This window comes from Methylorubrum suomiense (assembly GCF_022179765.1).
GTDB lineage: Bacteria > Pseudomonadota > Alphaproteobacteria > Rhizobiales > Beijerinckiaceae > Methylobacterium > Methylobacterium suomiense.
This window is the reverse complement of record NZ_BPRE01000007.1, coordinates 1-56,831: the sequence shown is the minus strand read 5'-3', so window position 1 is coordinate 56,831 and position 56,831 is coordinate 1. Positions and strand designations below refer to the sequence as shown.

Here is a 56,831-nt window from a genome sequence, read left to right as displayed (position 1 = left end):
CGCCCTGCCGAGCGGCGCGGTCGAGGCTCTGACCCGACTCGATCCGGACACGCTGGAGACCGTGGCGGGCCGTCCAGTCGTACCGGTCGAGGGTGATGGGGCGCGGGCCGGTGCGACGCTGCCGGTCGCCTCGCTCGCCGCGCTGCTCGGCGTACCCGAGACGGCCGCCGAGGCCGGGACGGTGCCCGCGCTGCGGCTGCGCGGGAGCCAGGGAAGCGGTTTCGTGACGGTCACTCAGCTGCACGACGTGCGCCGTCTGCTCGTCCTGCCGGCCCCGCCGATCGGTGTCGATCCCGCTCTCGTGACTGGCACCGTGCTGCTCGGCACCGATATGCCGGCCCTGGTGCTGGATCCCGACGGGCTTCTCGCACGGTTCGGCCGCGCCGGTCCGCGGCCGGCGCAGGACCGTATGAAAGGATACGGTTCTGCCGACGGAACGATGGCAGAGAAACGACGTTCGACGATTCTTGTCGTCGACGATTCCATCACGACCCGCACCCTGGAGAAGAGCATTTTGGAAGCGGCGGGCTACCGCGTGATCGTCTGCGTCGATGGTCAGGAAGCACTCGACCGTCTGCGAGCGCGGATCGAGCCGGTCGATCTCGTCCTGGCCGACGTCGAGATGCCGCGTCTCGACGGCTTCGGCCTCGTCGAGGCCCTGCGCCGGGAAGACGATTTCGGGCGGTTGCCGGTCGTCCTGATGACCTCGCGCGGCGACGAGGCGGACGTCGCCCGCGGGCTCGAACTCGGAGCGGACGCTTACCTGACGAAGCAGAAATTCGATCAGCGCGCCCTCCTGGATACCATCGGTCAGCTGCTGTGAGCGGGGGGAGCGATCATTCCGCGCCGAAGGGGCGCGTGCGCGTGCTGGTGGTCGAGGATTCGCTCGTCGTTCGGATACTGTTGACGCACATCATCGCCCGCGATCCGCGGCTCGAACTCGCGGGGGCCGTCGAGTCCGGCGAGGCGGCCCTCGCCGTCCTCGATACGGTACGACCGGACGTGATCTCGATGGACATCCGCCTGCCGGGCATCGACGGGTTGGAGACCACCCGGCGCATCATGGCCGATCGGCCGACACCGATCGTCGTCATCGCCGATGCGGTCGAGGATTCGTCGCTCAAGATCTCGATGAACGCGCTGCGGGCCGGTGCCCTCTCCGTCGTCGAGAAGCCGGTCGCGACCACGAACGATGGATACGACGCGGTGGCCGGGCAGATCTGCACCCAGCTGCGCATCATGGCGGCGGTTCCCGTGATCCGACGCCGGCCGATCGGCGCCGAATGGGCCAGCCGCGAATTCGCGGGTCCCAGCGAGACGCCGGTCCCGTTCGAGCCGGTCATGGCGGCGCCGACCGTCCTCGCCATCGCGGCCTCGACCGGTGGCCCACCGGCGCTCGCCAAGGTGATCGGCGGACTCGCCGCCGATTTCCCGCTGCCGATCCTCCTCGTCCAGCACATGGGCGCGGCCTTCATGGAAGGATTCGCGAACTGGCTCGACGGTGTGGTGCCCCTGCCCGTCCACCTCGCCCGCGACGGCGAGATGATGCGGGCCGGGCAGGTCTACGTCGCCCCTGGAGACCGACACTTGGAACTCGGCTGTGGCGGCGTGCTGCGCGTCCACGACGCGGCTCCGGTCGGGGGACAGCGCCCGGCCGCGACGGTCCTGTTCGCCTCCGTCGCCCGGCAGGCCGGGGCTCAGGGCATCGGCGTGCTCCTGACCGGCATGGGGGAGGACGGCGCGACGGGGCTTCTCGACATGCGCAAGGCGGGGGCCGCGACGGTGGCCGAGCATGAGAGTTCGGCGGTGGTCTACGGCATGCCCGCCGCGGCGGTGCGTCTTTCCGCGGCCTCGCGGGTCCTTCCCCTCGATCAGGTCGCGCCCCATCTGCTGCGGCTCGCGCAACGGAGGCTGGCATGAACGCACCGATGGGTGCAGCTGCCCCCGAAGCGGCGGCGCGGGAGCACCGCCTGCTGCTGGTGGAGGATTCGGAAACGCAGGCGCTGGAATTGCGGCTCCAGCTCGAAGCCCAGGGCTTCTCGGTCCAGCGCTGCGCGACCGCGGAATCCGCCCTCGATCTCCTCAACACCGATCTGCCGGATCTGGTGGTCGCCGACCATCACCTGCCCGGCATGAACGGCGACGAGTTCACGCGGCAGATGCGCCTGTCGCTGCGCACCCGCGCGCTGCCGGTGGTGATGCTGACGAGTGCCCGCGACGGCGAGCGCCACGGCTTCGAGAGCGGCGCCGACGCCTATGTCGAGAAGTCGGCCGACCGTGATCTCTTGGTATTGCGGATCCGCGCCCTTCTGCGCGAGCGCAAGAACGGCGCGGCGGAGGGCCCCTCCGGCGCTGCCTTCCGCCGGGGCCGCGTGCTGATCGTCGATGGCAGCGCCACCTATCGCGCCTTCTTCACCGGCCTGCTCTCGCAGGAGGGCCACGCCGTCATCGCCGCCGCCGATCGCGCGGCGGCGCTGGCGGCCCTCGACGCGCCGGGGGCGAGCTTCGATTGCGTGACGCTCGACCTCATCGGCAGCCCCTATGACGGGATCGCCCTCTGTACCGAGATCGGTGCGCGCCGCCTGAAGGAGGTCGAGGCGGGCGGCCTCGGCTTTCCGCTGATCGGCATGGCCGGGGCCAAGCCCGACAAGAGCCTCCTGGTATCCGCCTTCGCGGCAGGTGCCGATGACGTTGTGTCGAAGGCCGACGGCGAGGTCTTGGCGATGCGGGTGCGCGGCCTCGTACGCCGCCGCCTTCTGGAAGAGGATAATCGTCGCATCTCCGGCGAGTTCGGGGACCGGGAGCGGGCCGTCGAGCGGGCCCGGGCCGAGGCGGAGGCCGCGGCGGCCCGGGCGGCTCTGGCCGACGCGCTGCAGCAGGCCAACCGCGATCTGGAGGATGCCAACCGCAAGCTGACGGAGGCGCAGGCGAAGCTGGTTCAGGCCGCCAAGATGGCCTCCCTCGGCGAGTTGGTGGCGGGCATCGCCCACGAGATCAACAATCCGCTCGCCTTCATCCTGGCGCATCAGGGCACCGTCGAGCGCATTCTGGGCGAGCTGCCCGCTCCGGAGGCCCCGGACAGCGCGCGGGCCCTCACCAAAGCCCGCGACCGGGTCGGCTCGATGCGGCTCGGTCTCACCCGCATCCAGGATCTCGTCCTCAACCTCCGAAAATTCTCGCGGCTCGACGAGGGTGAGCGCGGTCTCGTCAATGTGCCGGAAGCGATCGAGACCGTGCTGGCCCTCATCCAGCACAAGCTCGGCACCCGGATCGCGGTCATCCGCGACTTCTCCGGACGGACGGAGATTCACTGTACGCCCGCGCTGCTCAATCAGGTCGTGATGAACATCCTCGGCAACGCGGCCGACGCGATTCCGGGCGAGGGCACGATCACCATCGCGACGTCCACCGACGCGGAGACCGACATCATTCGCATCAGCGACACGGGGCCGGGCATTCCCGAAGATCTGCGCGAGAAGATCTTCGAGCCGTTCTTCACGACAAAGCCGGTCGGATCGGGTACCGGACTCGGCTTGGCGATTGCCTACAGCGTCGTTCAGGCGCATAGCGGCTCGCTGACCGTGGAGACGGCGCCGGGTGGGGGCGCATGCTTCGTCATCGGCATCCCGAGGCAGTCGGCAGCGGCATGAGCAGAGGCACGATCCTGGCCGTCGATGACGAGCCGGACATCCTGATCGCCCTGGAGGACCTGTTCGAGGACGAGTACCGGGTGCTCACCTCGGCCAAGCCCGAGGAGGCGCTCGCGATTCTCCGGAGCGAGCCAGACATCGCCGTCGTCGTTTCCGATCAGCGCATGCCCGGCATGACCGGTGATGCGCTGCTGGCCGAAGCCCGGCTGTTCCACGAGGCGCAGGCGATCCTGCTCACCGGCTATGCCGACATCTCGGCGGTGATCGCGGCGCTCAATCGCGGCGGTATCATCGGCTACGTCGCCAAGCCTTGGGACCCGACGCTCCTGCGCGCCACGGTGCGCAACGCCTATGAGCGCCACCGCCTCGGCCGGGACCTCGCCACCGAGCGCGCCCTGCTGCGCGGCCTCCTCGATCACGCCGAGGAGGCGATCTCGTTCAAGGATGCGGGCGGGCGCTTCGTGCGGCTCAACGCCCGCAAGGCGGCGCTCATGGGCGCGGAGGTCGAGACGAGCCTCGGTCGCACCGAATCCGCCATCACCGACGCGGCCGAGGCGCGGGACGCGGAGGAAACCGATGCGCGCGCGGTCGCGGCGGGCGAGGCGGGCTCGACGGTGATCGCCCGCGGCGTGCTCGGCGCCGAGCGCTGGTCACATGTCATCCGCGTGCCGATCCGCGGCGCCGGTGGGGACGTGACCCACCTCGCGACGATCGAGCGCGACGTGACCGAGCAGAAGAGCCTGGAGGCGCGTCTGCGCCAATCCGACAAGATGCAGGCACTCGGTACCCTCGCCGGGGGCATTGCCCACGACTTCAACAATCTCCTCACCGCGATCCTCGGCAGCCTGGAACTGGTCGGCCCCAAGATCGCCGACCAGCCACGCGTCAAGCGCCTCGTCGACAACGCCACGGGCGCGGCCCAACGCGGCTCGGCGCTGACGAAGCGCCTCCTCAGCTTCAGCCGATCCAACGATCTGAAGGCGCGACCCGTCGATCCCAATGCCCTGATCGAGGGAATGAGCGCCCTGTTCGGGTCGAGCCTGGGCAGCCTCGTCACCGTGATGCGCGATCTCGAACCCGAGACGCCCCATGCCCTCGTCGATCCCGACCAGCTCGAACTGGCGGTGCTCAATCTCTGCATCAACGCCCGTGATGCGATGCCCGACGGCGGGAAGGTGACGATCTCGACCCGCCGCGTCGAGATCGCGGACGATCCCGACCTGAAGCCCGGCGCCTACGCCGTGGTGACCGTGGCCGACGAGGGCACCGGCATACCGCCGGAGCTGCTGGAGCGGGTCTGCGAGCCGTTCTTCACCACCAAAGCGGTGGGGCAGGGAACCGGCCTCGGTCTCGCGATGGTGTTCGGCCTCGCGCAACAGGCGGGGGGACGCCTGCGCATCACAAGTACGGTCGGCGTCGGCACCCGGATCGAGCTGGCCCTACCGCAGGCCGAGGCCGTCAGCGAGGGCGACACTGCCGAAACCCTGCCGCCGCTGGCGACGGCGGCGGCACCGGCCCGCATCCTCGTCGTCGACGACGATCCGGAGGTGCGGCACGTGACGGCGTCCTTCCTCAGCGACTTCGGATATACCGAAACCGAAGCCAACGACGGGCACACGGCGCTCGCCCTGATGGAGGAGGGGACCGCCTTCGATCTCGTCGTCGCCGACCTCGCGATGCCGGGAATGACCGGGGTCGAACTCGCCGCCGCGATCCGCAGCCGCTTCGCCGGCGTGCCGGTCCTGCTGCTCACCGGTCATGCCGAGGCTGTGCCGATCCCCGACGATCTGCCGGTGATGCAGAAGCCGTTCGCGTCGGCGGAACTGGCCGCGCGGGTATCACAATTGCTCGCCGGAAGCGCCTGACGCGCCCGTCTCCCTAGCGGGCGCAGCGACGCCAAAGCGATTCGAGGGAGAACGGTTCGATCGCGAAACGTCCTTCGCTCCCCACGTCTCTGCGCATGTTGGCCCACGGGGGGTCTTGTGACGGACGCGAAGAACGCAGTCCGTTCACCGGCGCACCGCATCATCGAAATCCCCTGATCCGCGTCCCGAGCGCAACATTCCTGCGATCTTAGCAGGAGATGATTGCGCTTCGATCAGCTGAGGCAGAAGATCGATTTGCGTCGGCACGCGCCGGAACGCGCAACATTTGTCTTAAGGGGACCGTGATGAGCAGCGTGAATGTCGAAATGGTGAAGTGCGCCTGCCCGGACTGCGTCTGCGTGGTCTCGCTGGAAAAGGCGGTGAAGCGCGAGGAGAAGGCGTTCTGCTGCGACGAGTGCGCCGACGGCCATCCCGAGCACAATGGCTGCGACCACGCCGGCTGCACCTGCCACGGCTGAAGCGTCGAGGCCGGGCCCTGGTCAGGGGAGCGGCAATTCGTAGAGCCGTGCCGGGAGTCCTTTGAAAGGGGTTTCGACGCGGAACAGATGTCCGGCCATCGGGTCGATGGCCGGATCACGCCCGCGCAGGCAGGTCGTCACGTAGAGCGTCGTGAGGTCCGGCCCGCCGAAGGCGCATTTTGTGACGAGCGCCGTGGGAATCGGCAGTACGCGCTCGATGCTTCCGTCGGGGCGGAAGCGCGTGATGCGCGAGGCGCCGTAGTGGCAGATCCACAGATGCCCCTCGGCATCGAGCGTCAGGCCGTCGGGCTTGCCCCATCCATTCTCGAAGCGGATCAAGGGTTCCGCCGGGCCGATCTCGCCGCCTTCGAGGGTATGGGTCCGCACGATCCCCTCGGCCGTATCGATGGTGTAGAGCCGTCGCCCATCCGGGCTCGCCACCGGCCCGTTCGTCACCGCCGCGAGCCCGCCGAACGTCGCGAGCCGGGTGCCGTCGAACCGGTGATAGCTGCCGGTCTCGGCCTCCTCCGCATCGTCCATGCTGCCGAAATAGAGGCTGCCGTCAGGGCCGATATTGCCGCTGTTCAGACGGTTGCCCTCGGGAAAATCGTCGGGCCGCACGATCGGCCGGCGCGTCCCGTCGGCGAGGTTCAGCGCCGCCACGCCGGAACGGAAACCCGCCACGACGACATCCGGATCAGTCGTCGGTAAAGCAAAGCTCAGCTTCTCGTCGAGACCGAGCCGTTTGGTCTCGCCGGTCTGCGTCCAATGCCGCCAGATGGCGGGATTCTCGATGTCGACCCACAGAAGCGAGGCGTCGCGCGCGTCCCAAATGATCTCCTCCCCAAGGGTGCAACCGCAGGCCACCGCGACACGGGCAGGTTCGGGATGGATCGTCGGGGTCATCGCAGCTCCGCGAACTGAGAGGTCGCAGGTCAACGCCCGGCGGCCCGGTTTGTCACGAAGCCTTGAAGCCAGTTCGGTCGGCTGATCCCATCGAATCCTCGTCCTGAGATGCGCAGCGAAGCGGAACCGCGAAGGAAGGCTTCGGACGTCTCAGCGATCCCTCGAAGCCTCGTTCCCGGCCGCCGACGCGGCACCTTGGGATGAGGAGTTGGCAAGGGCGAGCCGGACAAAGCCCCTCAGCGAGTCTGCTCGGCGATGATCTCCGTGTTGATGGCGAAGGCCGCCATGGCGCCTTCCGCTGCCGCGACGACGGCGAACTGGACCCGGCGCGACGCGTCGCCGGCCACGAACAATCCCGGCACGTTGGTGCGCTCGTATTCGCGGGTCGGGACGACCCCGCGCTTCTCGTCGAGGTCGCAACCGAGTTCGGTGATGAGCGGGGAGGGGCTGCAGGCGAAGGGCATCACGAACAACGCCGCGCAGGGAATGTCGCTGCCGTCCCGGAAATACAGGCGATGCGGGCGGGCCCCGTCGCCGTCGAGCCGGTCGACCGAGGCCTCGACGATGCGGATGCCGTTGCGGGTGAGGCGGGCGCGGTCCTTGTCTGTAAGCTCCGCGTCGGCGCCATCGGTGCAGAGCGTCACGTCACGGCTCCAGGCTGACAATTCGAGGGCGAGCCCGCTTCCGCCATGTCCGCGTCCGTAGATCGCGAGGGGCCGGTCGCGCACCTCGTAGCCGTCGCAATACGGGCAGGAATGCACCCCCGTGCCCCAGTAGATGTCGAAGCCGGAGACCGGGGGCAGATCCTGGCGAAGGCCGGTTGCGAGGATCATGCGGCGGGCCTGCTCGCTTCGTCCGTCGGCGAGGCGCACGGAGAAAGCCTCGCCGTCGCGGGAGGCACCGATCACCTCGACATCGCGAATTTCGACGGTGTCGTAGCGGGCGAGATCGGCCCGTGCCTGCGCCCGCAACGCGGTGGGCGGGGTGCCGTCGCGCGCGAAAAGGCCCCAGGTCGCCGGCGTTCCGGCATTGCGCGGATGCCCGGCGTCGCAGAGCAAGACGCGGCGTCGCGCCCGGCCGAGGATCAGGGCGGCGTTGAGCCCGGCGGGGCCACCACCCACGATGATGACGTCGTACATGCCGTCTCCCGGGCTGACCCGGGAGACAAGTGTTCGGGCAGAAAAGAGTTCAGACGGAGTACGGCGATCAGGCCGCGCTCTTCACCGGCACGCCCTTCTCGGACAGGAACTGCTGGAGTTCACCGGACTGGAACATCTCGCGGGCGATGTCGCAACCGCCGACGAACTCACCCTTCACGTAGATCTGCGGGATGGTCGGCCAGTTGGAGAAGGCCTTGATGCCCTCGCGGATGCCCATGTCGTCGAGCACGTTCACGCCCTTGAACGGGACGCCCAGGTAATTGAGGATCTGGACGACCTGACCGGAGAAGCCGCACATCGGGAATTGCGGCGTGCCCTTCATGAACACGACCACGTCCTGCGACGCGATCTCGTTCTGGATCGTGGTGTTGGTGTCAGTCATCGCGTGGTCCTCGTCGAGCTTTCGTTCATGCCACTGGCCGTGAGGTCAGGACGGCCCGTCCGAATACAAGGCCGTACCACCCTGCGCGGCACATCTCCGCTTCAATCCTGGGGGACGCCCGTGGTCAGCGCAAGAGCGTGGAGCACGCCGCCCATGCGCCCCTGCAGCGCGCCGTAGACCATCTGGTGCTGGGCGACACGGGTCTTGCCCTTGAACGCGGCGGAAATGACCGTTGCGGCGTAATGGTCGCCATCGCCGGCGAGATCCTTGATCTCGACCTTCGCGTCGGGCAGCGCCTCGCGGATCATCGCCTCGATGTCGCGCGCATCCATCGGCATGGGGTGTCTCCCGTTTCTCGTGTCGCCCGGAAGTTCACCCTGGATTTCGGATCCAGGGCGATCCTCCGGAGTGTTGGTCCGCACCGGCTGTTCCCGAAAGCCGTCATCCACCTTTCGGGCCGATGCTCTAGGCCGCCGGAGCGGCGGGCTGGCTCGCCATATAGGTGGGGAACCAGCCCTCGTGGGCCGACTTCAACGCGGCCACCGCAATCGATTCTTGGCCCGGCAGGACGAGGCTGTCACCCCCGACGATGCCCACGGTCGCGGCGTCGATCCCCTGCGCCGAGGCGCTGTAGAGGAGATCGGCGGCCGCCTCGGCCGGGACGGCGATGAGGTAGCGGCCCTGATCCTCGCCGAACAGGTAGGCATGGACCGGCAGCTTTCCGTCCGGCACCGCGGGAAGCGTCGCGCCGATCCCCCCGGCCATCGCCATCTCGGCGAGCGCCACGGCGAGACCCCCATCCGACAGGTCGTGGACCGTGTCGGCGATCCCGGACACGATCAGGCTGCGCACGAAGTCGCCGGCCCGGCGCTCGGCAGCGAGATCGACGGGGGGCGGCGCCCCCTCCTCGCGGCCGGCGATCTCGGAAAGATACAGCGACTGGCCGAGCCAACCCTCGGTGCGGCCGATCAGCACCAGCACGTCCCCCTCGCGCTTGAGCGAGAGCGTCGCGTGCCGCTCCACGTCATCGAGGACGCCGACGCCGCCGATGGTCGGGGTCGGCAGAATGCCGACGCCGTTGGTCTCGTTGTAGAGCGAGACGTTGCCGGATACGACGGGGAAGTCGAGGGCCTTGCAGGCCTCGCCGATGCCCTTGAGGCAGCCGACGAGCTGGCCCATCACCTCGGGCTTCTCGGGATTGCCGAAGTTGAGGTTGTCGGTGATCGCCAGCGGGCGCCCGCCGACGGCGGTGATGTTGCGCCACGCCTCGGCCACGGCCTGGCGCCCACCCTCCACCGGATCGGCCTCGCAGTAGCGCGGCGTCACGTCGGTGGAGATGGCCAGCCCCTTCGGACCGTCCTCGATGCGCACGATCGCCGCGTCGCCGCCAGGCTTCTGCACGGTGTTGCCAAGGATGAAGTGGTCGTACTGCTCGTAGACCCAGCGCTTGGAGGCGAGTTCGGGCGAGCCGATCAGGCGCGTCAGGGCCTCGGCATTCGGGACCGGCGCCGCCACATCGGCGGCGGCGATCACCGGCTGGTGCGTGTTGGCGATGTGCGGGCGGTCGTAGAGGGGGGCCTCGTCACCGAGTTCCTTGATCGGCAGGTCGGCGACCGTCTCGCCGTTGTGCTTGATGACGAAGCGGAGCGTGTCGGTGGTGTGGCCGATGACGGCGAAGTCGAGACCCCACTTGACGAAGATGGCTTGGGCTTCCGCCTCCATGCCGGGCTTGAGCACCATAAGCATGCGCTCCTGGCTCTCGGACAGCATCATCTCGTAAGGGCTCATGCCCTCTTCGCGGGTCGGCACCTTCTCGAGATGCAGCTCGACGCCGAGATCGCCCTTGGCGCCCATCTCCACCGCCGAACAGGTCAGCCCGGCCGCGCCCATATCCTGAATCGCGATGACGGCGCCGGAGGCCATCAGCTCCAGGCAGGCCTCGAGCAGCAGCTTCTCGGCGAAGGGATCGCCGACCTGCACGGTCGGGCGCTTCGACTCGCTCTCCTCGTCGAATTCGGCGGACGCCATGGTGGCGCCGTGGATGCCGTCGCGTCCGGTCTTGGAGCCGAGATAGACGATCGGGTTCCCGACGCCGGTCGCCGCCGCGTAGAAGATGGAATCGGCCCGCGCCAGGCCGACCGCCATGGCATTGACCAGGATGTTGCCGTCGTAGCGCCGGTGGAAGCCGACAAGGCCCCCCACCGTCGGCACGCCGAAGGAATTCCCGTAGCCGCCGACGCCCGCGACGACGCCCGAGACGAGGTGGCGGGTGCGCGGATGGTCGGGCGAGCCGAAGCGGAGCGCGTTCAGGGCGGCGATGGGGCGGGCCCCCATGGTGAACACGTCGCGCAGGATGCCGCCGACGCCGGTCGCCGCGCCCTGATACGGCTCGATGAAGCTCGGATGGTTGTGGCTCTCCATCTTGAAGACGCAGGCCAGACCGTCGCCAATATCGATGACGCCGGCATTCTCGCCGGGGCCCTGGATCACCCACGGCGCCGAGGTCGGCAGCCCGCGCAAATGTTTACGCGAGGACTTGTAGGAGCAGTGCTCGTTCCACATCGCCGAGACGATGCCGAGCTCGGTCAGGGTCGGCTCACGACCGACGAGCGCGCGGAAGCGCTCGTACTCGTCGGGCGTCAGACCGTGCTGGCGCACGAGCTCGGGGGTTATCGGAACATCGTTGCGAAACATTCGCAGCCCTTGCTCAAAATCCTCGCCGCGCGAGCGTCCAAACGACGGCGCCGCTGCCCCGCCAGACCCGCGGCCGATCCCCGCAAGAACCGGCGCGACGCAGGCTTCGCTCTAGAGCGGAACGGGGGCGGCTGCAAACACGGAACGGCATCGCAACATGATCGCGCGCGATACGGTCTCGGCTTTTCCTCACAATTCCTTGACCGGTTCCAAGATGGCAAGCCCCTAGGTCTTCGTGGCCGGAGCCGCGATCCGGGCAACCGCCGCGTGGACCGGCTCGGGTCCGGCCACGAAGGCCGCGTAATCGAAGGCACCCGGCTTCCGGCTCGACATCAGGAGCTGGAAATGCATGCGGAACAGGTTCCAGCGCCGCCGCGCGACGATGGCCGGCTCGATCAGATCCTCGATGGACACCCGCAGCACCGCGAAACGCCCCGGCGGTGGCGCGGGCAACCCCGAGGCACTCACGGGATCGCGCAGGTGAATCGACAGCCAATCCCAACTGGCGCGCACGTCGAGCCAGCCGATGCGGGTCTCGCCGCCGATCCGGGCGAGGGCATTCCGCGTCCGCTCGGCCCGGGGATCGAGGGTGATCCAGGGAATCACGCTGCCGATCGTCACGAGAGTCACCGGCGTACCCCGCGATCCAAAATCGGGATCCTGGGCAAGGATGCGGTCGAGGACTTCGAGGGCGAGGAAGCTCGAGGAGGAATGGCCGATCACGACGATCTCGGAGGCGACCCCTTCGGCGGCGCGGATACGCTCGGCCCAGGGAGCCAGACGTTCGCGCATCGCCAGCTCACGGCCGGACGCATGGTCGTGGGTGAAGGCGGTGTCGTCGACGAGATGGGCGACATAGAGCGGTCTTCCCCGCGTCACCCGCATCACGAGGCTGAGGATCGCGTAGGCGAGAGGCGGTACGACGGCTGCGGTGGCGAGGCCCGGCCAGCCCGCGGGCCATACGATCGCGACGAGTCCTGCGGCGAGCGCGAGGCTCAGCACGACGAGGACCAAGTAGATGAGGTGGATGCCGAGGATGACGCGGTGGAAGCGCCGCGCCTCGCGCCGGAATGCCCTAAGATAGCCACTGCGCCACAAGCGCCACCAGAGGGCAGGCACCTCGGCGAGGCGGCGCATGTTCGAGCGGGGGAAGCGGGCACGCACGATATCGTCCCAGCGCAGCAGGCTGTAGCGCAGGCGGGTGACCGCGCCATCGACATCGCTCGTCACGTCCCAATCGAGACTGATCTCGTCGCCGGAGCGCACCGGTTCGCCGACCGTGATGCCGATTCCCCGCCGCTCCGCCGTGATGCGACTCTCCCGGCGGAACAGACCCCAATACGTCTCCGGCGGGCGCGGGTCGAAGCCCGGCAGGTAGAAGACCTGCCGCACCAGCTCGGAAGGGTCGGGGCGGGAAATGGCGTGCGGCCCTTGTTGCGACGTGCGGCCAGCGGCCGTTTCCGTTGCCTACACGATGGCGCACGGGGGGCGCGAGGGCAAAAGGGCAACGGCCCAGGCTTCCACATCACCGCCGTCATCCTCGGGCCCTGATCAGCGCCCCAGGCTGACGGCGTCCGGTGACCGCTCGCTGCGTCAGCCCGCCTCCAGCCATTCCTGCAACCGGGTCCAGCGGCGGCGCACGGTATGATCCTGCACCGCCGTCCGGATGGCCCGGGGCTGGCCGATCAGGACCACGAGGCGACGTCCCCGGGTCAGCCCCGTGTAGAGGAGGTTGCGCGCCAGCATGGTGCGGTGCTGCGTCACCACCGGAATCACCACGGCCGGGTATTCCGAGCCCTGCGCCTTGTGGATCGTGGTGGCGAAGGCCGGCACCAGCGTGTCGAGTTCGGCAAAGGGATAGACGACCGCGCGCCCGTCGAAATCGACGCTGAGCACCTCCTCCGCCATATCGATCGCGGCGATCGTGCCGAGATCGCCGTTGAACACGTCGCGGTCGTAATCGTTGCGGGTCTCCATCACCCGGTCTCCGGGGGCGAAGCGCCAACCGAAGCGCTCGACCAGCGTGGGCGGATTGGGGTTCAGGACCGCCTGGAGCCGGTGGTTCAGGTTGCGGCTGCCGAGGGATCCACGGATCATCGGCGTCAGAACCTGGATGTCCCGGGTCGGATCGAGGCCGAAGCGACGGGGGATGCGCCGGGCCACCGCCTCGATCAGGGTCTCGACGCCGGCATCCGGATCGTCGATCTCGATGATGTGGAAGTCGCTCGGCTCGCCCCGCGGCGGGGTCTCGGGCACACATCCGCTGTTGACCCGATGGGCGCTCGTCACGATCCGGCTCTGCGCCGCCTGGCGGAAGATCTCGGTGAGCCGGGCCACGGGGACGCGCCCGGAGGCGATCACGTCGGCCAGCACCTGTCCCGGACCGACCGAGGGAAGCTGATCGACATCGCCGACGAGGATCAGCGCCGCACGCTCGGGTATCGCCTTCAGCAGGGCATGCATCAGCGGCACGTCGACCATGGACATCTCGTCGATGACGACGAGATCGGCGTCGAGGGGATTGGTCTCGTCGCGCTGGAAGCCACCGTTGCGCGGGTCGATCTCCAGAAGGCGGTGGATCGTGCGCGCTTCGAGCCCCGTCTGCTCGGCCATGCGCTTGGCGGCGCGGCCGGTCGGGGCGGCGAGCAGCACGCGGACGCCCTTGGCCGTGAGGATGCGCAGGATCGCGTCGAGGGTGCTGGTCTTGCCGACGCCCGGCCCGCCGGTCAGCACGCAGAGTTTTGCGGACAGCGCGAGATCCACGGCTTCGGCCTGAGACGCGGAGAGCGCCTTGCCGGTCCTCGCCTCGACCCAGGGGCGGGCACGTCCGAGAAAATCGATCGGCGGCCAGGACGGCGTGCCCCCGGCACGGTCGAGGAGGCGGGCAGCGATGGCACGCTCGGCCCCGTGCAGGCCCTTCAGGAACAGGCAGGGCTCGCCCCGGAGCGTATCAGCGACGACATCCCGGCCCTCGCGCAGCGCCAGAGCGGCGGCGCAGCGCACCAAATCGGGTGCGACGTCGAGCAGATCGGCGGCCGAGCGCACGAGGGCATCGACGGGGAGGCCGCAATGGCCCTCGTCCATCGCTTTCTGGAGCGCGTAGGCGACACCGGCAGCGAGGCGCCGCGGCGCCTCGCGGGCGAGCCCGAGCCGGAGCGCGATCGCATCGGCCGTGCGAAAACCGATGCCCCGGATGTCGCGGGCCAAGCGGTATGGGTCCTCCGCCATGACCTTCAGGGATTCATGGCCGTAGGTGCGGAAGATGCGGGTCGCCCGCGCGGTGCCCACGCCGTGGGCGTGCAGGAAGATCATGATCTCCCGCACGGCCTTCTGCTCGGCCCAGCCCTTCACGATGCGGGCAGCACGGGTCTTGCCGATGCCCTCGACCTCGGTGAGGCGGCCGGGCGCGGCCTCGATGATCTCGAAGACGGCCTCGCCGAAGGCCGCGACGATGCGCTTGGCCATGAGCGGACCGATGCCGCGCATCTGACCCGAGGCGAGGTAGCGCTCGATTCCCTCGATCCCGGTCGGCGCCGTGACCTGAAGCGTCTCGGCCCGAAACTGGAGCCCGTGCTCACGATCGTTTGTCCAGCGGCCGGAGGCGGTCATCCACTCGCCGGCGGCGATGGCGGGCGCGTGCCCCACCACGGGAACGAGATCGCGCTTACCCCGGGCATGGACCTTCAGGACGCAGAAGCCGGTCTCCGGGCTGTGGAAGGTCACCCGCTCGACGGAGCCCGCCAGCACATCCATGCGTCACCGAATCCAGGTTTCGAAAGGACAAGTCCTTTCGCGGGTCCAGGGCGGAGCCCTGATCTAGGAGGGAAACCGGGGCTCTGCCCCAGTGCCCCGCCAAAGGGCTTGCCCTTTGGGAACCCGTTACGCGGCCCGTCCGCGCCCTGCCTTCTTGGCCGGCGGCCAGCCCAATGCCCGCAGGCGGGCCTTGGCGTAGTCGCGCACCTCCTCGCGGGTGCCGTGGGGCATGGCGTTGAGGATGCCCTGGCTGCGCTCGTCGAGCATGAGATCGGTGACGGCGTTGATCGATTCCGCCTCGTCGATCAGTCGCTTCAGGTCGGCTTCCTGCTCGGTCACCTCGTCGAAGGCGGGCGGGGCGTCGTAATCCTCGTCCACCGCGCGGATCGGCACACCGTGGTTCTGGCGGAACTCGTCGGCCTCCTCCTCGGAATAGACGAGCCCGTGCAACTCGATCAGCTTGAGGATCACCCGGTCCTTCGCCCGCTTCTCGGCCATGGCGTAGACGTAAGCCGCCTGCCGGCCCGAGACGCGGTAATTCACGTTCACCAGCGCCTCGCCGATGGACCACTCGACCCGCTCCTCCCCGGCCTTCTCGCCAGGCATGTGGCCGGTGACGAGAATCACCGCCTCGTCGCGCTCCGAGCGGATCAGCGTCGGCGGGTCGAAGCGGATGCGGGTGTGAGCGGCGATGCGCTCCAGCGTCTTGTGATAGATCACGGCGGTGCCCTGCACGCGCCAGACATTGCCCGCGAAGGGCTCGCCGTAGCGCACGAGGATATCGGCAATCTGCTTGTCGGCGGTTCTCATGGTGCGTCCCGATCTGGGGGCGGAGCCCGTGAGCGAAAGGTGCTGCGGCCGCGCTTGTTCGTGTTTTGTTCTGTTGACGATTTATATGTGGATAAGTGTGGACGACGCAATGCATCCGCCTGCGGCGGCCGGTCGCTGTCGCCTGTGGATAAGCCTGTTGAAGAAGGCCGGACTCGTCCCATCCGCCCCCCTCATCCTGAGGTGCTGCGAAGCAGCCTCGAAGAAGGACTCCAGGGATCGCTCGACTTCTGGAACCCTCCTTCGAGGCTCCGCTTCGATCCGCACCTCAGGATGAGGGAATTTGTTTGGATGAACCTCAGCCGGGTCCCGCCCCGCGACCCGCGGCGTCGCTCAGAAACTCGCGGATCGCGTCGGTGAAGCGCTCGCCATAGGCCTCGCGCTTGCGCTCGCCGACTCCGTGGATCGAGCGGAGCGCCCAGAGATCCACCGGCTTGCCGCGGGCCATCTCGATCAGGGTGCGATCGGGAAACACCATGAAGGCCGCGATGCCTTCCGCCCGGGCGATGGTGGCGCGCAGCCCTCTCAGGTGCTGGAACAGCGCCTCGTCGGCCTCGTTGAGGCCATCGGCGCCGTCCTCGGTGCGGGTGGTGCGGCGGCTGCGCGGCTCGGCCTTCTTCGGTTCGGGATCCGGGCGCACCTGCACGGTCTCGCGGCCGAACAGGATCGCCTCGCCCTTCTCGGTCATGACGAGGCCGCCATAGCCGTCGGTGTTCTCGGCCACCGCGCCGGCCGCGAAGAGCTGGCGCAGCAGCGCGCGCCAAGCGGTCACCGGCTTGTCCGCGCCGACCCCGAAGGTCTTGAGGGCGGCGTGGCCGTTGCGGCGGATCTGCTCGCTCTCCTTCCCATGCACCACGTCGCAGACATAGGCCGCACCGAAACGCTGGCCGGTGCGCACGATCGCCGAGAGCAGCTTCTGCGCGCTCACCGTGCCGTCGATCAAAGTGACGCCGCCGCGACAGAGATCGCAGCGTCCACAGGGCTGGCTCGCCTCGCCGAAATAGCCGAGCAGCGATTGCCGGCGGCAGGCCGCGCCCTCGCAGAGCGCGATCATCGCCTCGAGCTTGCGTCGCTCGACCCGGCGGCGCTCGTCCGGAATCTCCTTCTCGTCGATCTGGCGACGGCGGAGCGCCATGTCGTCGAGACCGTAGAGGGTGAGCGTGTCGGACGGCAGGCCGTCGCGGCCGGCGCGGCCGATCTCCTGATAATAGCCCTCGATATTGGTCGGCATGTCGGCGTGGCAGACGTAGCGCACGTCCGGCTTGTTGATGCCCATGCCGAAGGCGATCGTGGCGGTCATCACCACTCCGTCCTCTTGCAGGAACGTATCCTGGTTCTTTGCCCGCGTGCCCTGATCGAGACCGGCATGATAGGGCAGGGCGTTGAAGCCGTCGGCCTTCAGGGTATCGGCCAGTTGCTCCACGCGCTTGCGCGAGGAGCAGTAGATGATCCCACTCTCCGAGCGGCGGTTCTTCAGGAAGCGTTCGAGCTGCCGCGTCGGGTTGTCCTTGGGCTGAAAGGTCAGCCGGATGTTCGGCCGGTCGAAGGAATGGACGAAGGTCTTGGGGGGGCGGCCCGCGGGAAACAGCCGCTCGGCGATCTCGGCGCGGGTCGCCGCATCCGCCGTGGCGGTCAGCGCCAGGGTCTGCACGTTGCCGAGCGCTTCGCGGGCGCGGGCGATCTCGCGATATTCGGGCCGGAAGTCGTGTCCCCATTGCGAGACGCAATGGGCCTCGTCGACCGCAAGCCGGCACACACCCGCGCTCTGCAGCGCCTCCATGCAGCCATCCATCAGGAGACGCTCGGGGGACACGAACAGCAGGCGCAGATCGCGCGCGCGGATCTTCCGCCACGTCTCGCGGGAGGTCGTCTCGGCCACGGTGGAATTGAGGGTTGCCGCCTCGATGCCGAAGGCGTGCATCTGCTGCACCTGATCGTGCATCAGCGCGATCAGCGGCGAGACCACCACGGTCAGCCCGTCATCGACGAGAGCCGGCAACTGGTAGGTCATCGACTTGCCCGAGCCCGTCGGCATCACCGCGAAGACGTCGTCGCCGTCGAGCACGGCCCCGATCACCTCGTCCTGCCCGGGCCGGAAATCGTCGTAGCCGAAGGTCTTTTGGAGCGCGGCACGGGCCTCGGCGAGGCGAGCGGACATGAGGTCTCGGAGGGCTCAGGGGGGGAGGGGTGCGGACCAGCTTATCGCAGCCGGCCGATAGGCAGCCATATCGCAGATGACCGGCGATCGCGCGAGCCGATGCGCCGCAGGATCTGGGTCGGCTCACCCATCTCCCGGCAGAATTCGACCCTCGGCGACGCGGACGAGGTCGGCCCGGCCCTTCAACTCGCCGAACAGGGCCGGATCGGCGCCCGTCATCCAGACCTGGCTCTCCAAGGCCTCGAGGGCGTCGAACAATCCGCCGCGACGGCGCGGATCGAGATGGGCCGCCACCTCGTCGAGGAGGATCAGCGGCGAGAGGCCGCTCATGGCGCGCACGAGGCGGGCATGGGCCAGGACGAGACCGATCAGGAGTGCCTTCTGCTCGCCGGTGGAGGCCGTGGCCGCCGGCACGTCCTTGGGGCCGTGACGCACGACGAGGTCGGTGGTTTGCGGGCCGATGAGCGTGCGGCCGGCCGCACGGTCGCGATGGCGCCCCTGCATCAGCGCCCGCCGGAACCGGTCCTCGGCCTCCAAGGCGGGCCAGACCGCGACGAGGTCGTCGAGATCGCCCTCAAGACGGATCGACGCCCAGGGGAAGGGCGCGGCATCGTCCCGGGTCTCGGCGATGAGCCGGTCCAGGCGCTCCGCGGTCTCGCGGCGGGCGAGCGCCACGGCGACGCCGAGTTCGGCCACCTCGCGCTCGACCGCGTCGAGCCAGCGGGCGTCGTCCGGGCGCTCGTCGAGCAGGCGGTTGCGCGAGCGCAGGGCCCGCTCCATCGCCGAGACGCGGGCGCCGTGGCTGGCATCGACGGCGAGGACCAGCCGATCGAGGAAGCGGCGCCGGTCGCCCGCCGGACCGCGGAACAGCCCGTCGAGATCGGGCGTCAGCCAGACGATCCGCAAGAATTCCGAGAAGGCGACCGGCGAGGGAGCCGCCGCCCCGTCGATGCGGCAGACCCGCGTGCCGCGCGCCTCGTAGACCGGGGGCTCGTAGCCGGTGCCGAGCCGATGCTCGGCCTCGCCGCTGTCGAGCGTCAGCGAGACCGCGAAGCCGCCGGGCCCGGAAACCCGCGCCATGGTGGCGAGATCCGCCCGGCGCAGGCCGCGACCGGGGCAGAACAGCGAGACCGCCTCCAGCAGATTGGTCTTGCCCGCCCCGTTCTCGCCGACCAGCGCCACGAAGCGGCGCGCGGTCGACAGATCGAGATCGACGTGGTTGCGGAAATCGCGGGCGATCAGGCGGGTGAGGCGCGTCGCCGGGGCTGGTGCTTCATTCATACGGCAGCAGGCCGGACCGATCTCGGGCAGAATGGATGACGCGATCGATCAGGACGGCGTCGTCGCCGACACGGTGGAGAATCAGATAGGAACGGAACACCAGAACGCGGACTTCTGCCGCGATCTCCGGTGTCGGCCGGCCCTGGAACGGGGTGTGGGAAAGAGATCGGCACCGCTCGCGAAGTTCCGTGACGAAGCTCACGGCGCGCTTCGGATCGTCAACCGCAATGAAATCGCCGATATCCCTGAGGTCCGCTCGCGCCCGCCGCGAGATGACGACCGATCTCACGAGCCGGCCGCATCCCTCGTCTCGTAGCGCGCGGCAAGCGCGTCGAGAACATCCTCGACCGGCTCATACGCGCCGCTCTCGACGCCCTCGACCCATGCCGTGCGCAATTCCGATAGTCGCTCTTCGCGCAAGCGCAGGAGACGAATGCCGTCGACCACGGCCTCGTCGATCGAAGCGTAGCGCCCGGCCGCAACGAGATCATCGACGAAGGCCGCGTTTTCCGGGTTGAGGACGACAGGTTCGGACATGGGCTCCCTCGCGCCGGCCAATCTAACCGGTCGATCCGAGCGAGGCGAGGGACCCTTTCGCCTCACACCCGCATCGGCATCAGCACGTAGAGCGCCGGGGCCCCGTCGCGATCCTGGATCAGCGTCGGCGAGCCCGGATCGGCGAGCTTGAACAGGGCGGTGTCGCCCTGGAGCTGGGCGGTGATGTCCAGGAGGTAGCGGGCGTTGAAGCCGATATCGAGCGCGGCGGCCTCGTAATCGGCGTCGAGCTCCTCGGTCGCCGATCCGGCATCCGGGTTCGTCACCGAGAGGGCGAGCCGCCCTTCCGTCACCGAGAGCTTCACGGCGCGGCCGCGCTCGGACGAGATGGTCGAGACCCGGTCGACGGCGCGGGCGAAGGCGTCACGCTCCACCGTCAGGCGCTTGTCGTTGCCGGTCGGGATCACCCGCTGGTAATCCGGGAAGGTGCCGTCGATCAGCTTCGAGATCAGCGTCACCCCACCGGCGAAGGTAAGGCGGATCTTGGCCGGCGAGATCTCGACCTCGACGCTCTCGCCGCCGTCATCCACGAGCTTCTGAATCTCCGCCACGGCCTTGCGCGGGACGATGATGCCCGGCATGCCGCGGCTGCCCTCGGGCGCGGCGGTCTCGACCCGAGCCAGTCGATGCCCGTCGGTGGCGACGGCGCGGAGCTTGGCCTCGCCTTCGACCTCCACCGCGTGGAGGTAAATACCGTTGAGGTAGTAGCGGGTCTCCTCCGTCGAGATCGCGAACTGCGTCTTCTCGATGAGGAGCTTCAGCTCGGCCGCCGGGATCGAGAAGGAGTGCGGCAGCTCGCCCGCGGCGAGATCGGGAAAATCACCCTCGGGCAGCGCGCCCAGCGCGAAGCGCGAGCGGCCGGACCGGATCGTCATCTGCCCGGTCTCGCCGGAGGTCTCGAGCGAGACCTGCGCGCCGTCGGGGAGCTTGCGGACGATGTCGTAGATGACATGGGCCGGCACCGTGGTGGCGCCCGCATCCAGAACGTCCGCCGGCACGGTCTCGGTGACCTCGATATCGAGGTCGGTCGCCTTCAGCTGCAGGCCGTTCTCGGCGGTGCGCAGCAGGACGTTGGAGAGGATCGGGATGGTGTTGCGCCGCTCCACCACCCGGTGCACGTGGCCGAGCGATCTGAGGAGGGCCGCGCGCTCGACAGTGACTCTCATCGACGGATCCGTGATCTTTCGCAACAACGCCCGCCCGCCAGGAGGCTCGGCCCGGAGCCGTGAGCGGAAAAGGGCCGTATAGCTTGGCGAAGCCCCCTGCCGAAGGCAAGGGCACGGGGGCGCCTGTCCCGCCTCGCGGCATGCGAACGCACCCGCGCCAAGCGCGCGGGTGGCCTCGGGCAGCCGATCTCGGCGTGCACCGACGCCGGACTTTACCTGCAGCGCCCTGCGCCGTCGCGGAGCTCCGGCATTGGAGCCGGAATCAGAGCCGCGGAGACCGGCGCAGGACGTTCCCGCAGGGTCAGTCCTGAAGCATGCGCTTCAGCAACTCGACCTCATCCCCCAACACCGCGTCCTCGCCGATCTGCTTCTCGATCTTGCGCACGGCATGGAGCACCGTGGTGTGATCGCGTCCGCCGAAGCGGCGGCCGATCTCGGGGAGCGAGCGGAGCGTCAGCACCTTCGACAGATACATCGCGATCTGGCGGGGCTTGACGACGGCGGCGGTGCGCCGTTCGGACAGGATGTCGGAGCGCGAGACATTGTAGCGCGAGGCGACCAGTTTCTGGATGTCCTCGATCTTCACCCGCTTCGGCTCGCGATTCTTGACGAGATCGCGGATCGCCGATTCCGCGGTCTCGACCGTCACCGGGGCACCGGTCAGCGTCGCGTGGGCGAGCAAGCGGTTGACCGCACCTTCGAGATCGCGACCATTCGCCGTGATCGCGCGGGCCACGTAAGCCGAGACCGCCGGCGAGACTTCGAAGTTCGGGTGGCTCTGGCGCACGGCGGCGAGGCGCGCAGACAGGATCGACGTGCGAAGCCCCTCGTCGAGAGTGCCGATCTCGACGACGAGTCCGCCGGCGAGACGCGAGCGGACCCGCTCGTCGAGGGTCTCGAGTTCGGTCGGCGGCCGGTCCGAGGCGACCACGACCTGACGGCCGGAATCGATGAGGGCGTTCAGGGTATGGCCGAACTCGGTCTGGATCGACTTGCCCTGGATGAACTGCACGTCGTCGAGGATCAGCAGGTCGATCGCCCGCAGCTTCTCTTTGAAGGCGAGCGCGCTCTGCGTCTTCAAGGCGTTGACGAAGCCATACATGAACCGGTCGGCGGTGAGATAGATGACCCGCCGGCCCGATTCGCGGGCGGCATGTCCTGCGGCGTGAAGCAGGTGGGTCTTGCCGAGGCCGACCCCGGCATGGACGTAGAGCGGGTTGTACAGAGCGCCCTCGCCGTCGTTGCGGGCGATCCGCTCGGCTGCGGCATGCGCCAGCGCGTTGGAGCGGCCGACCACGAAGCTCGCGAAGGTCAGGCGCGCATCGAGGGGCGCCCCGTTGAGATCGACCGCGGCCGATTCACCGCGCGGCACCGCGATCTCGGTCTCGACCATCGGGCCGGGGCCCTGAAGCGCCGCGGGCGTCGCCGTGGCGTGGAGCCGAGTCAGCGGCCCGCTCGTCGGGCTGGGCTTGCCCGCATTGGCGACGGGGCGCGACGGCGCGGAGGGGCCACGCACGCCCACCTCGATCCGACCGACGCTCTCGGCCTCGGCCCGGAAGGTGGTGAGCACCCGGTCGAGATAATGCGATTCGATCCAGCTCTTCAGGAAGCGGGTCGGCACGGTAAGGCGGGCCACGCCGCCGGAGACCTCTTCCAGTTCGAGCCGGGCGAACCAGCTCGCGAACACATCCTCGCCCAGTTCGGCCCGAAGGCGCCGCTTCACCCGCCCCCAGGCGGCGGACACGTCGATCCCGTTCCTCCCATCGCCGCCATTCCCGCCGTCCGCCATGCTGCCGTCGAGGTGCATCGAAACTCTCCTCGCACCCGCCCGGCGGACCGGACGGCTGCGTACGCAAACGCTACACGAGAGGGCCCACCCGACTCAGGCGGGACCGAATGAACTCCGCGACGCTGTCAAGAGGCGCGTCGACGGCCATCGCTCAAGAAGGCTGTGTATCAACAATCCTCTATCGTTCTCCTAACAGCGGGACGATCGGGGACAACTTCTTCGCTGGCACGGAGACGTGATCGGGCCTTCGCCGAGTCGAGAGCGGGGGACCATCTTGGGGAAGACTCGCGCAGCATCGGTGCTCACCTTGTGCAGCGCCCCCGCTATCAAGGTTTTGTTAAGCTACACGTCGCGCCACGACTCGGCGAGTCGATAACGATTCGAACGTGGTTAATGGATATTTGCCAATGCTGGTGCGCCATGGCGCAAGAGGCAATCCGGAAGTATGGCGCGAAACCTGTGGACACCGGACCGAGTCCGGTGGATGGGCGCGCCCCTCATGGGGACAGCGAAGGCCTCGTTTCGCGCACGAAAAAAGCCCGGCACACGGCCGGGCTTGTGTCGTCCATAACGATGTCACCCGGCCGACGGCCGGGCGAAGGGGCTTAGGCGGCGATGGCCTTCACCCGGGCGGCGAGGCGCGAGACCTTCCGCGAGGCGTTGTTCTTGTGAACGATGCCGTGCTGGGCAGCGCGCATGATCTCCGGCTCGGCAGCGCGGAGGGCGGCCAGAGCGTTGGACTGATCGCCCGAGGCGATGGCCTCCTCGACCTTGCGGACGAAGGTGCGCATCCGCGAGCGGCGCGAGCGGTTGATCGCCGTGCGCTTGGCGATCTTGCGGGTCATCTTCTTGGCCGACACGGTGTTGGCCATGGGGCATCCTCGTCTGGTCGCGGCGGCAACGACCCGAATACGGGATTTTCCCGTGTCGGTCAGCGCAGCCTGAATGATTGGCAATGGCGAAGCGCCCGGTCACCGAGAGCGGCCGGTCGCGGAGCGGGTCCTATAGCGGTGCCCCCGCGCTCCGTCAACAAATCGTCACGCCGCGGCGGCCCTGCCGATTTCCTTGCCTCGAAACGCCGGAGAAGCGTTGCCAAGCGGAATTCGATCCGCTAATGCCGCCTCCGGTTCGGCGACGGCACCGCCCGCCGAACCCGCGCTGCGGTAGCTCAGTGGTAGAGCACCTCATTGGTAATGAGGAGGTCGAGAGTTCAATCCTCTCTCGCAGCACCATTTATTTCAACGACTTAGCTGACAATTTATGAAGTGCTCGCGGGTTCTGATGAACCCATAGCTCTTCCCTGAACCTGTCGTTAGGTTCAGCGCATGCCTGAATCGTCCCCCCTCATCTCCGAACTGTTCAAGGCGAAAGCCGTCACCGACGACGACGTGAACCGCCTCGTGGAGGCAGTGCTCGACGGCTCAACGGACCGGGCCCCGCTTGCCGATGGCTACGCGGTCGATCTGGCCGCAGCCGTGGAGGCGAGCGCTTTCGCCAAGTCGGTGCTGGGCAACAAGGACAGCGCACCGGCCACACGGCGTAGCGCGGCCCGGACGGCGATCCTGCTGGCGCGGGCCGAGAAGGCGTGAGCCTCGACGTCGAGGTCTGGGATTACACCTTCGGCGAGCGCGCCCCGGACTTCGTGCTTACGATCCGCGGCGAGACGATAGGGCGGGTCTACCACTGCGAGGTTCGACACGGTGGCCCGCGGTGGGTCTGGACGATCGTGTGCGCGATGCGGTGGGGGACTGTCGAGAAGCCCGCAATCCCGCTCGGGGGCGAGGCCGAGACGAAGGCCGAAGCAATCGAGGAGCTTCGCGCCTCATGGGCTGTCGAGCGCGAATGGCGGCGCCGACTGCGCGAGGTGACGGCGACGACGCATGGGTGCTGGTCGGGCAATCTGCTCGCAGCAGTGTGGTGGGGATACGAAGCGGAGGCCGGACGCGAAAAAGGCGCCCCGGCCGAAGCCGAGGCGCCTGGAGCGTGAACAGGTGTCAACGGCCGAGGATCAGCCGCGCGGACGGCCCGTGATCGCCTTGAGCATGATGTCCCGCGTCTCCTTCATCTCATCGCGTACCGAATTCACGAGGACGTCAATTCGCTGCTCCAAGCGCGTGATGACGTCGCCGGTGACGTAGGTCCGGGCGACCTCGATCTTGAAGGCGTTCAGCTTCTCGTTCAGCGACGCAATCTCGATCTTGGCCGCCGCCATGTCGATCGTCAGCGGAGAGACAGCGTCCTTCGTCCCGGCTCGGAACTTGCCGGTCACCCAATCGGCGAGCTTGCCCAGCCCAATCACGAACAGGGCGAAGGCGAAGAGCACGGGCCAGGTGACCGGGCCGGCCGAGAGGAACGAGGTATCCATCGGATCAGGCTTTCAGCAGGCGGGCAGCACCAGCTCGCGCCAGCGTCGTCAGCGGTGAGGAGACGAAGAAGGCGGTCAGGATCGTGGCCTCGATCGCCACGTACTCGGTCGGCAGCGGCTCGATGGGCCAGCCAAGCGCAAAGGTCTTCGAGAGGCACATCGCCCCGAAGTGGATCGCGGGCGGGATGCCGATGCCGTAGATCAGCCCTTTGAAGGCGGGGGCGATGGCCGCCTTCGCGGAGTTCGCCGCCATCTCCGCCTGAACGACCTGCACCGCCACATCGCGTTGCGTGTTCTGGCCGTTTTCCATCCCCTTGAGGATCGGCCCCAGCACCGAGTTGCCGAACACCTTGATCAGGCCCGAGCCGAAGGTGCCGAGAAGGCTTCCGATCGGGTTGGAGAGCCAGCCGAGGAGGTTCATCGCGGCGGCTCCCGCGCCGGCAGCGTCGCGAGCTTGGTCGCGTAGGCGCGGGCCGCGAGGCGGGCGACAGCGAGGACCGCCGCGACCTTGGTGCCCGGCAGCCACTCCGGCAGCAGCGGCGCTAGATCGATACCGGGCAGCGCGTCGAGGACGTCGGGCAAGGCCATCAACGCGGCCAGCAGGTAGACCCGCCAGCCGGAGGCAGCACGCCAGCAGCGGCGCAGGCCAAGACGGGCCCGTGCGAGGATAGGGCGGGGCGCCATGGTTCAGCCTTTCCGGAACGCCGAGTGGATCAGGTCGTAGAGCCCGGCCAGTCCGGAGCGGACCGCGCCGCCGGTCGCCTGGACCCCGGAACGAAGAAGCCCGCCGGAGGGGGCGGGCTGGGGAGCGGGAGCAGGCGGGACCTTCGTGATCGGCGCCAGCGGATCGGGTAGCGGTTTCGCCACCGGGACAGCCGCGGATGACGCCCAGACCGGATGGGGATCGCCCCGGCGCGCGCGTGGCAGCGCTTGGCTGTAGGGGGTCGCGGCCTGGTCCCGCTCGCCCTGCCGGCGCGGGATGATGACCGCGGGCTTGTTCCACATCAGGAACGCCTCGATCGCGCCCGCCATGTCGCCCGCGTTGGCGCGGCGCACGACCGAGCTTTGTGCAAAGCCGACGGGCCCGATGTTGTAGGCCAGCGACACGCAGGCGTCGAAGAACTCCTGCGGCCACGCCCGATCGGAGCGCAGCGCCTTGCGGACCGGGTCGACGTATTTCGCGACGGCCTGCGCGAACAGCGCATCGCTCTGCGCCTTCGTGATCTTGAGCCCAGGTGTGACCTTGATGAGCCCCGAGGCCGTGGTGACCCCGACGCCGATGGTCCAAACGTCGACCGAATCCTTGTAGGCGGTCAGCCGCTCGCCTTCGCGCGCCACGAGGGCCGCGCGTCCGATGGGGGAGAGGTCCATCGCGATCTCCGATGTGGGTGGACTAGATTTGGGCGAGCTTTGCCCGGATCGGCCGGTACGTTCCGAACAGCCGATCCCACGCGGTCGTGACAACGCCGAAGTTCACCTCGTCGCCGCGGTGGTGCATCGCGTGCCGGATCTTCAGACCGTAGAGCGGATGCCCAGGCGCGACCCGCCAGTGATGCACGGCGTGGTGGGCGGCGATGTAGGCGAGATACCCGAGGGCGATGCCCGCGAGGATGCCGGCCGACAGCACCAGGAACAGCGCCCCGAAGACGAGGAGCGAATGCCAGGACGTGACCCCGGTTCGGCCCGAGGGCTTGGCATGGTGCTCGTCATGGCCCGCCTTGAACAGGGGCAGGCGGTGGAACAGCACGCGGTGAATGGCGTACTCGGCGAGCGTCCAAGCGACGAGGCCGAGGACGATGCCCGGCAGCGTGGCGCCGCCGAACAGGATCAGCGCCAGCGCGAGCGCCGGCATCGACACGAAGTCGGCATAGTAGGCGAGGCGGGACATGATGATTCCGGGGTGGGCGGGATCAGAGAGGAGCCGCGCGCCCGCGCAAGCCCGCGAGTGAGATTGCCGGGGGCGACCGCTTCCCCTGCGCCGTCACCAGCTGCCCGCCGCGTAGGGGACACGCTTCCAGGTGTTCGTCGCGACGCAGCGGTACTCGTAATTGGCATCCCAGGAGTGTTGCCCTTTGGTGCAGGCCGTCACGCTGGTCGCCGGGATCAACGGGCTGGGCTCATAGATCTGCCCCGTCACGGAGAGGTTGCCGAAAACCCCGTTTCCGGCCCCGTCGATGGAGAAGCTCTTGCCGATGATTTGCTGGCCGGAGAAAGCGCCGTCTCGCAGGTCGATGCCGGCGGCTCCAGTCGAAGCGACGCGGATCGCGGCGAGGCTTTTTGCGCCGGCGATGTTCAACCCAACGGGGGCGGTCGATGCGTCGCTGATGGCCGCATTGGTGAAGCTGGCCGCCGTGAAGGTGCCGATGCCGAGACCGATGGTGCCGGTGGTGCCGATGTCGATCGTGGTATCGGCGAGGGGACCGACGAACCGGGTGCCGAACAACGAGCGGCCAGTCTCCTCAACGCCCTCGATCGAGATTGCGGACGTGGAGCGGTTCGACCCGGCCATCCGGATGTAGAGGCCGAGGCAGTTCGAGACGCCCGCGACGCAATCGGTGCCGGAATTGTTCGTGAAGTCGAGTTCGGTGTTCGTGTGGAACGTCGGGATCACGCCCCGCTGAAGCATGAAATTGTTGGCCTGGGACCAACTCTGTCCCCCGCCGGCGACCACCTCCGTCTCGTTGTAGATGCCGACCTTCGCGTTGATGAAGGCGTCGTTGACCCACGTCCACCGAACCGTGCCATCGGTCAGATTGAAGGGGAGATCGGTCGGACGCGAGCCCGGCAGCACCGCCGTCGCGCCCGTGGTGCCCGCCTGGATCACCCGATAGGTGGCGTTGCCGACGTTGACGTTGTCGCCGAGCGCGTAGGCCGTCGATTGCGTGTAGGGCTTGGCATAGCCCGTCTTGATCGTGGTGGTGATGCCGAGGGTCTGCTCTTCGGCTTGGCCGTCCATCTGCGTCTGCGCGGAGAGGAAGAGCGAGGCGCGTTGATGGTCGAAGAACAGCGGGTCGATCGAACCGTTCGGCGGCCCGTTTACGCATGACAGAGACGGGCAGAACGAGATGGCGTTGCCTGCGCCGAACATGATGACGTTCGGGTTTTTCTCACCGGCCATACTGAGATCAGCCGGCGATTTGGTCTTGATCTCGAATTTTCCGGGGGCTGAAACGAACTTCCCGGTCGCGGTGTCGATGTAGCCCATCGGGGCCATCGTCCCGCTGACACGATCCTTGACCGCAAGCGAGCGCTGGGAGCCGCTATTCTGTAGGCCGATCTCCGGCAGGATGAAGGTCTGAGCCAGCACAGGGGCCGACCCGAAGAGGCAGGACGCGACCGCCAGGGCGGCGAGTGCCGCGCGGAACATCGGGATCATGTGAAGTCCCTTCACTTCGGCTGGAGAGCGGCGGCGGCGAGCAGGCTTTCCACCTGCAAATCGGTCAGGCCGAGCGTGGCCTGGACGAAGACGAGCAGCGCGCACCCTGGTGAGACGAACGCCGTCGTCTGGTAGGCCCGGTGGACCGGGCTCGACGGATCGGCGGGGACGGCACCCGCGACCATCGCAGTCGAGCCGGGGAACATTCCCTCGAGCGCCCCGAAGAGCTGGCCCGTGGTGGGAGGCAGCGTCGCCAGGAGCTGCTCGCCGGTGACGTCGACGGTGACGGCCGTGCCTTGGCGCCCGATCCTCACCGTGCCCGAGGGCGATCGGACATCGACCGGGAACGTCGGGCGCAGGGGATAGCTCGGCATCGGGGCGACCTCAGGCGATTTCGACCGGCTCGCAGAAGATCTCTTCTGTCTCCGGGCCGATGGTGACGAAGACCCGCGCGTCGTAGAGGCCGGGTTCGAGGCAGAGCAGCGAGCCGGCGGGGAACACCGCCTCGACGATGCCGGGGTTGGAGACGACGAGCGAACCGCCCACGAGCGAGGCCGCGAGCACGGGGGCCGGCTCCTGCCTGCCCCAGCACCCGCGATGGGGCGCCCGGGGCGTCACCTGGAGCGCGACTTCGGAGCAGGCCGAAAAGTCGATCAGCCCGGCATCCGTGACGTCGAGGCGACCGCGCTCATCGGCGCTGCGGAAGACGTGCCGGAAGCGCCACTGCGCCTGCCGGGACACCGCGCCGAGGGTGTTCATGAAGGACGGCATCGGCTCAGAGCTTCAGATAGAAGGTGCCGAGGCGCATCGGCGAAAGGTTCGAGACCGGCACGTCGCCGCCGGGGTTGGGCTGCGAGACGCTGAACGTCTTCGCGCCGGGGGGCGTCGTCTGGGCGCCCTTCAAGCGGATGAGGATGTTCGAGACGTTGGCGATCGTGCCGCCGTCACCGAACGCCAGATTGATGAGCGCTTCGGGCGAGACGTAGCCGTGCGACGGGTAATCGACGGTCACCGTGCCCGACGGCAGAACGGCCGGGAGGTTCCGGTTGGTCAGGCTGGACAGGGCATCGCCCCCGACCTGCGCCGTCGCCTGCGCATCGCCAAGGAGCGAAAACCGCGCCCCCGACACCGTGCCGGTCGAGCCGGCCGCCGCGGGCTGGGACAGCGTGATCGTGGTGCCGGCGATGTCCGTCACCGTGGTGCCGGACGAGATGCCGTCCGCCGTCACCGTCATGCCGATCGCGAGCCGGGACGCGCTGGCGACGGTGGCAGTGGTCGAGCCGGCGGTGAGCGTCAGATCGGTGATCGTCTGCAATCGCCCGGCCGGGCTCGATCCCATGTCGTCGAGACCGGCCTGCACGAGGCCCTGCATCGTCGGGATGACGATCTGCTTGCCGGCCGCGAAATCGCTCGCCGCCGACGTGCCGCGCCCGCCGACCACCGAGGCGACCGTGTCGGGGAAGGTGTTCCAGAGATAGGCGAAGGCGGTCGCAGCGGACGCGGAAGCGAGCTCCGTCGCGCCCGACCCGGCGCCGCCGAGCGTGCGGCCGTTCATCCGCACCCAGCCGGGGAGGATTCCGGCGTCCATGCGCCACTTCACGTCACCGGTGCTGGCGACGGCGGACGGATCGATCGTCCCGCCGCCGCTGCCGCTATCCGTGGTCGGCGGTACGGAGCCAAGGCCATCGTCGCGCCACAGCGTTTCGCCGTAGGGGCCGAGGACCTGCTCCGCGTAGCGCACCTCCGGCAGGTAGATGCGCGGGAATCGGCCGTTGCCGTCCGCCTTCACCGGATGGGGCAGGGGCTTCGTCAGCCCTGGATCGGAATAGACCGTGAGCGGGCTCGTCGTACCGGCCGCGAAAAACGCGACGCTGGGCGACAGCAGCGGCCGACCCGAGGCGTCGAGGACCTGCTGTCGCGACTTCGGCCACGACTCGGTCGCCGACGCGGACGCGATCAGGCCCAGCGCGAGCGCGAGCCCGGCAGCGAGCGGATGATGCATGGGGAGGCCTGGAAACGAAGAAGCCCCGCACGGGGGCGGGGCATCAGGGTCCGGCGCGCAGCGCTGCGGACGGTGATCAATTCGCGGGTTTCGCCCGACGGGTCAAGGGTGTTGCCGTGCGGCTCTCGACAACCTCACCGCAGCACGTGCCGAACAGCCCTGGCTCTGGTCTTATAGCAGGGCCGGAGTGAACCCCCTCTGAGGGCAATAGCTTCAGGGTGCGGTCGTGCTACTCTGCGGCCATGCCTGCCACACGATCGCAAGCGCTCTGGTGCCTCGCGCAAATCGCGTTCATCGCGGCCCTAACGCACGGCATGTCGGTGCCGCCCGAAGGCTACAACGTGCCGATCAACCCGGCGCAGGTGATGGTCAGCTTCGGTGTCTCGGTCATCATGGCCGCGTTCTTCACCGCTCTCATCACCCGCCTATGGGACCGCGCGAACGCGAAGCTGCGTGGCCTCACGGGCATCACGGTCCCCGCCGCCGGCACCGCGTGCGCCGAGCACCACGAGCCGGTTCAAGAGGCTGATCGTGCTGGCGCCCGGCTTGGCGTTCGCGAGATCCGCAAGACGCCGTCCTCCCTCTGGCGAGGTCAGCAGCGCGGCTAGGCGGTCGACGTTCTTGCCGGCCTGCCAATCCTCGAACGCCTGCGTGATACGCTTCGGTAGATTGAGGCCGCCGGTGGCCAGAGCCTTGCCTGCTTCTGCTCCGATGCCGCTCTTGCGCATCTCCGCCAACGCCTCGTTGTTGAACGAGGTGCGGGAGCCGACGTTCTGACGCGTTCCGGTCGCTTCGAAGATGTCGAGCAGACGCGAGAACCCAGCGGCCAGCCGCTCGCCGTCCGGCAGGGCGCGGATCGCAGCGAAGATACTGTCACCGGCGAGGTCGTTGCCGCGGATCGCGGTGGCGAACTTGCTGCCAGCAGCACCATTGGGGCCGCTGACAAGATCCTTCGTCCGGGCTCCGAACTCGGTGCCGAGATAGGTCCGCACCAGCTCGCGTGCCGCGAGCGGGTTGCTGCGCGAGATCGCGCCGACGGCGGCTCCAACGTCGGCAGCCGAACCCTCGGTGGGCTTGGTCGGAAACAACGCTTCGATCGCTTTCTTCACATCCGGGCGCTGTGCGATCCGACCGAGCGGCGAGCGTTCCACGGCTTCGCGGCCCTGGTGGGCGACGGCAAGCCTCTGCAATCGTCCACGGGCTTCGGGCAGGAGCGCGAGGAGGTCCTCGTTCTGGCGCATCGCCGCGCGGATGCGCTCCGCTGTCGCCCCGCCCTCTCCGCTCACCCCGTCGAGGATGCGCGTCACCTCGCGGGCCTCGAAGGCGTTGCGCGCCGCGGGCGTAGCGTTGGCCAGGAACTCACGTGCCGCGGTCGCCCCCTCAAGGTGGGACGGCACCTGCTCGGCTGGCGTGTTCAGCCTGCGGGTATCAGGGTCGCGCTGCGTCACCCGTCCGAGCGGCGTGTTGCCGGCGAACGGCTCCAGAGGTCGGCTGTTGACCGCGAAATTGGCGTCCGCTGCCGCCATTTCGGGCGCCGTCTTCAATTGCTCGTCGAGCGCGGAACGTACGTTCCCCAATCGGCTCACCATCACGCCGTCGCCGGCTGCGCGTGCCTCCCGCAGGACCTGGTCGAGACGTTCGCGGGCTTGGTGCAGCCCATCAATGGTCAGATCCGTCTCGCGCACGCCGGACACCGGATCGGGCCGGTTGCCGTGCAGATCCCTTCGGACAGCTTCCAGAGCGCTTCGGACGCTGCCCTTCGCGGTATCAAGCGCCGCATCGATTGCGTCGATGGCCGGCTGAGGGTTGACCTGCCCGAAGCGCGGGGCCGAAATTTCTTCCGTGACCGTGGTCGGCACCATGCGGGAAGAGGGACCGCTGGCCGGCTCCTTCGCGGCCATGACGATCCGCTCGTAGGCGGTGAGGGGGTCGGTTTCGTCGCCGCGCATCAGCGCCGCGGCTGCCCGGTCGAGCGTACCCTTATCGACCGTTTTCGGGTCAACGCCGGCTTCGGTCAGCGCCCGACGAATGTCGCTCGTCGCTTGGCTCGCGGAGGCCTGGAACTCGTCGCGAACCGCGTTGAAGCCCGATCGATCATCGTTGCCCTGCCAGTCCCACGGATAGGTGCGTCGGCCGCGCGCTTCCTGCTCCAAAAGGCCGATCAGCTCATCGTGAATGTTGCGCTCCATGCCGCCACCGATGTCCGGCGGCAGATAGCCCTCCTCGATCAGGCGAGTGCGCCAGTAGGCGTCGATCCCCTTGCCATTCTCACGCACGAGATTGGCGACACCGGGCTGGTGGAAGCGGTCGAGCCCCGCAGCCTTCACGTCGCCGCGCTCGAGGCCGATTCCACCGTTCTCGGCGATGAAGCGGGCGAGCGACTTCGAACCCGCCGGCACCGGGGGCGCTTCAGGACGAGTCGGCGCCATCGAACCGATGGTGTCCGGACCTTGCGGCGGCGGGTCGTAGCGCAGCGGGGCGCCCGCGTTGTTGTCGAGGGTCTGGAGCTGCGGCTCGCCGGGTCGCTCGACGGTCACCGTGCGATCGATCCCGATCCGCTCCGGCGCCGCGCGGGCGGCGGGATAATCCCGGTTTCCCTGCTCGGACCGAACTGCCTCGCGTTCGTCGGCGACCTGGCGCATCTCGCGCTGGATCACCTGCCCAGCCTGGTCCGGCGAGACGCGCCGACCCGCCGCCTGCGTGGCGCGGATCACCGCCTGTCCCTCAGGGGTCGCGGCCACCGCGTTGCGTGCGGCGGCCTGGACCACCTCACCGGTGCGGGCGGCGGAGGACGAAGCCGGAGCGATGGCATCGAGCCCAGCCTGCCCCGCCGCTTTGATCTGATCCGGTCGAGCTGCGAAGAACTCGGAGAGCCCGCCCTGTCCCTCAACGACGCGCTGGAGGTCGCCGAGGCGGCGCGGTCCGACAACCTGCTGTAGGGCTTCCGCCCAGGTCAGCGAGACGCCACGCGCCGCTGCATCGTCCATCAGCGAGCGAACGGCTGTCACCTCGTCCGCCGAGATCTTGCCCACACCGGCATCGAACAGGCGCTCGGCCGTGCTGGGACGTCGCGTGAAGGCTTGCGCAGCGCCACCGGCCACGCCACCGACCAGACGGGCCACCGGCTCTGCGGACGTGCCCTTCGTGACCTGACCGGCGGATTCCGAAGCGAGCGCCGGCACAGCGGCGTTGCGAACCGCCGTCGCGACGGTCTTTCCCGCGCCGGGCACGAACTCGGCGAGCGTGCGCGCATACTCGCCTGCCGTGGTCTGGGGCTCGTAGAGCTTGCCCGTCGCGGCTTCGAGCGCGCCGATCGCGGTCTGGCCCGGCATCGGCAATTCGGACGGCGAGGGGAGCGCACCCTTCACCGCCTCGCGAGCCGCCGCGGTCTCGGCTTCCGTCAGCGGTGCCTTGCCCGCCAGTGCTCGCGCACCCTTGGCGACCTTGTCGGTGACGTAGCCGATGCCGGCCTCAGCCAGCCCAAGCACCGTCTGCGGCAGGTCCGGGAGACCCGCAGCGCCGCGGATGATGCCCGCGCCGGCCGACTGCACGACATCACCGACGACGGACGATTTCTCGGACGCTTTCGGTTGCGGGTTCGCGGCGAGCAGCTTCTCGAACGGATCAGAAGCTGGCTCGGCAACGCGCGGCTTCGGATTGGCCGCAACCAGGTCGTCGAAGGGGTCGCTCATCGGCCGAGTTTCTCCGGCGGGATGCCGGCATTCGCAAGCATCTCCTCAAGTTGCGGGCGCAGGTCGGGGCGTTCCTTCAACATCTGCTGTGCCCGGCCCAGGTACGTGTCCCAGGTGTAACCTGCGGGAGGCTTTCCACCCTCGACGCGCTTCGGGGACGCTTTCGTACCGCTGCCGTTGGCGCTTTGAGCGGCGGAGCTGCCCTGCTCACCCTGTCCCTTGCTGTATTTCTTGAAGTTCTCGAAGGGACCAGGGAGAGCGCGGATCGCCTGATCGGCTTCATTCTGCGCCATCTCTCCGCGCAGGGCTTTCCCGGCGATCTCACCGGCTGCTGCCTGATAGTCGAGCAGACCGCGGAAGGTATCCGCGACGATCTTGTTGCCCTCCGGCGTCTTGAGGAGGCTGGGAATCGAATTGCGGAAGGTGCGCATCTCCATGTCGGAGGTCGCACCCGATCCCGGCACGCGCATCTGCGGAGTGAGCCGATCAGCGATGGCGCCGAAGGCCTCCATCTCGCCAAGCTTACCGCCGGTCAGCCCATCCGCCACGCTGTCGAGCCCGATGGCCTTCGCGTACTGCGCCATGGTGAGACGGACCTGCGCACCCTTGCCGGTCGCGATCTGCGAGCCGAGTTCGGCCAGCGTCTCGACATCGCCGCGCATCCGCACCGCGTTGTCGCTGGCATCGACGATCTCGCCGTAACGCTTGGCCTGCAGCTCGTTCGCCTTCTCCGCGAACTTGCCGGCCCCCTTGGTATCGACGTTGATCGTGGTTTTTCCGCCACCGCCGATGTCGAAGGGTTTTCCATCAGCGCCCATGCCGGCGCCGGTCCCTTCTGGGATGCCATAGCCCTGCCGTTCCTCGGCCGTGAGGGGGCGCGGCTGCTGGCCAGCGATGATGACCCGCGATTGGGTCGGATCGGTCGAGTGCAGTGCGACCATGCCGACGCCCGGCATCGCCTGATAGGTGAACTTCGAGCTGTCCTTGTCCGGAGCAGTGAAGAGTACGTCACCCGTCGACGTGTCGACGAGGTTGTTGCCGACCGTGGCGGTGTTGCGCTTCGCCTGCCCGATCGGAAGGATTCGCCCGTCGCGACCGTTCACCCAGGCGCTTTGGCCGTTCACGTCCTTCAGCTCCCAGCCGTTGTCCTGGCCCTTCAGAAGCTGGCCGAACACCTGCGCGGCAACAGCCCGGGTGTTCGGGTTCTTCCATGCCGCGTTGAGCGCGGTGCGCAGTTCGGGCGTCATCCGCGAGGCGCTGGCACCGGCACCGAAGCCGGGGAAGGCCTGCGACGGCGCTTCCGATCCGGCTCCGGGAACGGTGAAACCGACGGGCCGCGCGCCGACGGCGGGTAGGTTCGCAGCATCCGGCTCAGCCGAGGCGACCTGCGTCGCGCCCGGCACCATTCCCATCTCGCGTTCCAAGGCCTGCGTCTCGGCTTCGTTTTCCGCGATGGCGACCGAGGAGCGGCGCGGCTGCGCAACTTCGGGGGACGGCGCCCCCGCGATCTGGACCGGTGCCTGTCCGCCCGCCGTCGGCATCTGCATCGCGGTCTGCGGCAGGGCCGGCACCGTCCCGGCCGGCACCCGACCGAGCGCGGTCTGGAAGCGCCGGACATACTCCGCACCGGTCGTGCCGAGCACGTCCTTGGCGTTGGCGCCCTGCGCGAGAGGGCGGCCGGTGAACCACACCGACGCCGCATCCTCCGGGTTCCCGTACTTTGCGACCGACTGGCCGAACTTCTTCTCGAAGATCGCATCCTGGATCTGCGGCGAACGAAGGAACTCGTCTGCCGAGACCTCGCGGCCGAGCGCCTCGCGCGACCACGCCGGCAGGTTCGATTCCATCACTTGGTAGGCGCCGAGCGCGCGCCCATACTTGGGATGCGTCGGGCCGACGATGCCGTATTTACCGCCGCTCTCATTGCTTTGGATCGCCGAGGCGTACCGGCCGATGTCCGTGCCCTGCGCGAAGGTCGGCAGCGAGGAGCCTGTCGGCGCTGATTGCGCGGCGCGGCCCTTGGTGAGATCGCCAAGCGTCGTGCCGCCACCCTGGTCGCCACGGCTGGCCTGGAGGGCGCTGTACAGGTTTTCGAGAGCGGCGGGCGCCTCTGCATCCTGTGCGTCCTTGCGGGCAGCCGAGTAGGCGTCGCCGAATGCGTCGCCGAGCCCCGACACCATCTGGAAGACGGTCGCACCGTTCATCGCGTCACCCGAAGATCGAAAAGGCGGAGCTGAGGTTGCTGCCGATGTTGCCCAGCGCGGCCGGATTGCCCGACAGCGCGCCCAGCCCCTTCGCAAAGAGGTTCACGCCGCCCATGAGCGCGCCGAACCGAGCTTCATCTGCGCGGTCGCCGGCCTTGTAGCCCTCGACGGTCTGGGCAGCGATGTCCCGGGCGGACTGCTGCGCGATCCCGGCCTTGCTGGCGCCCAAGCCGTAGGCGACGCGCCCGAGATCCCCGAACGTGCCCGCCTGCGCCGTGGTCGCGCCGTACCGCTTGGTATCGAGCCCGCCGAGACGGTCGAGCCACTGGCCGAAATCCTGGCTGGCGAGGCCGCTCGCATACTTCATCGCATCGGCGTCCGCCCCGCCCGAGGCGAGCGTGCCGTTCACCGCGCGGGCTCGTGCGAGCCCCTGGAGGCCCTGGTCGAGGTTGAACTGGTAGCCGGCCGACGGGGTATAGGCCCCCCGCGCGCTGTCCGCCGCAGCGGCACCGTTCACGCCGAGCGCATCCTGGTAGAGCGTGCTGGCCTTGCCGTAGCCACCCGCGAGATCGCCCAGCGTGGTCGCCGCCTTGCCGAACTGCTCCTTCGACTGGTCATAGGCCGTGTCGAGGTAGCCATAGGCGGTATCGGCGCCGTTCTGGATCTGCTGCGAGGCGGCGATCGACGCCTGGCGGCCACGTTTGCCGCTAAAAATGGACAAGGCACGTCCTCCTATCGATGGAGTGGTTCGGTCAGCGCGCGCTCAACGGACCAGCCGAGATCCAGGCGGGTACAGACCACGTTGGTTTTCAGGCCGAAGCGCTCAGCGGCCTCGCTCACGCACAGCCGCTCGCCGCGAAACTCGATGATACGGTTGTTCCGGCGATTGCGGCCTTGGACCTTCATCGTGGCCCAGCGACAATTCCCCGGTTCATAGCCCCTGTCGTTCTCACGGCGATCCAAGGTATGCCGAGCGGATGGGCGGGGCCCCATATCCTCCAAAAAGCACTCGAACCCGGTTTTGCCAGCCTCGCCGTCTTTCCACCGATCGCACATCGTGATCCCGCGCCCGCCGTAATCGGCAAAAGCGTGGGACTTCGGATCGCAGCATCGGTTTCTGGCCATCTGCCAAGCGGATATCTCGGGGGAGGCCCGACCACCCGCTAAGTGACCGTGGCGGGTTCGCGCAGCGGCCACGAATGACGCCTTCGCGCAGCCGCAACTTTTCGCGCTTCCCGCTCGGACGCGCGACGCCCGAGTGACTACCTCTCCGCCGCACTGGCATCGGAAACGCCAGTACGCCCGCCCACCATTCGCATGGACAAATTCGACTGCGGTCAGCATTCCAAATGACTGACCGGAAATATTCGCGACGCGTCTATCCATGCAGAATACTAGCACCGATAGCTTAAATTTACTTACCCTCCAGGGCGGCGATGCGGGCTTCGAGGGCGGCGGCGTAGGCCAGCAGCCCCGACAGGAAGGCGGCCCATTCCCGCGGCAGCGGAAGGGTCGCGATGTTCGGGATGGTGGGACGGGTGATGGTGGGGCCGGTCATTCGGTGCGCGCCTCGATGGCCATCGCGCCCCCGAGGAGGGCGCAGTAAACGGGATCGGACACGTCCACGCGCCAGATCCGGCCCTGCGCGCCCGTCATGCCGGTGCGCAGCAGGTTGATGCGGGTTCGGCTCTCACCCTGCCGGCCGAGGGCGCGGGACAGCGCATTGCCCCACCTCTTCCCACCGTCGTCCGACCACGAGATGAGGGTGCGGGGATCGCGGATGGTCGGGTCGGCGGAGAGGCGGCCGACACCGAGGGCGAAGTCGAAATCCGCCCGGGGGATCGCGAGACGCGATGGGAAGCCCTGCGCCGGCAGGCTCTCGACGCGGAAGCGCAGCGGATCGCCATCTTCGGTGAAGGCGGATTCGGTCACCTCGAGGAGGCCGGTGCCGACCGTATCGCCGACGAGCCAGCGGCCCGCGAACTTCACGCTCTGCGAGGCACGCCAGCGGGTCGCCTCGTGGCTGGCCCGCTCATGCCATTGCTGCGTCGTGAGATCGTAGACCCAGGTCCGCCCCGGCATCGAGACGACCCAGAAGGCGTGACCGGCCACGAGATGCACCGAGGCCTCGATCGCCTTGCGGTCCACCTGCGCCGCCGCCGCGAGATCGCGCTCGACGTCGTGGTTCGAGATGCGCGCGGGGCTGTAGCCGTTGAGCTGATAGACGACCGAATCGTCGCCGACCCAAATCAGCTCGTTCGACCAACCTTCCTCGTGACCAGCGACCGCCCACGGGCCGATCAGACCGCGCGGAATGCCGGTGATCCGGGCGAGCGGGAAGCCGTTCTGCTGCGCCTGTCCGCCGTAGACGCCGATCCCCGACGGTCCGAACAGGAATAGCTCGTCGCGGAACGAGATCCCGCGCAGAAGCCCGCCGGGGCGCGCCTGCTCCGTCGTCTTGTCCAGCGTGTTAAATTTCAGGCTGTTGAGGCCGGTCGCGTAGCAATCGCCATTGCCGGCGGTGAAGAACAGGAAGCCGAACAGCTCGCAGACCGAGTTCGGCGCCGGCAGGCCGTTGGGGTAGGAGAGCGGCTGAGGGGCGCCATCGACGGTGAGCCGGTAGGCGCCGAGTTCGGTCACCGCCACCGCGTCGGGCGTGGGCTGCCGATTGTTGCGGGCGATGGTGATCCGCTCCGACCCGGGAAGCGGGCCGACGGCCGAGACCGTGCCGTCCTCCGAGATCCGCACCAGCGTGTTGCGATAGGCGGCGAGCACAACGGCGCCGACCTGGCGCATCCCGCGGGGCCCCGTGACACCCAGGTCGACGAACCGGGAGAGGCCGGGCGAGCGTCGGATCGACACCGGCGCACGCGCACCGTCGCCGAGCTTCTCGGCGAACGCATTGATGAGGCGGCCGGCGCTCTCCGCGTCCGACAGACCGGGGCGGCTGGACAGGGGCCAGGAGATCGCGGGCAACGGACGGCCTCGATGTCAGGAGGGCTCAGGCCGGGAGGTGCGGCGAGCGGATCAGTTCAGCGCGACGGACCGGAGCGTGCCGGCGATGTTGCAGACGCGCTTGAGCGTGCCGGCGGTCGTGTTGCTCCAATCGGCGCACCGACCTGCAGGAATGTCGCCCGTGGTGGGATCGACCGTCCGGGTGAAGATGCCCGACAGAATGCCGGAGGTGCCCTTGCCACCCAGGTCGAGGGCGATGTTGGCGTCCGTGCCGTCGGGTGCCAGCGAGGGTGCTGCCCCGGTTGCGGCTCCTCGAGCCACACCGAAGTTCGCCGTGGTTGCTCCGTTGCCCGACACGCGAAACTGATCACCGCCGCCGTTGCGAAACCGGTGAACTCCGGTGCCTTTGGTCTGGTGAGTGCATCCAACATTTGCATCATCGCCAAGACAGGCGATGGTAGGTTCACTGCCAGCATCGTTGCCGAGGACTTGAACCTTATTGGGCAGTTCACTTACGGTCAGGGTGCCGACAAGCTTCGGGGACATTAAAGGCGCGGCGCCAGAAATATCCGCGACCCCAACATTGCCATTCATTCCGAGCAGATTGGCAGCCATCGGCGTCGCGCCTGGGGCGAGAACCTGACGGAGATAATCGGAACTAATATAACCAAATGATGCACTGTTGCCAGCGCCGGTTCCATTCCACAAATAAGCGGTTGAAGCCTTGGCCCCGCTAGTTGCAGAATTGCCGATGAACGAGTTGTTGCTCGCTGGAAAGGGTGACCCCAAATCACTTACCGCATAAGCATAGGTGGTGTTGGCATCATATTCTCCAAGGCAATTGACCCCAGATACAATGTTGCCAACAATAACATTGCCGTTCGCACGGTTCGCCCCACCATAGACAACAATGCCGCCGAGCCCCGGACAAATGGCAGTATTGCCTGTAACCGAATTATTCGACGCGCCGTGTATCAATTTCATGCCGAACTGATAAGTCGTGCTAATTGTATTGGCGGCAATGGTTCCGCCTGAAGCTTGATGATCAATGCCCTCGCCGACTTCTGAGATTGTGTTGTTGGCTACCACCACGTCGATGGCCGAAGGCAGCACCGTAATACCGTCCGTCTGATACTGGTAAGACGCACGGAACGAGGCCGTTACCAAAAGCTTACGGATGACGTTGCCCGTGACCCTAACTCGGCGAGAGGGTGTGCCGCTTACCAAATTATCGTCGATTGCTACGCCGGTAAGCTGAGAATTCGAAACGGTACGATCTAACAATCCGTCCCGGATCAGGTTGTTCTGAATACGAACATCGGTGCTGCTGTTTACCTCGATCAGGTTTCCAGCGTTGAAGCCAGAAAGTTCAAGGTCACTAATCAGCACACCTGTGGCCCGGTTGACGATGATCGGCCGCGAGAATGAGTTCTGCGCCGGGGTGAAGGACATCCCGAACCCGCGCAGAACTATGCCCGTACCCCCAACCGAGACGAGCATCTGTTCGGCGCCGGTGCCGATCGCCGTAGCCGGAAAGTCCGTCGCTTTGGCGATGAACTTGCCGCTGCCGTCGCCGGTGATACCGCCGGTCGCCGCGAGCACTAGGCGAGCGCGCAGCGTGCAGGTTCGACCGGCCGGGAAGGCGACGACCCGGCCCGTGTTGAGCGCGGCCTGCCATGCCACCGTGTCGACGTCCTGCGCCAGCGACGTGACCAGGCCGGGGCTGTAGGCCGCCTGTGCCTCAGCGAGGGAGGCGAAGCGCGAGGACAGCGGACGGCCGGTCCCATCGCAAATCGCGCCGTAGGCGAGCGGATTCACGGTATCGGCCGCCATATCGGCCAGCGCCCGCGCAACGAGGCCGCTGCGGGCCGTGCCGGGCGCCGTGACGCTCATGCCCGACACATCGCCGGTCGAGCCGGGACCGAGGATCTGGAGCGCTTCGGCACCGACCGTGCCGCTGAACCGCGGGCTCGTGAGCCGCGCGTAGAGGGACGGGTTCAGGTTGCCGCTATCCCACGGCGTTTCACCCGCGAAGGTCGGCCGGGCGCCGAACGTCGCCAGCCCCATGAACGCGGGGTTCATCAGCGGCGCCTTGCCGGACACCGCGAGTTCCAGGAGCGCGGCCGAGCGATCCACGTAGGCGGTCGAGGCCGCGAAACTGGAGTTATTGCGCGGCGCCTGGGTGACGACCTGCGGGCGCGGCAACGACTGCGCGGCGGCAGCCGTCGCGAGCAGGACGCCCAGCAGCGCGGAGAGGGCGGAGCGCATCACGACCATGACAGGAGACCGCCGTTGTTCCAGGGCTTGTTCGGCAGCGCCGGGAGGGTCGTGGGAAGCGTCGCGATGAAGGCGGCCAGCGCTTCGGGCGTGAGTTCGGCCGCCTGCGGGGGCGTCATCGGCACGAACGTCCGCTGCACGATCGGGGCACCCGTGCCGCGACGGCCCCAGAAGCGTTCCAGGCGCATCGGCGGTCGGGCATCGTAGACCCGATACGCGAGCTTCAAATCGGTGCGCGCCTGCTCGGCGGCGGCGCGGATCTCGCCCGCCCGGGTGCCGCCGATGCCATAGGGCACCATGGCCCGCTCAGCGATGAGGTCGGCGAGCGGCAGATAGGCCGCGTCGTCGATCTCATCGCCGTTGAGCTTGGCGACCCCGTCGTCGAGCAGCTTCGCGCAGACGGGTTCGATCAGCTCATCGATCTCGGCGCGGTCCTCGTCGCTCGGCGCTTGGCCGGCGGCGAGCACGCCGAGGTTCTTGAGCACCCGCGCGATCAGGTCCTCGCGGGTCCTCACGTTAGCGGCCCTTCGCGCCGGTGGCGGGCTTCGGCTTGGTCGCCTCGTCGAGGTCGGCCTTCACCTTCGCCAGGTCGGCGGCAAGCGCTTCGGCTGCGGCCTTGGCCTCGTTGCGCTCCGCGACCGTCACGCGGCCGTCCTCATGCGCCTTCGAGAGGGCGGCTTGCAGGTCGGCAACGGTGGCCTGCGCCGCGGCAAGATCGGCCTGGAGGGCGTCCATCACGTTCGCGCCGTTCTCGTGCAGCGCGTCGGAGGCTTCGAGTTCGGCAGCGAGCCGCTCGTTCTCTTCAGTGCCACGGGCGATGATCGCGGTGAGGCGCTCGTTCTCGGCGATCGCCGCCTCGAGTTCGGCCAAGGGAGCCGAGACGGGTTCCGAGGCGGCGAGCGCGGCCGGCGGCACGTAGGCGCGACCGGCGGCGCGGGCGCTGAGGGCTTCGGCCGTGGCGAGGTCCGGATCCGTGATGCAGGACGGGGAAAGCTCCCAGCCATCCGGCAGCACCTCGTCCGGGAGCAGGTTGAAGATCTTGCCCGATCCGTCGGGCTTGTAGCCCCAGGTCGGAATAGTCTCAGGGGTGTCCATGAACGCCTCGTGGAGGATGCGGGGCGCTCACGGCCCCCAGAACGACGAAGGGCCCCACAAGGGGGCCCTTTCGTCTTCAGCGGTGCGGGAATGCGTCAGCCGTTGAGGCGGACGCCGAGGCGCGGATCCACGGCCTTCACGCCGTACAGAATGTCGAGGCGCCAGTTCGAGATGTCGTTGGTGCCGTCGTAGTACGGGATCAGGCGGACGGAGAGACCCTTGTAGGTCTCGCGCTCGCAGGAAACCGCGCCATCGGGCTTCACCAGCGGCACGCAGGTCAGCGCGAACGCCGACTTATGGGCCATGATATTCTGGGTGTAGGGCGTGTTGGCCGCGCCCATCCAGGTCACCACGGCGCCGTTGGCCGGGGCCGCCGAGACGGTGGTGAAAGCACCGTTCGGGAAGGCGGCCGGTGCGATGATCGCCGGGCTGATCTGGAGCTGCGCGGCGCCGTTGCCGTCCGCCACGGCCGCGGCCATCACGGTGAACTGGCGCAGGTAGGGCAGCGGCTGCTTGGTCACGTGGTTGACGGCGAAGACGCCCGCGATGGTGAACACGTCACCCTTCGCGACGACGCCACCGGCGCCGAGGCCACCGACGTTCAGGAGCTGACCGCCGAAGTCCTTCACCGCCACGCCGTTCGCGAGAACTTGCGTGTAGGTCACGTTCTGACCGGCGCCGGCCACGGTGCCGTTGGTGCGCGAGCCGGTCACGTGCACGGGCACGTTCTGGCTCATGTACGTGTCGACCTGCGCGATGCGGCCGACGCCGCCGTCGCGGTAGGCCTCACCGACGAGCTTGTCGTTGAGGAACTTGGTCTGGCTGTCGGCGAGACCGGCCTCGTCGTCCGGCGACAGCATGCAGAAGCGCGAGTCCTTCGGCACCGAGGCGTTGTTCATGCGGGTCGTGCCGCGCAGGAAGCCGGCGTAGCTCGACAGGATGTTGCCCGGCGTTCCGACCCAGTTCGCAACGGACGAGTAGAGGCCCATGACGTCCTGATCGACTTGGTTCGCGAGCGAGACCATGGCCGGCTTCAGAATGCGCTCGGACAGTTCGCCGATCGACAGGGTGCGGTCGGTCGAGCTGATGGCGAGATCGATGCCCTTCATCTTGTCGACGGTGACGGAGGTCGTGCCCTCGGTGATGTCCTGCTTCACGGCGACCGCGCCGTCACGGACCTGGAACTGCGGGGGACGCTTGATCGTGACGGCGGCACCCTTCTGGTAGCCGTTCACGGTGGACGAGAATTCGTCCTCGTAGCCGCGGTGGACCTTGGAGGCCGCGACGAGCTCGTTGTCGAGGATCTTGACCGCCGCCTTGGCGATCACGTTGGCGGTGAGGAAGTTGTTCGGCACGGTGGTGAGTCCTTATCGGCGATAGGTCTTGGCGAGCCACGCATCGATCTCCGCGTCGGGAGACGAGGGTGCGGCTGCGCCGGCGACCGGCTTCGCGGGGGCGGGGGCTGCGGTTGCGGTGCGGGGTTTCGCCAGGGTCAGGCGAGCTTCGAGCGCACCCACGGCCTTCGCGGCGGCGCGCTCGGTCATTCCGTTGAGCTTCGTGAGCACATCCGGGTTCTTGGCGAGGTAGTAGGCGAGGAGCCCACCCTTCTCGCTTTCGACGACGAGGTCGGAGACGTGAGACTTCACCTCGCGCTCGCGGGCCGCCTGGAGCACCTTGTCGAAGTCGGGGATTCCATCCCGCGCCTCGTCGCAGCGATCCTGGAAGGCCTCCTGCGCCTCATCCTTCGCGGCGCTCTGCCGGCGGGAGGCATCAGCCTCGCGGTCGGAGATGCGCTGCTCAGCGAGGGCCTTGCGGATACGGTAATCCGCCTTGGCGTCCTCGAAGGCCGCATAGTCGTCGAAGTCGGCTTCCTTCGGCGCGGCGCCGATCTCCTTCTCGACGGCGGCCTTGCGATCGCCGCCGGCGGCCGGGGCCACGCTGCGGGTCGATGCGAGTTCGGCCTCGAGATGGGCAATCCGCGCCTGCATCCGCTGGATGCCGGAACGTTTCTTGGGCTTCTCCTCGCCACCGTCCTCGCCCTCACCCTTCGGGGCTTCGGGCTTCGGGGCGGTCGCCGGTTCGGCCTGCTCTGACCCTGGTGCAGCGGGATTCGTCTCGCCTCCGGCCGGCTGGCCTTCGATCGAGGGTTCCGCTGCGGTCGAGGTCTCGCCGCCTGCCGCCTGCGTGTCCGCCGGCGCGCCCAGCACGATCAGGTCCTCGGGTTCCATGTGTCGTTCCAAAGAAAAACCCGCCGCGCGGGGAGCGGGGCGGGCTGGTTCATCCTCACGGCCTGGCGGCGGGTCCGCCGGCCTGCGGGATCGGGGAGGGCGCGCAAGCCCCACAAGGTGAGCAGCTCGCCCCGTAAGGAGGGGAGCTTGCCTCATAAGCGGGGAGCTTACCTCACTAGGAGGGGAGCTTGGCGCCGATCGGAAATGCTCAGGGGATCGAGACGGGGCCTGTGCCCGCACGTCTCGCGACGGATAGTCCTTGGGGCCGTTTTGCCCGTCGGGTCAAGGGGGTTCGATGGCTGCCGCAGCGGGAGGGTCCCACCGCGACAGCCGCATTCAAGCCGTTCGCTACGTCACGCCGCCGCGCTGTAGATGTCCGCCAGCGATGCGCCTTGCACCAGGTTGGAGTTGGCCGCGAAGAGCGTCATCGCGGACTGACGAACTGAGGCATAGCTCGTATAGTCGTAATTGAACTGATAGCCTCGATTGGCAACGTACTGAGCGCCAGCCATTCCGGGGAAGACTTCCGGCGCAGAGTTTCCGGCGCCGGTGTTCTGGGTACGCTGATCAACATAGAGATTGTTGTTGAACAGCACCGTTCCGCCGCCGGTCAGCGTGCGCGAACCCGACCCGCCGGGCACCGGATCAGCGGTGTAGGTCTTCGCGGTGCCTGTGGTGTCGACGAAGACGGCAAAGATGCACCGTGAGATCGCCGGACCGTGGCGGGTCGCATCGCCATTGCACTTCTCGACCGTAATCCGGCCGCCACCGGCGCTGAGCGGATCAGCCTCGGTTGCGCGGAAGATCGTGATCTTGTCGACAACCAACCGGTCATCAGGGTCCATGCCCGCGAAGATAAGACCGTTAAGCGTGCTCATGTGGATGACACAGTTCGTGATCCGCCCACGGACGTACACGCCGGCCCGGAGATCCTTGAACAGCTTGCCCTGCGTCTGCTTGACGTTCTCATCCGCCTGCATGGCATGCACCTCGAAGTGGATCGAGACGCGCATGCTGCGGGTGCTGCCGGGATTGCCCTGCGTACCGTCACAGTGGGCACCGGCGAACTGCGAACCGAAGTTCGGCCGGGCATACACGTTGTCGGAAGAGCCGTAGAAGCTTTCCGATGCCGGGAACGCCGGGCTAGTGCCGGAATAGTTGTCGTTGAACAGATCCACCGAGTCGAGGAGGAAGTTTCGATAATCGTTCCGGCGATGCGAAATGTTGACGAAGGTCTGGAGATAGCTCGCGTTCAGCGTGTTTTTGATCTGATTGTCTGCGATCTCGATGTTGCCGCCGCTCAGAACTTTGATGCCGGTCGGATAGCGGGTGTAGGGCGCGCTGTCCGATGCACCGATCCGATTGCCGCGGATGATGTAATTGCCGGCCCAGGTCGGCGCCCCATCCATCCGGATCTTGATGCAGGTGGTCGCTTCCTGCGGCGCATAGTTGTCGTCGGTGCGATCCGAGACCGAGATGTCGGAGCCATCGGTCCCGGCGACGTTCTCCGTCACCATGTCGAGAAGGGCGATGTTGTTCGACGCCCACAGAACCAAGCATTCGCCCTGGGTGGCATTGGCGAAGCCGACCAGTTTCGCCGTCTGGGGCACGCGCGGTTGGATCGTCAGAGAGCCGTCCTTCATCGAAGCTTTGGCGCTCCGCTGAATTTTGGTCTCGTCGACGACCAGCCTGTTCACATCGGTGAAGCTGCCGCCAAACAGCTTATCCTTGATCAGGATGCCCGCCGTCGTGGTGGCCGCCGAGACAGATCCGATGCGCGGCCGAACCACCCAATCCGTGCCGCTAGGGGCCGTCGCGTAGGCGTAATTGACCGCGGCCATGAACGTGGCGGCGTCAACTGCGTCGTACACATCGAGGGCGCCGGCCTCGGTTGGGATGCGCAGGCTGGTGGCTAGGGTGTCCCCCGTAACCGTCAGGCTGTACGGACCCGCGTTGAGCCCCGCTGTCTGCCCGGCCGACGAGACCGTAACGACACCGCTCGAATCCACCGCGAAGTGCGATGCGTTGGCACCGCTGATCGAGGCGCCCGCCGCGAGCTTGTAGACCCGCGTTCCCGACCGGGTCAGCGTGCCGACCGGCTCGGCGGTGATCGTCGCGCTCGCACTCGCTCCGGCAACCCAACCCATGGAAATCTTCCACGGGATCACGGCGTCCGTCGCGATCTTGATATGGCCGCGGGGCCCGGGATGCAGGCCGGTGCGATCGTTGTAGGCCGCCGTCACCTTCGTTCCGGCCGTGAAGGCCTGGGTGCCGCCACCGGCCAAGGTGACGTTGTTGCCGCTGATGCTGCGCACGGCGCTGTCGTAAGCCCCGGTGCCGCCCGGGTTCACGATCACGATGTCACCGACCTGCACCGAACCGAGGTCCGACAGCGGAAGGGTGGTCGCACCGGACGCGATGTCAGCCGAGAGCGTGGTGTTGAGCGCCACGACCCCAAGCTTGTCGCGGTTGCTGCCCGTGTCGAACGAGATCGCCCGCCAAGGCGCGAACGAGCCCGCAATCCAGCCCTCGGAGCGAGCCTGCGCGGTCGGATCGCCATTCGCGGCGCCCTTGCCGATGATGTCGTTGGCGGCCCACCGAATGCCGGGGCTGGTGCCGCCGTTGTACGCATCGCTCGCGGAGACCGTCTGATTGGCAAGGCTCTGGTAGCCGTCCGAGGACGAGGGCCGCGGCAGCATCTCGGAGTGGTAGATCGGCACGCCCGGCCATTCGTCCTTGCACCGCTGCCAGAAGCCGGTGAGCCACGAATACGGGTTGGCGATCGATGCGGAGTTGTTGCCGTGGTTCGACCCGATGAACGTCATCGGCGTCTTACCGCCGTTGGCGTTCGTGGCCTTCAGGATCGCGTCGAGCTTGCGGGGCCAGTTCGCCCGGTTGGCCATATCCGACGGACGCGACCCCTCGAGGGCAATCGTGCCGAAGGGGATGCGCTTGCTCTGGGTGTTGTCGTCGAGGCCGCGCTGCCAATAGCCCATGCAGCCGCGCGGGGAGAGGAAGCCGGTCAGGCTGTTCTCGTTCGCACCGGCCTGGATCGAGTCACCGACCATCAAGCCGACCGGGCGGCCATCCCAGCCCTTGGCGATCATGTAGCCCGGGATGAATGCACGGCTGACGGCGTTCGCGGACGTGAGGGTCCGCCCATCCGTGAGGGCCGCCGCGAGGCTGCTCGTCGAGCCGACGGACACCTCGCCCAGATCGTTGGCACGCACCGACCCCCACATCGTCGCGCCGCTGGCGCCATTGAAGGCGATGCGGCACTCGATCAGGGTGTTCGCCGGCAGCGTCACGCCCGGGATGGCATCGAGCAGGTAGCCCGACGGCTCGACGGACGGGTCCATCGTGAACGCGGCGGTCGGGCACGAATACCACTGCCCGCCGACCTTGATCGACAGTCCCTCGTAATTGATCACGTTGGGGCCGGCGACCTCGGCGTTCGCGGCACCGCCGGTGGTCTGGTAGAATGTCGGCAGGAAGAACTGCGGCTCGGTCACCGGATAGTCGGGGGTGCCGATGAAGAAGCTCTGGACCTGATAGATGCCAGCCGCCGGGAAGGTGCCGGTCGTCGTCGGGAAGCGCAGGCGCGTAGCCGCGAACATGCGACGGGTCGGATCGCCATCGCTGGCCCCGGCCGCCGCCGTCAGGGCGATCGTCAGCGTCCGCCCGGCACTCGTGGTGATCGTATAGTTCACCACGCCGGTCGACGAGGCGGTCAGGCCGACGACCAAGGCGCTGCCGAGCGAGATCGCGACCTGTCCGTTGCTCGGAGAGATGGACGATACGGTTTCACCCGAAGACAAGCCGGAGACGGGTGCGATCAGGGACCCGGCGGGCTGGCCTGCCACGAACGAAGCGGATGCCGGGCCGAGCGGAGATGCGGGGGCGGCAGCCTCGACCGTCACCGTCACGGTGAACGTCTCGCCCGTGCTCAGGATGACCGTGTAGGCCTTCGTGCCGACGGCGGAGGCGGTGAGACCGACGACGATTGCGTTGCCGGCGGCGTTGAACGCCAAGCGGCCGTCATTCGGCGCGATCGATTTCGCGGTCACGCCCGAGCCGAGGCCGGTAATCGCCGCAACCAACGAACCAGCCGATGCACCGACCGTGAACTTGGTGGCCGCCGGGCCGAGACCGACGATGACTGCCGTGAAGGCGCTCTCACCCGGCAGGGTCCACGCGAAGCCGTAGCTCTCACCGGAGGCGGCAGCGGCGCTCAGGGCGTAGCTGGCTGCCCCGTTCGCCGTAACCGTGGCGGCGCCGAGGGTCGTGACCGTGCTGCCGACCTTTTTGCGACAGACCGCGGTTGCGCCGGCCGGTACGGTGCCGGTGACGAGCATGGCGCCGACGGCGACCTTGCCGACCGAGGCAGCGGGCGAGTTGCCGCCGCCGAACAGGTTGAAGAGGTTGCGCTGGGCCATGGTTCAGCCCCGACGCAGGACGGTGACGGAGCAGGTCGCCGTGGTTCCGGAGGTGACCACATCGCGAACCGCGAGGTTGTCGACGATCGCGGTGCCCTGCTGCGCGTAGAAATCGAGCAGCGAGCCGTCCTGCATCATCAGCCGCAGCGTGCCCGGCGCCGAGCAGGCCATGGCAACGCCATCGCCGGAGGGCACCGGCGTTCCGGGCGTGATCGGAGAAGCGGACCGATAGGTGAAGGTCTGCGACAGCTGCGCCAGAGCGGGCAGCGGGGTGAGCAGAGCGCAGGCGAGCGCAAGGGTTCGGACAAGACGCATGGTGCGCTCCGTTGGGTAGGTCGAGGTTGGTGGAGGGGTTACGGCGCCGGCTTCAGCACTTCCGCGAGCCAGCCTTGGCAGGTGATCGCGTTGCCGGCCGCCGACCATTGCGCCGAGGATGTGAGGTCGAGCGGCTGGCCGTAGTTCAGGCCCACGATCGGCGGGCCGCCGAAGATGCGGACTTGGTTGTCGTCGATGGTCAGAATGCCCGTGCCGACGATCCCGGATTCGGTCACGAGGAAGGTCGCGTCAGCCTGCCAAGGCGAGTTCGCCGTGCCGATCAGGCCCATGATCGCCCGCAGCGGCAGGAGGGACACGCCGCCGAGCCGGATGCGCGGGGTAATCGAGGGCGTCAGACCCGACGAGCTGTAGAGCCCGAACTGAAGGAGGCGGATGCACGAACCCGGCACGAGGGTGTTCGCCGGAATGGTCATCTTCGGGAGGAAGGCGGTCTCCGACGTCGAGGTGACGACGTTCCCCGCCGGAATCCGACTGTTGCCGGAGCGGCTCAGACCAACCGCAGCAGCGACCTGCGCCGCCGATTGAAATGGGCTGGTGCCATACCCCGGCACGACATCAGTTCCCCTCGCCCACCGTCATCTCGACGTCGGGCGCACCGCCATCGCCGAGGACCGCCGCGAAGCGCTGGCCTGTCTGAAGGGTATGGATCTCCACCGCACCGGCCGGGATGGCGACCGAAGCCACGGTCGGAAGGTCCATCGTCGGCTTGGCACCGAACTCGATGCGGGCCGGTACGTTGCCGCGGTTCCAGATGCGGACCTGCGTGCCGCCGCCATGGGGCAGGTTCGGCAGGACCTGCGCACCATTCAGGGCGGTGTTGGCGTTGAGCCGGAGCGTCGCGAAGGGCGTCGGGCGGAACGGGTTCGGGATCGACATCAGAAACCCATCAGGTCAGGCGCGGGCTGGCCCAGCGCGGCGGGGTCAAAAGAAAAGCCGCCCGGAGGCGGCTCGCTGGTCATCATCTCCGGCAGGGCCGGGGGCGGCGGTTCGGCCATGGGCGGCCCATCCTGCGCGATCGGCGGGACAGCGCCCGACATCTCTTCCATGAGCATCGAGACCACGTCGGAGAGTTGCGCCACGGCGGCGCCGATCGCCTCAATGCGGGGATCGGAAGCGATGATGCCGCCATCCATGCCGGGCACCTGCGGACGGTTCGCCTCCACGATCCGCGCCTGCGCGTCGATGTGGGCCTTCTCGATCTCGGCCTGGATCTTGAGAACGTCAGCTTGGAGCTTCTCCCGCTCGACGTTCAGCTTCTCCATGTCGAGCTGCTGGCGGCCCGCCTCGATCTGCTGCTGGCGCTCCTGCTGCGCCATCGCCGCCTGCTCCTGCGGCGAGGGTGGCATCGGCGGGGGCGGGGCCTCGCCGCTCTCCTGCGCCTCCATGGCCTGGATCTGGGGCGGGAGCATCGCGCGGATGCGCGCCGCGATCTTGTCCGCCATCGGCCAATCCTGCGCCTTCGCCAGAAGGTCGAGGATCATCGGCGCGAGGTTCGGCGCGGCGGCGACGAGTTGCAGCATTCCATCAAGCGCGGCCTCGCGGCGCGTGGTGTAGCTCGGCCCCATCTCCATCGCGACATCGTAAGCGCCCACCGTGACGTCGTTCCGGATCTTGTCGAGCGGGTCGCCCTCGTCGGCCAGCCCGGTCACCTCGTTGATCTGCACCCGATCAACCTTGCCGTCCTCGCCCACCACCCGGATCGTCCGGGCCGTGTCGTAGACGTGCGGGATCAGGTCGACGACGACCGAGCCGGTATGGCGGATCGATCGGCTGAAATTCACGATGTAGACGAACGAGCCGACATCGCCCTCGCGTTGGCGGGCCTGGATCGCCTTGCCGCTGGTCTCATTTGAGCGAGCGCCGAGGCTCGCATCGTAGACGCCCGTTACGGCCTTCATGTCCTCCGCCGCCTCGCGGGTCAGCTCGGCGAGGCCCGCGCTCGCGACCGGCGGCTGCACACGCTGCGGGACGGCGATCGGCGCGTTCGGATCGGCGTTGAACGGCAGGAACGGATGGTTCTCCGTGTTCGCCGTCTCCCAAACGTGCTCGTAGCCCTTAAACTGCTTTTCGGTGCCGATGAACGGCGCCTTGGGCTGGAGCGCCACAACTTCGGTCTGGGTCGAGCGGGCATAGTTGTAGGCGCGCTGGGCATCCTTCGCCATGCGGATCACGCCGCGCCGCAGCCGCCTCCGACCGATCTGCATCTCGATGCCGACGGCGGGAATGATCGGGATGAAGCGCCCGGGCCAAGCTGTCGGCCCCTCCAGCACCTCCGTCGCGGTGATGAGGTAGCGTTCCACCTGGTGCCCGTCGCGCCGCTCGATACGGGCATTCACGGCCTGCGCGCGGGCCAGCCGCTCCGCGTGGTCCGCGTCGCTCTTGTCGGTCAGGTCGAGGATCTCGCCGTCCGGCATCAGGGCGAGCGTTTTCTTGACCGGGCGCTTCAGCCAGTATTCCGCAACGCGCACCGTGTCGTGCGTCGCCCACTCCGACAGGCCGCCTTCGTTCAGGTCGGCATCCCCAAGCTGGGTCGGGGTCGCTTCCGGATAAGTCTCTTCGAAGACGTCCCGGCTCATGTCGACGGGCACGAAGCAGAACCGGGCATCCTCACGCGTCGGCAGGCGCGCATCCGGGTCCCAGCGGACCCCGACGCCGTCCGCGACCGGCGAGATGCGGATCTCCTGCTCGAAGGTGGAATCAGACCCATACTCGGTCTCGACGCGCCAATGACCGATGCCGCACGCCACCTGCTGGTCGGCGCCGGCGAAGTAGGCCGAGGCCGCGTCCGAGCGGTTCTCGACGTAGCGGACCATGCCGGCGATGACGTCGGCGGTTTCCGGATCGCCGCGGCTGTCCACCGGCACGACCTTCACCGCCGGGCGCATCTGCCGAATGTCGCCGGTAATCTGGGCGATCGTGGTGGGCAGTCGGTTGAATTCGAGGCACGGCCGGTCGGCGCGACTGTCCTTCGCCTCTTTCGTCCACTGCGCGCCGGGCACCTCCAGGAACTCGAGGTCGGCGTAGGCCTCCGTGCGGTTCTCCCGGTCGGCCTCGTCAGCGCGCCGCCAGCGCTTCAGCGCGGTCGCGTGGACCGCGGCAAGGTCGGACTTGCCTGCGTCCTTCTCCGGGGCCGCCTTGGGCTCCGGCGCCGCCTCCGGCAGCATGATCGCATCGGGGGCCGGGCGAGGGGCGCGGCGCTTCGGGGTGCGGGCCATCAGCGAACACTCTTCGGGCGCGCGGAGAAGCGGGAGAGCCATGCCCGGGCTTGGGCGGGCGTCCGCAGTATCGCCAAAGCCCGCACGGCTTCCGTGCGCACAGGATCACGCTCCCAGCGGTTGCCGGGCTTCGGAGGTTTGACCATCGCGTCAGGCACCCATCCAGCCGCCGCGGCGACGGCCGCTCGCGCTACCGATTTTCAGGGGCGCTTCCTCAATCACCGGCTCGGCGAAGGTGAGTGCGACCGCATCCCATGTGTCGGGCGAGGGAATCCCCATCGACCGCATCTTTTCCTTCGACCAGAGCTGCACCTGGCCGCGGCTGTTGTGGCTGTAGCCGGTCGAGCAGGCATCGGCCTGGATCTCGTCCTCGTCCGGAATGTCGACGCCGGCCGGGTCCTCCAGCCAGTCGAGCGAATTCATCCAGATCTCGGCGCGGCGGTTCAGCGGGCCGGGCAGCTTCTCGCCCGTGGTCGGCGAGTAGCGATCGGGCGCGATCGGCGCGCCGCCGAAGTTCACCGGGACGACGATGCCGCGACCGGGCGTGCCGTAACCGCGCTCGACGAGGATGTCATAGACGCCGGCACCGTAGCCGCCGGTGACGTCGATGAAGCACTTCGTCGGGTTGTCGCGGTCGATCTCCACCGCGACGTGGTTCGCGCTCTCCGGGATCGACAGCCCGACCGGGCCGCCTGCCGACAGCAGCTTGCGACCGCGGCGCTTGGCCAGCGCGTGACGGTCAACGCCCTGGTGCGCAGGGTCGTAGCCGAACACGAGCGGGCCGGAGGCCTCCACCGTGCGCTTGCGGGCAGCCATCACCAGCTTGGCGCTGATGAGGCCGTTCGTATTCGCCATCTGGAAGGCCTCTGCCGCGGTCGCGGGGTATTCCTGGCGGAACAGGCTCTCGCCCAGGTCCGCGATCTTGCGTCGGCGCCAGAACATCTGCGCCGCGTCGAGGCCGTGCGCCTCAGCGTAATCGACCTCGGATTCGTTCTGCTCATCCGGATCGGTCGACAGCGTGAAATCCGGCGGCGGCTCCTTCCGGTAGCCCTCATCCCAGAACCACGGGACGAAGATCGCCTGGAACTCGCTCTCGCCCCGCTCCGCCTTCCGCCATTGCTGGTGGAAGTAGTTTCCGACCCCGTTCGCCGTGCTTTCGAGGATAACCTCGGTGCCCGGCTCATCCGCGATGGCCTGGAGGATGCCCGACGCGTGACTGTGCGCGTGCGGCCAGAACCCGACCTCGGAGCCGTGGAAGAACTGGAGCGTGTTACCGCGTCCCACCGCCTTCGAGCCCGCGGTGCCGACCTTGTACCCGCTATCGAGGCGGTCGAAGAGCAGCTCCTTCGCGTTCGCCGCGCCGGTCGAGGGCTTCACGAGCGAGGGGCAATGCTCGTGATACCGCGAGACCATCTCGAACAGGGCGGCGGTCGAATCCTCCTGGTGGGTCAGGATGAAGGTCCGGACGCCGCGGTTGTGGCTGGTGCGCCAGAAGAACCGGCCGCCGATGTACGTCGAGGCGCCCTGCTGCCGACCCTTCAGGATCAGCGCCCGGACGCTGCCCGTGCTCAGGAGCTGATCCTGTAGCCGGGCGTGAATGTAGCGCTGCGCCTTGTTCAGGGTGAACGGGACGATCTTGCCCGACTTCGTCCTGATGCGCAGGCAGCGCGGCGCGTAGTGCTCGAAATCGCTCTTCAGCTTCTGGCGAACCGCGCGCTCGCGGTCACTCAAGGTCGCCGAGAGCATCCTCGTGGCTGCGGACTGCAACATTCGCGTCGATCCGCTGACGGTTGGTGTAGGCGTCGCCCATCTCCTTCGCGACCTGGACGAGGAGGTTGGCCGCGAGCACCGCGTTGCCGCGCTTCTCGGCCGTCTCGATCAGGCGGGAGAGCGTCCGCAGGCGCACCACCTTGTGCGAGACCGCGATCGCCGCCGTATCGGTGAGGAAGGTCGTCCGCGTGGCCTCGAACAGGTCCCGGAATTCTTGCGACAGCGACGCGCCGGCCCGCTTGCCCGGGTCGTAAGCCTCGATCGACTGCCGAGCGATCTCGATGCCGAACTCTTCCTTGACGGCCTTGGCCACTTCGGAAGGGGTCTCGAACATCGCAAGTTGCTGGACGACGAAGGCTTTCACCTCGTCCGGCAAGGTCTGCTGCGCCATGGCGTTCGTCAGGGTCCGGTCAGGGTCGTCGGCAGGTGCCGCACACGCTGCTGATGTCCGCCGAGCAGATCAGCGGGGCCCGTGAAGCAGCCTCGACGAGCGCCCGCGTCCGACCCGCCGCCGGGCCGACGCCGTACCGCTCGACGATGCCAACGAACTCCTCGACGTCATGGCCACGGATGCCGAACACGGGGCGGCCGGTCTGGCTGTTAAATTTCGGCGCGCCCCAAACGTCCTTCTTCTGGCCCGCGTGCAACAGCTCGTGCTCGACGAGGGCGCAGAACGTGGCGTCGTCGGCTTGGTCCGCGAATCCGGCATCGAAGGTGAGCAGGAAGTCTGGCACGTCGCCGAACCAGGCCATGATCTGCTGCGTCCAGCGCGCCTTCGCCCAGCGATTGCCGATGAAGGTCGCTTCCTCGCACAGCCCGACGACGGCGTTGCCCTGTCGCGCGTTCGGCAGCGCGCACCAGAGCATCCCGAGCCGGGCGTCGCGGAGATGCAGGTGTTCCTCGTTCAGGAGCGGCGCGCCCTCATCGATGAAGGTCGCGCGGGCCCAGGCCTCCAGGTCGTGCGCCGGCTCGACGGGCGTGAGCGTGAGCGCGCCCTCAGCGCCGAGCAGGCTTTCCGGAGGCCGCGGGCGGGACAGCATCACGCGAACAGCGTCAGGCAGGCCGCCGGGAACCAGCGCTCGCCACCGGGCCACGCGCAGAGGAAGCGCCGCGGATAGAGCTCCAAGTCGACGACGAGCATCTGACGTTTGCCGGTGTTGAGCCGGACGCGCGAGCCGACGCCCATCATGCGCGCGCCATCCCCTCGACGCCGACGCATCGAGCGGTGACGCGCCACGGCAGCCGACCGACCGGCAGGCCGAGCGCGGCGGGCGGCAGGACGGCCGCGAGATCCTGGAGGCGAGCGGCGCGCCCGTCGCAGGCGTAACGCCCGCCGATCATCCGACCCGACCCGAGCAGCGGGCGGCAGACCTCACCGCGGCAGGCGCGAGCCTCGACGCGGAAGCCCAGGACCTCCGCCTTCACCGGGGCGGACGAGCCGAGCACGAACAGCAGCGGCACGAGGCCGAAGGCGAGCCACAGCGGATCAAGCCGGGGCGGGCGGGGATCGGCGGTGTGCATCAGACCCACTCTTCCCGAACGAGCGCCCGGCGGGCCTCGTCGAAGCGCAGTTGCGCGCTGGCGACGGCCAGGGCGGTATCGGCGTTGCGGTTGGCCTCGCGGGCATCGCGGGCCACGTCGAGCGCGCGGCGAGCGTCAGCGAGGCGTCGCTCGGCAGCCGACGTCATCGACCGCTTCCGTTGCTGAGGACGCGGCCGGTGCGGATCACCGGCAGGGCCGGCGCCTCCGGCTCAGGCGAGGCGAGGAACCTGCGGAGGAAGGCGATGAGCTTCACAGGCTGAACCTCGAAAGGGCGAGCCGACGCAGCTCCACCGGATCGGTGGCGACGTCGTCGGCGGGCGTGGTGACGAGCACGGGCGTCGCGGCCGGCAGGCGGCAGACGGCCATCAGGATGCGGACGCGTTCGGCCTCGCGGCGGATCGCGCTGGGATCGCGCATGTGCGCGCCGTAAGCGGACGCGGCCGGATCGGTGCGGCCGAGGGCGATCGCCTCCGCGCGCGAGATGGGGGAAGCGCTCATCCGACGATGGCCTCGTGCGAACCGGGCTGGAGGACGTGCGTCTCGGCCCCGTTCCATCGGAACAGGTACTCGACGGCGCCGCGGTATTTCGGATTGTCGAGCAGGTACGAGACGGAGGAGACCCGCCACGTTCCGCCGCTCGGCGAGGGGATGCGATCGGCGTTCAGCCCGTCC

The 56,831-nt window shown here is 68.1% G+C and carries 55 protein-coding genes and 1 tRNA gene (1 of these 56 running past the window's edge); 8 read left to right on the top strand and 48 right to left on the bottom strand.

The features are described 5' to 3' along the window. The 5 genes from MFF26_RS12445 to MFF26_RS12425 form a co-directional block, all read left to right on the top strand. Positions 1 to 823: the end of a hybrid sensor histidine kinase/response regulator gene (locus MFF26_RS12445; protein ID WP_238308069.1), read on the top strand. Its footprint begins 1,424 nt before the window's first position; only the last 823 of its 2,247 coding nucleotides appear in the window; the start codon falls outside the window, past its left edge; it ends in the stop codon at positions 821 to 823. Positions 824 to 858: 35 nt separating this feature from the next. After that, complete coding sequence (gene cheB, locus MFF26_RS12440) at positions 859 to 1,920, top strand: chemotaxis-specific protein-glutamate methyltransferase CheB (RefSeq protein WP_238308068.1); 1,062 nt, start codon at positions 859 to 861, stop codon at positions 1,918 to 1,920. Further along, positions 1,917 to 3,650: a response regulator gene (locus MFF26_RS12435; protein WP_137828098.1), complete on the top strand. Its 1,734-nt coding sequence runs from the start codon at positions 1,917 to 1,919 to the stop codon at positions 3,648 to 3,650. The genes cheB and MFF26_RS12435 overlap by 4 nt, the downstream gene beginning before the upstream one ends. Beyond that, the gene (locus MFF26_RS12430) at positions 3,647 to 5,515 is read left to right on the top strand and encodes a response regulator (protein WP_137828097.1); all 1,869 of its coding nucleotides are present in this window, start codon (positions 3,647 to 3,649) and stop codon (positions 5,513 to 5,515) included. The genes MFF26_RS12435 and MFF26_RS12430 overlap by 4 nt, the downstream gene beginning before the upstream one ends. 305 nt (positions 5,516 to 5,820) lie before the next feature. Then, a complete protein-coding gene (locus MFF26_RS12425) occupies positions 5,821 to 5,994 on the top strand; it encodes a metallothionein (protein WP_137828096.1) in 174 nt (57 codons plus the stop codon). A 21-nt stretch (positions 5,995 to 6,015) separates the two neighbouring features. Here the strand turns inward: MFF26_RS12425 and MFF26_RS12420 are convergent, their stop codons facing one another. From MFF26_RS12420 to rpsT, 15 genes are all read right to left on the bottom strand, one after another. Continuing rightward, a complete protein-coding gene (locus tag MFF26_RS12420; RefSeq protein WP_137828095.1) occupies positions 6,016 to 6,900 on the bottom strand; it encodes an SMP-30/gluconolactonase/LRE family protein in 885 nt (294 codons plus the stop codon). A 236-nt stretch (positions 6,901 to 7,136) separates the two neighbouring features. Further along, positions 7,137 to 8,039, bottom strand: a complete 903-nt coding sequence (locus tag MFF26_RS12415; RefSeq protein WP_238308067.1) for an NAD(P)/FAD-dependent oxidoreductase — start codon at positions 8,037 to 8,039, stop codon at positions 7,137 to 7,139. Positions 8,040 to 8,106: 67 nt separating this feature from the next. Beyond that, complete coding sequence (gene grxD, locus MFF26_RS12410; RefSeq protein WP_056243117.1) at positions 8,107 to 8,442, bottom strand: Grx4 family monothiol glutaredoxin; 336 nt, start codon at positions 8,440 to 8,442, stop codon at positions 8,107 to 8,109. Positions 8,443 to 8,543: 101 nt separating this feature from the next. Then, entirely contained in the window at positions 8,544 to 8,780 is a 237-nt protein-coding gene (locus MFF26_RS12405; RefSeq protein WP_137828093.1) for a BolA family protein, read from the bottom strand. A gap of 127 nt (positions 8,781 to 8,907) precedes the next feature. Continuing rightward, positions 8,908 to 11,136, bottom strand: coding sequence for a phosphoribosylformylglycinamidine synthase subunit PurL (gene purL, locus MFF26_RS12400; protein WP_137828092.1), 2,229 nt, complete (start codon positions 11,134 to 11,136; stop codon positions 8,908 to 8,910). A gap of 225 nt (positions 11,137 to 11,361) precedes the next feature. Beyond that, a complete protein-coding gene (locus tag MFF26_RS12395) occupies positions 11,362 to 12,528 on the bottom strand; it encodes a hydrolase (protein ID WP_137828091.1) in 1,167 nt (388 codons plus the stop codon). A 201-nt stretch (positions 12,529 to 12,729) separates the two neighbouring features. Further along, on the bottom strand, positions 12,730 to 14,889 hold the full coding sequence (recD2, locus tag MFF26_RS12390; protein ID WP_137828090.1) for an SF1B family DNA helicase RecD2: 2,160 nt from the start codon (positions 14,887 to 14,889) through the stop codon (positions 12,730 to 12,732). A 126-nt stretch (positions 14,890 to 15,015) separates the two neighbouring features. Next, a complete protein-coding gene (locus MFF26_RS12385) occupies positions 15,016 to 15,699 on the bottom strand; it encodes a trna delta -isopentenylpyrophosphate transferase (RefSeq protein WP_137828089.1) in 684 nt (227 codons plus the stop codon). 316 nt (positions 15,700 to 16,015) lie between these two features. Beyond that, positions 16,016 to 17,875 (bottom strand): DNA helicase RecQ, encoded by a 1,860-nt coding sequence (gene recQ / locus MFF26_RS12380; protein WP_137828088.1) that lies wholly within the window; start codon positions 17,873 to 17,875, stop codon positions 16,016 to 16,018. Between the two features lie 123 nt (positions 17,876 to 17,998). After that, positions 17,999 to 19,156: a DNA replication/repair protein RecF gene (gene recF, locus MFF26_RS12375; protein ID WP_137828087.1), complete on the bottom strand. Its 1,158-nt coding sequence runs from the start codon at positions 19,154 to 19,156 to the stop codon at positions 17,999 to 18,001. Then, entirely contained in the window at positions 19,149 to 19,445 is a 297-nt protein-coding gene (locus tag MFF26_RS12370) for a type II toxin-antitoxin system RelE/ParE family toxin (protein WP_137828086.1), read from the bottom strand. The genes recF and MFF26_RS12370 overlap by 8 nt, the downstream gene beginning before the upstream one ends. Then, complete coding sequence (locus tag MFF26_RS12365; protein ID WP_137828085.1) at positions 19,442 to 19,693, bottom strand: type II toxin-antitoxin system ParD family antitoxin; 252 nt, start codon at positions 19,691 to 19,693, stop codon at positions 19,442 to 19,444. The genes MFF26_RS12370 and MFF26_RS12365 overlap by 4 nt, the downstream gene beginning before the upstream one ends. Before the next feature lie 62 nt (positions 19,694 to 19,755). After that, a complete protein-coding gene (gene dnaN, locus MFF26_RS12360; RefSeq protein WP_137828084.1) occupies positions 19,756 to 20,877 on the bottom strand; it encodes a DNA polymerase III subunit beta in 1,122 nt (373 codons plus the stop codon). Positions 20,878 to 21,178: 301 nt separating this feature from the next. Continuing rightward, positions 21,179 to 22,684 (bottom strand): chromosomal replication initiator protein DnaA, encoded by a 1,506-nt coding sequence (gene dnaA, locus MFF26_RS12355; RefSeq protein WP_137828083.1) that lies wholly within the window; start codon positions 22,682 to 22,684, stop codon positions 21,179 to 21,181. Positions 22,685 to 23,271: 587 nt separating this feature from the next. After that, positions 23,272 to 23,538, bottom strand: a complete 267-nt coding sequence (rpsT, locus tag MFF26_RS12350) for a 30S ribosomal protein S20 (protein ID WP_137828082.1) — start codon at positions 23,536 to 23,538, stop codon at positions 23,272 to 23,274. A gap of 285 nt (positions 23,539 to 23,823) precedes the next feature. Here rpsT and MFF26_RS12345 point away from each other — a divergent pair. The 3 genes from MFF26_RS12345 to MFF26_RS12335 all read left to right on the top strand — a co-directional run bounded on the left by MFF26_RS12345 (position 23,824) and on the right by MFF26_RS12335 (position 24,653). Then, positions 23,824 to 23,898, top strand: a tRNA-Thr gene (locus MFF26_RS12345). 93 nt (positions 23,899 to 23,991) lie between these two features. Then, the gene (locus tag MFF26_RS12340) at positions 23,992 to 24,255 is read left to right on the top strand and encodes a hypothetical protein (RefSeq protein ID WP_238308066.1); all 264 of its coding nucleotides are present in this window, start codon (positions 23,992 to 23,994) and stop codon (positions 24,253 to 24,255) included. Further along, the gene (locus tag MFF26_RS12335) at positions 24,252 to 24,653 is read left to right on the top strand and encodes a hypothetical protein (RefSeq protein ID WP_238308065.1); all 402 of its coding nucleotides are present in this window, start codon (positions 24,252 to 24,254) and stop codon (positions 24,651 to 24,653) included. Before MFF26_RS12340 ends, MFF26_RS12335 begins: the two co-directional genes overlap by 4 nt. A gap of 21 nt (positions 24,654 to 24,674) precedes the next feature. Here MFF26_RS12335 and MFF26_RS12330 read toward each other — a convergent pair whose 3' ends face one another. The 33 genes from MFF26_RS12330 to MFF26_RS12170 form a co-directional block, all read right to left on the bottom strand. Further along, positions 24,675 to 25,031, bottom strand: coding sequence for a hypothetical protein (locus MFF26_RS12330; RefSeq protein WP_238308064.1), 357 nt, complete (start codon positions 25,029 to 25,031; stop codon positions 24,675 to 24,677). A 4-nt stretch (positions 25,032 to 25,035) separates the two neighbouring features. Next, a complete protein-coding gene (locus tag MFF26_RS12325) occupies positions 25,036 to 25,452 on the bottom strand; it encodes a hypothetical protein (protein WP_238308063.1) in 417 nt (138 codons plus the stop codon). Further along, the gene (locus tag MFF26_RS12320) at positions 25,449 to 25,715 is read right to left on the bottom strand and encodes a hypothetical protein (RefSeq protein ID WP_238308062.1); all 267 of its coding nucleotides are present in this window, start codon (positions 25,713 to 25,715) and stop codon (positions 25,449 to 25,451) included. The genes MFF26_RS12325 and MFF26_RS12320 overlap by 4 nt, the downstream gene beginning before the upstream one ends. Positions 25,716 to 25,718: 3 nt before the next feature. Next, positions 25,719 to 26,402, bottom strand: coding sequence for a lysozyme (locus MFF26_RS12315; protein ID WP_238308061.1), 684 nt, complete (start codon positions 26,400 to 26,402; stop codon positions 25,719 to 25,721). A 22-nt stretch (positions 26,403 to 26,424) separates the two neighbouring features. Then, positions 26,425 to 26,919 carry a sterol desaturase family protein gene (locus tag MFF26_RS12310; protein WP_238308060.1) on the bottom strand — a complete coding sequence of 165 codons (495 nt, stop codon included), beginning with the start codon at positions 26,917 to 26,919 and terminating at the stop codon, positions 26,425 to 26,427. A gap of 93 nt (positions 26,920 to 27,012) precedes the next feature. Continuing rightward, positions 27,013 to 28,407 carry a hypothetical protein gene (locus tag MFF26_RS12305; protein WP_238308059.1) on the bottom strand — a complete coding sequence of 465 codons (1,395 nt, stop codon included), beginning with the start codon at positions 28,405 to 28,407 and terminating at the stop codon, positions 27,013 to 27,015. A gap of 11 nt (positions 28,408 to 28,418) precedes the next feature. Further along, positions 28,419 to 28,781 (bottom strand): hypothetical protein, encoded by a 363-nt coding sequence (locus MFF26_RS12300; RefSeq protein ID WP_238308058.1) that lies wholly within the window; start codon positions 28,779 to 28,781, stop codon positions 28,419 to 28,421. A gap of 10 nt (positions 28,782 to 28,791) precedes the next feature. Further along, positions 28,792 to 29,166: a hypothetical protein gene (locus MFF26_RS12295; protein ID WP_238308057.1), complete on the bottom strand. Its 375-nt coding sequence runs from the start codon at positions 29,164 to 29,166 to the stop codon at positions 28,792 to 28,794. A 16-nt stretch (positions 29,167 to 29,182) separates the two neighbouring features. After that, on the bottom strand, positions 29,183 to 30,409 hold the full coding sequence (locus MFF26_RS12290) for a hypothetical protein (RefSeq protein WP_238308056.1): 1,227 nt from the start codon (positions 30,407 to 30,409) through the stop codon (positions 29,183 to 29,185). Between the two features lie 425 nt (positions 30,410 to 30,834). Continuing rightward, complete coding sequence (locus MFF26_RS12285; protein WP_238308055.1) at positions 30,835 to 34,101, bottom strand: hypothetical protein; 3,267 nt, start codon at positions 34,099 to 34,101, stop codon at positions 30,835 to 30,837. Then, positions 34,098 to 36,305, bottom strand: coding sequence for a hypothetical protein (locus MFF26_RS12280; protein ID WP_238308054.1), 2,208 nt, complete (start codon positions 36,303 to 36,305; stop codon positions 34,098 to 34,100). The genes MFF26_RS12285 and MFF26_RS12280 overlap by 4 nt, the downstream gene beginning before the upstream one ends. 4 nt (positions 36,306 to 36,309) lie before the next feature. Then, entirely contained in the window at positions 36,310 to 37,026 is a 717-nt protein-coding gene (locus tag MFF26_RS12275) for a hypothetical protein (RefSeq protein WP_238308053.1), read from the bottom strand. Between the two features lie 11 nt (positions 37,027 to 37,037). After that, a complete protein-coding gene (locus MFF26_RS12270) occupies positions 37,038 to 37,430 on the bottom strand; it encodes a hypothetical protein (protein ID WP_238308052.1) in 393 nt (130 codons plus the stop codon). 289 nt (positions 37,431 to 37,719) lie between these two features. Then, positions 37,720 to 37,863, bottom strand: coding sequence for a hypothetical protein (locus MFF26_RS12265; RefSeq protein WP_238308051.1), 144 nt, complete (start codon positions 37,861 to 37,863; stop codon positions 37,720 to 37,722). Beyond that, entirely contained in the window at positions 37,860 to 39,281 is a 1,422-nt protein-coding gene (locus MFF26_RS12260; protein WP_238308050.1) for a packaged DNA stabilization protein, read from the bottom strand. The genes MFF26_RS12265 and MFF26_RS12260 overlap by 4 nt, the downstream gene beginning before the upstream one ends. Positions 39,282 to 39,332: 51 nt before the next feature. Further along, entirely contained in the window at positions 39,333 to 41,537 is a 2,205-nt protein-coding gene (locus MFF26_RS12255) for a right-handed parallel beta-helix repeat-containing protein (RefSeq protein ID WP_238308049.1), read from the bottom strand. Further along, entirely contained in the window at positions 41,528 to 42,052 is a 525-nt protein-coding gene (locus MFF26_RS12250; protein ID WP_238308048.1) for a hypothetical protein, read from the bottom strand. Before MFF26_RS12250 ends, MFF26_RS12255 begins: the two co-directional genes overlap by 10 nt. 1 nt (position 42,053) lies before the next feature. After that, complete coding sequence (locus MFF26_RS12245; protein WP_238308047.1) at positions 42,054 to 42,632, bottom strand: hypothetical protein; 579 nt, start codon at positions 42,630 to 42,632, stop codon at positions 42,054 to 42,056. 95 nt (positions 42,633 to 42,727) lie between these two features. Beyond that, positions 42,728 to 43,987, bottom strand: a complete 1,260-nt coding sequence (locus tag MFF26_RS12240; protein WP_238308046.1) for a P22 phage major capsid protein family protein — start codon at positions 43,985 to 43,987, stop codon at positions 42,728 to 42,730. A 12-nt stretch (positions 43,988 to 43,999) separates the two neighbouring features. Continuing rightward, positions 44,000 to 44,860, bottom strand: coding sequence for a hypothetical protein (locus MFF26_RS12235; protein ID WP_238308045.1), 861 nt, complete (start codon positions 44,858 to 44,860; stop codon positions 44,000 to 44,002). A gap of 353 nt (positions 44,861 to 45,213) precedes the next feature. Beyond that, positions 45,214 to 49,296 carry a hypothetical protein gene (locus MFF26_RS12230; RefSeq protein ID WP_238308044.1) on the bottom strand — a complete coding sequence of 1,361 codons (4,083 nt, stop codon included), beginning with the start codon at positions 49,294 to 49,296 and terminating at the stop codon, positions 45,214 to 45,216. Between the two features lie 3 nt (positions 49,297 to 49,299). Beyond that, on the bottom strand, positions 49,300 to 49,611 hold the full coding sequence (locus tag MFF26_RS12225; protein WP_238308043.1) for a hypothetical protein: 312 nt from the start codon (positions 49,609 to 49,611) through the stop codon (positions 49,300 to 49,302). Between the two features lie 38 nt (positions 49,612 to 49,649). Continuing rightward, a complete protein-coding gene (locus MFF26_RS12220) occupies positions 49,650 to 50,183 on the bottom strand; it encodes a hypothetical protein (RefSeq protein WP_238308042.1) in 534 nt (177 codons plus the stop codon). A 4-nt stretch (positions 50,184 to 50,187) separates the two neighbouring features. Next, on the bottom strand, positions 50,188 to 50,508 hold the full coding sequence (locus MFF26_RS12215) for a hypothetical protein (RefSeq protein ID WP_238308041.1): 321 nt from the start codon (positions 50,506 to 50,508) through the stop codon (positions 50,188 to 50,190). Next, positions 50,508 to 52,847: a portal protein gene (locus MFF26_RS12210; protein WP_238308040.1), complete on the bottom strand. Its 2,340-nt coding sequence runs from the start codon at positions 52,845 to 52,847 to the stop codon at positions 50,508 to 50,510. Before MFF26_RS12210 ends, MFF26_RS12215 begins: the two co-directional genes overlap by 1 nt. 150 nt (positions 52,848 to 52,997) lie before the next feature. After that, positions 52,998 to 54,578 (bottom strand): terminase large subunit, encoded by a 1,581-nt coding sequence (locus MFF26_RS12205; protein WP_238308039.1) that lies wholly within the window; start codon positions 54,576 to 54,578, stop codon positions 52,998 to 53,000. After that, on the bottom strand, positions 54,571 to 55,008 hold the full coding sequence (locus MFF26_RS12200; protein ID WP_238308038.1) for a DUF2280 domain-containing protein: 438 nt from the start codon (positions 55,006 to 55,008) through the stop codon (positions 54,571 to 54,573). The genes MFF26_RS12205 and MFF26_RS12200 overlap by 8 nt, the downstream gene beginning before the upstream one ends. Before the next feature lie 19 nt (positions 55,009 to 55,027). Beyond that, on the bottom strand, positions 55,028 to 55,657 hold the full coding sequence (locus MFF26_RS12195; RefSeq protein WP_238308037.1) for a putative metallopeptidase: 630 nt from the start codon (positions 55,655 to 55,657) through the stop codon (positions 55,028 to 55,030). After that, complete coding sequence (locus tag MFF26_RS12190) at positions 55,657 to 55,806, bottom strand: hypothetical protein (RefSeq protein WP_238308036.1); 150 nt, start codon at positions 55,804 to 55,806, stop codon at positions 55,657 to 55,659. The genes MFF26_RS12195 and MFF26_RS12190 overlap by 1 nt, the downstream gene beginning before the upstream one ends. Further along, positions 55,803 to 56,138, bottom strand: coding sequence for a hypothetical protein (locus tag MFF26_RS12185; RefSeq protein ID WP_137831620.1), 336 nt, complete (start codon positions 56,136 to 56,138; stop codon positions 55,803 to 55,805). The genes MFF26_RS12190 and MFF26_RS12185 overlap by 4 nt, the downstream gene beginning before the upstream one ends. Next, complete coding sequence (locus MFF26_RS12180; RefSeq protein WP_238308035.1) at positions 56,138 to 56,305, bottom strand: hypothetical protein; 168 nt, start codon at positions 56,303 to 56,305, stop codon at positions 56,138 to 56,140. The genes MFF26_RS12185 and MFF26_RS12180 overlap by 1 nt, the downstream gene beginning before the upstream one ends. A 103-nt stretch (positions 56,306 to 56,408) precedes the next feature. Then, entirely contained in the window at positions 56,409 to 56,657 is a 249-nt protein-coding gene (locus MFF26_RS12175; RefSeq protein ID WP_238308034.1) for a hypothetical protein, read from the bottom strand. Then, positions 56,654 to 56,824, bottom strand: a complete 171-nt coding sequence (locus MFF26_RS12170) for a recombinase family protein (protein ID WP_283207393.1) — start codon at positions 56,822 to 56,824, stop codon at positions 56,654 to 56,656. The genes MFF26_RS12175 and MFF26_RS12170 overlap by 4 nt, the downstream gene beginning before the upstream one ends. Positions 56,825 to 56,831: the final 7 nt, after the last annotated feature.

Coding starts and splice junctions, on each gene's coding strand:
- MFF26_RS12435 (WP_137828098.1), top strand. CDS start 1,917: ATGAACGCACCGATGGGTGCAGCTGCCCCCGAAGCGGCGGCGCGGGAG.
- MFF26_RS12430 (WP_137828097.1), top strand. CDS start 3,647: ATGAGCAGAGGCACGATCCTGGCCGTCGATGACGAGCCGGACATCCTG.
- MFF26_RS12425 (WP_137828096.1), top strand. CDS start 5,821: ATGAGCAGCGTGAATGTCGAAATGGTGAAGTGCGCCTGCCCGGACTGC.
- MFF26_RS12420 (WP_137828095.1), bottom strand. CDS start 6,900: ATGACCCCGACGATCCATCCCGAACCTGCCCGTGTCGCGGTGGCCTGC.
- MFF26_RS12415 (WP_238308067.1), bottom strand. CDS start 8,039: ATGTACGACGTCATCATCGTGGGTGGTGGCCCCGCCGGGCTCAACGCC.
- grxD (WP_056243117.1), bottom strand. CDS start 8,442: ATGACTGACACCAACACCACGATCCAGAACGAGATCGCGTCGCAGGAC.
- MFF26_RS12405 (WP_137828093.1), bottom strand. CDS start 8,780: ATGCCGATGGATGCGCGCGACATCGAGGCGATGATCCGCGAGGCGCTG.
- purL (WP_137828092.1), bottom strand. CDS start 11,136: ATGTTTCGCAACGATGTTCCGATAACCCCCGAGCTCGTGCGCCAGCAC.
- recD2 (WP_137828090.1), bottom strand. CDS start 14,889: ATGGATGTGCTGGCGGGCTCCGTCGAGCGGGTGACCTTCCACAGCCCG.
- MFF26_RS12385 (WP_137828089.1), bottom strand. CDS start 15,699: ATGAGAACCGCCGACAAGCAGATTGCCGATATCCTCGTGCGCTACGGC.
- recQ (WP_137828088.1), bottom strand. CDS start 17,875: ATGTCCGCTCGCCTCGCCGAGGCCCGTGCCGCGCTCCAAAAGACCTTC.
- recF (WP_137828087.1), bottom strand. CDS start 19,156: ATGAATGAAGCACCAGCCCCGGCGACGCGCCTCACCCGCCTGATCGCC.
- MFF26_RS12365 (WP_137828085.1), bottom strand. CDS start 19,693: ATGTCCGAACCTGTCGTCCTCAACCCGGAAAACGCGGCCTTCGTCGAT.
- dnaN (WP_137828084.1), bottom strand. CDS start 20,877: ATGAGAGTCACTGTCGAGCGCGCGGCCCTCCTCAGATCGCTCGGCCAC.
- dnaA (WP_137828083.1), bottom strand. CDS start 22,684: ATGCACCTCGACGGCAGCATGGCGGACGGCGGGAATGGCGGCGATGGG.
- rpsT (WP_137828082.1), bottom strand. CDS start 23,538: ATGGCCAACACCGTGTCGGCCAAGAAGATGACCCGCAAGATCGCCAAG.
- MFF26_RS12340 (WP_238308066.1), top strand. CDS start 23,992: ATGCCTGAATCGTCCCCCCTCATCTCCGAACTGTTCAAGGCGAAAGCC.
- MFF26_RS12330 (WP_238308064.1), bottom strand. CDS start 25,031: ATGGATACCTCGTTCCTCTCGGCCGGCCCGGTCACCTGGCCCGTGCTC.
- MFF26_RS12325 (WP_238308063.1), bottom strand. CDS start 25,452: ATGAACCTCCTCGGCTGGCTCTCCAACCCGATCGGAAGCCTTCTCGGC.
- MFF26_RS12320 (WP_238308062.1), bottom strand. CDS start 25,715: ATGGCGCCCCGCCCTATCCTCGCACGGGCCCGTCTTGGCCTGCGCCGC.
- MFF26_RS12315 (WP_238308061.1), bottom strand. CDS start 26,402: ATGGACCTCTCCCCCATCGGACGCGCGGCCCTCGTGGCGCGCGAAGGC.
- MFF26_RS12310 (WP_238308060.1), bottom strand. CDS start 26,919: ATGTCCCGCCTCGCCTACTATGCCGACTTCGTGTCGATGCCGGCGCTC.
- MFF26_RS12305 (WP_238308059.1), bottom strand. CDS start 28,407: ATGATCCCGATGTTCCGCGCGGCACTCGCCGCCCTGGCGGTCGCGTCC.
- MFF26_RS12300 (WP_238308058.1), bottom strand. CDS start 28,781: ATGCCGAGCTATCCCCTGCGCCCGACGTTCCCGGTCGATGTCCGATCG.
- MFF26_RS12295 (WP_238308057.1), bottom strand. CDS start 29,166: ATGAACACCCTCGGCGCGGTGTCCCGGCAGGCGCAGTGGCGCTTCCGG.
- MFF26_RS12290 (WP_238308056.1), bottom strand. CDS start 30,409: ATGCATCATCCGCTCGCTGCCGGGCTCGCGCTCGCGCTGGGCCTGATC.
- MFF26_RS12285 (WP_238308055.1), bottom strand. CDS start 34,101: ATGAGCGACCCCTTCGACGACCTGGTTGCGGCCAATCCGAAGCCGCGC.
- MFF26_RS12280 (WP_238308054.1), bottom strand. CDS start 36,305: ATGAACGGTGCGACCGTCTTCCAGATGGTGTCGGGGCTCGGCGACGCA.
- MFF26_RS12270 (WP_238308052.1), bottom strand. CDS start 37,430: ATGGCCAGAAACCGATGCTGCGATCCGAAGTCCCACGCTTTTGCCGAT.
- MFF26_RS12265 (WP_238308051.1), bottom strand. CDS start 37,863: ATGACCGGCCCCACCATCACCCGTCCCACCATCCCGAACATCGCGACC.
- MFF26_RS12255 (WP_238308049.1), bottom strand. CDS start 41,537: ATGGTCGTGATGCGCTCCGCCCTCTCCGCGCTGCTGGGCGTCCTGCTC.
- MFF26_RS12245 (WP_238308047.1), bottom strand. CDS start 42,632: ATGGACACCCCTGAGACTATTCCGACCTGGGGCTACAAGCCCGACGGA.
- MFF26_RS12235 (WP_238308045.1), bottom strand. CDS start 44,860: ATGGAACCCGAGGACCTGATCGTGCTGGGCGCGCCGGCGGACACGCAG.
- MFF26_RS12230 (WP_238308044.1), bottom strand. CDS start 49,296: ATGGCCCAGCGCAACCTCTTCAACCTGTTCGGCGGCGGCAACTCGCCC.
- MFF26_RS12225 (WP_238308043.1), bottom strand. CDS start 49,611: ATGCGTCTTGTCCGAACCCTTGCGCTCGCCTGCGCTCTGCTCACCCCG.
- MFF26_RS12215 (WP_238308041.1), bottom strand. CDS start 50,508: ATGTCGATCCCGAACCCGTTCCGCCCGACGCCCTTCGCGACGCTCCGG.
- MFF26_RS12210 (WP_238308040.1), bottom strand. CDS start 52,847: ATGGCCCGCACCCCGAAGCGCCGCGCCCCTCGCCCGGCCCCCGATGCG.
- MFF26_RS12200 (WP_238308038.1), bottom strand. CDS start 55,008: ATGGCGCAGCAGACCTTGCCGGACGAGGTGAAAGCCTTCGTCGTCCAG.
- MFF26_RS12195 (WP_238308037.1), bottom strand. CDS start 55,657: ATGCTGTCCCGCCCGCGGCCTCCGGAAAGCCTGCTCGGCGCTGAGGGC.
- MFF26_RS12190 (WP_238308036.1), bottom strand. CDS start 55,806: ATGATGGGCGTCGGCTCGCGCGTCCGGCTCAACACCGGCAAACGTCAG.
- MFF26_RS12185 (WP_137831620.1), bottom strand. CDS start 56,138: ATGCACACCGCCGATCCCCGCCCGCCCCGGCTTGATCCGCTGTGGCTC.
- MFF26_RS12180 (WP_238308035.1), bottom strand. CDS start 56,305: ATGACGTCGGCTGCCGAGCGACGCCTCGCTGACGCTCGCCGCGCGCTC.
- MFF26_RS12175 (WP_238308034.1), bottom strand. CDS start 56,657: ATGAGCGCTTCCCCCATCTCGCGCGCGGAGGCGATCGCCCTCGGCCGC.